Source organism: Treponema lecithinolyticum ATCC 700332, from assembly GCA_000468055.1.
GTDB classification, from domain to species: domain Bacteria; phylum Spirochaetota; class Spirochaetia; order Treponematales; family Treponemataceae; genus Treponema_C; species Treponema_C lecithinolyticum.
In genome coordinates, this window is the sequence record KI260567.1 from 60,711 (window position 1) to 118,381 (window position 57,671).

Here is a 57,671-nt window from a genome sequence, read left to right on the forward strand (position 1 = left end):
TTACCCAACGCAACAAACACAGCATTGAAAACCTGTCGAACGAAGTGAGCAAGTTTAAAGTATAAAAACCGCTTTATACGCTAACGCTATTAAAATCAAAAAAGCCGTCTAAAAACTGAAGTTTTTTGACGGCTTTTTTTTATTCTTTGTAAAATTCTTCTTGACCTTTTGTATGTTTTTCAGTATCTTGAATGCATAAAGTGCATATCAAAAGCCGTGTTCGGAATTTCCTGTATATAAGCATAGGTTTTTAGGCAGCCGCGAAAGCGGTTTGCAGGGGCGCTGTCGAAAACAGTTTTTTCAACAGCTACAGTTGCGGCTAAAAGATATGCTTAAGGATACGGAAATTATGCAAACAATCTCTTTTGAAGACTTAGGCTTAGACAGCGGAATGCTGTCTGCCGTTCAAGCGAAAGGTTTTGAACAACCCACCCCTATTCAAATACTGGCTATTCCCCGCCTTTTAGACGGAGATGCCAACGTTATTGCAAAAGCTCGTACCGGTACGGGAAAAACGGCGGCATTCGGTTTGCCTTTGGTGCAAACGATCCGCGAAGATAAAGGTCATCCGCAAGCGCTGGTGCTTACCCCGACGCGGGAATTGGCTTTGCAAGTGTGTAAAGAAATACAATCATTTTCGACAGCCCGTTTTCCCCGTCTTGCAGCCGTGTACGGCGGTCAAGCTATGGGAGAGCAGCTGCGCACTTTGCGTAAAGGCGTCGAAATCGTTGTGGGAACACCGGGGCGCGTAAAAGACCATATAGAGCGTGGTTCTTTGCGTTTGGAACAAATCGATTTTTTTGTACTCGATGAAGCTGATGAAATGCTCGATATGGGGTTTATAGAAGATATCGAATTGATTTTTTCAAAAGCAAATCCTGAAAGCAGAGTGTTGTTGTTTTCCGCAACTATGCCGCCGCCTATTTTAAAAATCGCTTCAGCATTTATGGGCGATTACGAAATCGTAGAAGAAGAAACGGGACCGGAGCAGCCGCTTTTAACCGAACAAAAATATTGGTTTGTGCGTGAAAGCGAAAAAATCGAAGCTTTGGTGCGTTTGATAGATATTTCGCCCGATTTTTACGGGTTGGTATTTACGCAAACAAAGTCCGATGCCGATACGGTTTCGCGGATGCTGGATGAGCGCGGCTATGAAGCGGCGGCTTTGCACGGCGATATTCCTCAAAGTCAGCGGGAAAAGATTTTGTCCCGTTTTAGGTCGAAAAAAACAAGAATCCTTGTTGCTACCGATGTGGCGGCAAGGGGTATTGATATTGAAGGGCTGACTCACGTTGTAAATTACGCGCTGCCCTTTGACGGTCCTACCTATGTACACCGTATCGGTCGTACAGGAAGGGCAGGCGCAAAGGGATTGGCTTTTACATTGGTGAGACCCGAAGAGCGGCGCAAACTGGAGTTTTTAAAACAGTCTGTGCGCAAGGCGATAAAAGGCGAAATGCGCGAAGCGGTTGTTCCTTCTGTTGAAGCCGTGCTCAGTGCAAAACGCCTTCGCCTTTTAAATGAACTAAAGCGTTCCATAGGTTTGTCTGTTCTGTCCGGTGCTGAAAACAGCGCGGACGCTGCACCATGCGATGCCGATACGAGTGTATGCGCGCCGGATTCGGAGCAAAACGGTATAGACACTGCGCAGGACGGCAGTTGGAAAAAACCGGAAATAAATGCCGAATTTGTACAGATGGCTGAAGATTTATGTGAAAACCGCAGTGCGCAAGACGTACTCGCTTTTGTTTTAGCTTCCGTTTTAGGAAGTAAACTTGATCCGAAGCGTTATGGAACGGTTTCAACGCTTAAAGGCGGAAAAGCTTCCTTTGCTGGACGCTCCGGTTCCGCTTTTGCCAATCGCGGATCTTCATCTGTGCGCTCAAATGTACCCAAAAGCGGTCAAATGCGCTTGTACGTCGGTTTGGGACGGCGCGACGGTTTTAATGCAAAAGAAATAGCGGAGTTTTTCAGTTCTCTTTTACATATTCCACAACGTTTAGTAGACCGCATAGACGTTACACCTTCTTTTTCTTTAGTCAGTTTGCCTTATCAAGCAGGAAAAGAAATTTTGGAACGTTCGCGCCGTGAACGTAATTTACCTCATATGCACCTTGATGTTAAAGAGCAAGGGGACGCGCGTTTTGCAAGCGGCAAAGGTGCTTTTGGACGCTCCGATTTTTTCGGTACAAGTTCAACTGCAAAGCGAGGTAAAAAAAGCTCTTCGGTGAGAAGCGGTTCAGCTTCGCTGTACAAAAAGGGAAAAGCCGAAAAAAAAATCAACGATGTGTAGGGGCTTTTATTGGCGTGTGCTCGGCGTTTTTTTCTTCACTTATGTGCTTATGGTTGCGCTGTTTCTTTTTGTTCGCAGCCGATAAGCCACCGTTTAATAGGAGCTGCCCAATCGTCTTCGTGCACTCCATGTAAAAGCAAGCGTTCAAACATATAGTGAATGTGAGCGTGAATAGCATTTTTTTCCGTGAGTGAAATACGATCGTCATTTTCAAATAAACCGTTTATAATTTCCACTGCCGTATCAATAGTAAAGCGGTCTTTTAACAAATAAAGCAGCATATATAATGCGGCGGGAATGCAGTTTACGCTGTGCTGCTTAATATATAATACGGTTTCAATAATATCGTTTGCTCCGTCTTTTAATTCTTTTTCGTACAGTTTTCTTTCAGATTCATCAATGTGCAATTGTTTAAACACTCCGCCGTAATATATACGGGCAAGTGTAACGATAACTACATGCAAACTCGGCACGCACAGTAAATGCGGGTCAAGCGTATGGATCATCCTAAACCCTGCCGTTTTTGTGTAGTGAGGGCGCTCGGTTGTGCTCATGCGGAAGCGGTATACTTGTGCAGCGGTGCTGTATGCAGTTTCAATAAGATATAAAAAATCGGTACAGTACGGCAGTGCTTTTTTTATGCCGAAACGCTTAAACAAAAAAGTCATCGGTCGTATCCAAAAATCGACAAAGTCAAGATAAATGTTTATTTTTGAAGGATCGAAAGGAACGGTGTCGTCCAAAGCATCGCCAACTCTGACAACCGGAATTTTTTTAAGTTTGAATTTTACGGAAAACTGCAGCCAAAAAAAATCACGGATAATCGTTTTTAAAAATAAAAACAGCGCTTTTGCACTTTTTGCTCTAAACGGGATAATAAAATACGGAAGCAGAGCACTGTACGATGCAATTTTTTTTGCCGTCATATTTTATTATTTTACCGCTAAATAGGTACTGTACACAATAGGGTGTAACGTAAAATGTGTATATGCTTTGTAACATACTGTTATAAAATCGGTTTATAGCATATAGTAAAGTTATGTTATCCGATATTGAAATTGCACGACAAAACGTTGCGGAACCTATTGCACATATTGCTTCTTCGCTCGGTTTACTTTCTTCCGAATACGATTTGTACGGCGCTTATAAAGCAAAAATAAAACTCAATGCATTGTATCGCTTGATAAATACTGAGCCGGACAAGCGTGCTCGTTTGGTTTTGGTAACGGCGATAACTCCTACCGATTCAGGGGAAGGAAAATCAACCATATCGATAGGGCTTGCCGACGCATTGTGCAAAATAGGCAAAAAAACCGTTCTTGCTTTGCGTGAACCTTCTTTAGGTCCTTGTTTCGGTATAAAAGGCGGTGCGTGCGGTGGCGGTTATGCGCAAATCGTACCGATGGACGAGATAAATCTGCACTTTACCGGTGATATACACGCTGTGTCGGCTGCAAATAATTTAATTGCTTCCCTTATCGACAATCACATTCAGCAGGGGAACGTTTTACGCATCGATCCGCGCACGGTTGAATGGAAACGTTGCCTTGATTTAAACGACCGGTCTTTACGCAATGTAATTATCGGTTTGGGCGGTACAACCGACGGTGTTCCGCGCGAAGAACACTTTACCATTGCCGCCGCAAGTGAAATTATGGCAATTTTATGTCTTTCCCGTTCGATAAACGAATTAAAGCAGCGCTTAAACACCGTTTTTATCGGCAAAACTTACGATAAACGCCCGGTGTATCTTAAAGACTTAGGGGTAACCGGCGCCGCCGCAGCTCTTTTAAAAGATGCTTTGTGCCCCAACTTGGTACAAACGCTTGAAAAAACGCCCGCGTTTGTACACGGAGGTCCCTTTGCAAATATTGCGCACGGTTGCAACAGTATAAATGCCACATTGTGCGCCCTTGCGGTAAGCGAATACACGGTTACCGAAGCAGGCTTTGCTGCGGATTTGGGCGGCGAAAAATTTATGGATATAAAATGCCCTGCGGCGGGAATTACACCCGATGCGGTTGTAATTGTTGCAACCGTGCGTGCACTGAAAATGCACGGCGGCGCCGACAGCAAACACTTGAGCGAAAGCGACCCTAAAGCCGTTGAACGCGGTTTTGCCAATTTAAAGCTGCATGTCGAAAATATGGAAAATTTCGGGGTGCCTGCGGTCGTTGCGGTAAATCGATTTGCTTCGGATACAAAAGAAGAATTGGAAACGCTGCTGCACTTGTGCCGTTCGTTAAAAAGCCGTTTCGGAAGCGGGGTTCCGGTTGCTTTATGCGAAAGCTGGGAAAAGGGGTCTAGCGGTGCAACGGACCTTGCCCGTACGGTATTGTCTGTGTGCGAAACCTTTTCTTCTTCGTATCAGCCGCTGTATAAAAAAGAAGTTTCCCTAGTTGAAAAAATAAAAACGCTTGCCCTGCGCATATACCGCGCGGAGCAAGTTGAATTCAGTGCGCTGGCATTGCGTAAAATCGAAGAATATACGGCAGCAGGCTGGGCGCACCTTCCCGTGTGCATGGCAAAAACGCAAAGCTCGGTCAGCCACGACAAAACGCTTAAAGGCGCTCCTGCAGGGTATTGTTTTCCCGTGCGTGATGTGCGTTTAAACAGCGGTGCGGGTTTTTTAACGGTACTTGCAGGAGATATTACTGTAATGCCGGGTTTGCCGAAGGTACCTGCCGCTTGCGCTATAGACGTAGATAACAACGGAAATATATCCGGACTTTTTTGACTCTTGCGTGAGCTTGCCGGTTTGTTGTCTCCGACTTTCGCGTGTAGTCGGCGCTCTGTTGTCTTTGACTTTCGCGCCTTTTGAGCGAATGTGCGTGTCAGTTTTCTGTTTTCAAAATCCGTATAATTTCGTTCAGTAAATCGCTGTATTCGCTCAATGCGGGAATTGCAGGGTTTTCAGATGCAATATGTTCGGGAGCGCGGAACAAAAAACCGTGAGTGCTTTGCTTTATCATTGCCAAATCGTTAAAAGAATCTCCTGCGGCAATCGTATTAAAACCGATTGACTGCAAAGCGCACACCGCATGGTATTTTCCGTTTTTTTGGCGAAGCTTGTAACCGCTTATCATGCCTTCCGAACCAACGATAAGTTCGTTGCAAAAGATTGCAGGCATTCCCAGTTTTTTTATAAGCGGCAGCGAAAACTGCGTAAACGTATCGGATAAAATAATAACTTGACAGTTCTCGCGCAAAGCATCGAGAAAATCCTTTGCACCCGGCATCGGGTCGATTTGAGCAATAACATCCTGAATCGCTTGTAAGCCGAGCGAATGTTCTTTTAAAATGCCCAGCCTTTTTTTCATAAGTACGTCGTAGTCGCTTATATCGCGTGTGGTAAGACGAAGCTCGTCTATGCCGGTTTTTTCGGCAAATGCTATCCATATTTCCGGAACTAACACCCCTTCCAAATCAAGACAGGTTATATACATATATTGATTGTACCATAAAAAAGGTGAAGTGTCAGCTCGGTTAAAAATGGTAAAAACGGTAAACTTGTGCGGTTTCTTTTTTTACAAATTTGTGCTATACTGCTACAGTTGATGTTCCGGGAGGTGTTACCGTGAAAAATAAGTTTGGTATTTGTGCTGCCTTGTGTGCGGTCGCTGCAGTTTTTTTATATGCTCAAGAGGCTAAACCTAAAAGTCCGTGGGATTTTTCAGTTACTTCCGATTTTGCATACTATCCGAAAAGCGCTTATGTACCCGGTGAAGATCATTTTGCCCCGATTACCGGCGCATACAGCGGTATAGAATTCCGCGTAACCGGAGCAGCAGGTTATACGATACCCGTTCCTTTCGGCAATCATCCTTTGGTAAAGGATAATACTTTGCGTTTGTACGGAGAATTTGAATTAAGTCCGGTTTCCCTTGCTCCTGCAATCGGTATTAGTTTTACACCGGTTGCTTTTTTAAAGTTCGGTGCGGGAACTTCAATCGGCGCCGCATGGGATTTTATAGGAATTCAAGGGCTTGCAAAATGGAATCCCTATAAAAAAGACAAAGAGACGGGGCTTTACGGCGATTACGAAAGTTTGCCTTTTAAAAGTGTACGAAGCGATACGTGGCTGCAGGGAACGTTTATGTTTGACCTTGCCGCCCTTGTGCCCGGTACGTGGCACCACGTAGTTACGCTTGCTTCTTATAAAACGATGTACCGTGCCATTAGCACCGGGGGCGAAAACGGCAATCCTTGGATGTATCAAGGAAGCGGTGAAAAAATAAACGGCTGGCATTACCACGCAGGTTTTGTGCTCGGTTATCAAATGCCCATTGTGCTGCACACCGTTGCTTTCGCGCTTGAAATGGAAGGATTGTTTAACGGTAAAAAGGATTTTAATGCCGTTTACCATCCTATGAATCCGGATTTTATGCATGTTTCACTCGGTCCTGTTTGTATATTTGAATTTACCAAAAAAGATCAGTTAACCGTACAATTTCAATATTCCAGCAGACGCAGTTTTACCGCTGCGCACGAAAAAGCACGCCAAGCTCTTAATTTAACTTATGCCGGACGCGAATGGTATTTTAACCGTATTGCGCTCAGCTATAAACATTCGTTTTAAATTTGGATGACTGAACATATAAGCCCTTATTGGCGTTCCGTTATGGAGCGCCTTAAAAATGACGGCAGTGAAAAAGCCCGCGCCGCACTGGCTGCTTTGTCGGCTCAAGTGTGTGCAAAGGCTGCAGAAATGCATATATTACCGTATGAAAACGCAGATCCCTTGGGTGCAGCTTCCTATGCCGTGCATGGCGGAAAAAACGCTTGTAAGGGAAGCCGCTTGGTGCACCAATATAAAAACCGCTGCCTTTTTTTAACTGTCGGAAGCTGTTTTGCCCACTGCCGCTATTGTTTCCGCCGCGAAAGTCCGGTACTGAATTATCCTTTTGCTTCACCGAAAGAAATTGAAGATGCCTGTTCTTATATTGCATCTCACAGCGAAATTCAAGAAATATTGATTTCAGGCGGCGATCCTTTAACCGTATCGGATAGACAGCTTGAACGTTTGTTTTCCGCTTTAAAGGATGTGCGCCCTTCGCTTCTTATACGGGTGTGCACACGTTCTCCGGTATTTGCTCCGGAGCGTTTTACGCCGTCTTTAATCGCTTTATTGCAAAAGTTCCGCCCGCTGTGGCTTATTCCGCATATAAATCACAGTGCGGAATTTTGTGAACGCTGGAGTTTTGAAGCACGCCGTGTTTTGGAAACGCTGGTACAAAGCGGTATTCCTATGCAAAGTCAAACGGTATTGTTGCGCGGCGTAAACAATACCGTCGATGCTTTGTGCGATTTGTTTTATAATTTAACCCTTATCGGTATAAAACCGGGCTATCTTTTTCAAGGCGATTTGGCACCGGGAACTGCTCATTTTCGCGTTCCCATCGATGAGGGGGTGCGCTTGTACGAGCGTGTGCGTTCAGAGCTTTCAGGTTTGTCTACCCCCGTATATGCCGTCGACATTCCCTCAGGCGGCGGCAAAATCAATTTGTTGCAGCTGGATCCCGAACTGCTTAACGTAAAGATTGAGCGGGGCGAACACACCTATGTTTTTACGGACAGCAGCGGAGAGCGCCGCGAATATCCGATAGAAAAAACAACTGTATAAAAAAGTAGAAGTATACAAAAACAGACGTCGGTCTGTACAATTTTGTATACTATTGTACAGTTACTAGCGTAATCTTTGTTTTTATCCTTACTTTTAATTTGTTTTATTATATACAGATACATAGTTTTAGTTTTTAAGTGTTTGGTTGGCACGCTTTTTGCATATTTACTAATGAAGTTTTTAAGATCTTTTATAGGAGAAAAGGTATGGAGCAAACACTGTATCAAACATATATTGCACAAATTAAAAATATTCCGCTTTTAACGGCGGAACAGGAAAAAGAGCTTGCACGGAAAATTCAAAAAGGCGACGAAGCGGCAAAACAAAAGCTTGTACGGGCAAATTTACGTTTGGTTGTATCTGCTGCACGCAAGTATAAGGTTGCGAATTTTTCGTTTATGGATCTTGTCCAAGAAGGAAATTTGGCTTTGCTGGCAGCTGCTTCAAAATTCAGTGCAAATTTTGATACGCGTTTTTCAACGTATGCTTATCCTTGTATAACCCGCTACATAAGCCGGTATATCAGTTTAAAAAAACGTACCGTTTCCGTTCCGATACGAAAAACCGAATTGGCTTACATGGTTGACTGTGCTGCCGACGAGTTAGTACAAAAATTGTACCGTGAACCGACGGATCGCGAAATTGCATTGTATTTGAATGTTTCGGAAGCGGTGGTGCGTAAAGCCCGTCAATACGATTGCGAAACGTTCAGCCTCGATGCAGCTGTCGACTGCGATGGAAACACGGATATCGTTTTTGCCGATATGCTTTCGGATTATTCGTTTGACCCTGCAGAACAAACGATGTCGGCTGTTATGAGGCGTGACTACGAAAAGTTAATTAAACGTTTGCCCAGCCGCGAACGTTCGGTTCTTTTAACCAAATACAAAAGTTTTATAAACGGAGAAAAAGTGACGTTCCGTCAAATAGGCCGTACACTCGGAATAACTGCTGAAACCGTGCGCCAAGCGGAAAAGCGCGCATGCGAACAGATGCGTGTTATTTTAAAAAAATATCAGTACGCATAAGCTTTACGCTTATCAAGCGCTTCATTGACAGTGTGCTTATAAAAAGTTATTATAAAACACTGTATGAAAAAAAAATCGCCGCAAGTAAAGCTTCCCAAACAAAAGCTTTTTTTACTTATTTTTATTGTTGCTGCGGCCGGATTGGGCATGCTTTTTTTTAGTATCCGCTTAGCTCCGTCCGCACGTTCAAAAAGCACACGGCAAACACAATCCGAACAAAGAGCAGGCGAGCAGTCTTCGGCTCCTTCAAAGCCGGGCGAACAAAAGCGTTCGCCGGCGCAGCCTGCAAAGCCGGTACAACCGTCTCCGGAATCTGCTGACCACGCACAGCCGGAAAAAGCGGCACCGCCTGCAAAGTCCGGCGAAAGAAGCGGTAGCGTTCCGCAAAAGCCTGCAAAGCCTGCCGAACAAACACAGCAGGAAAAAGACAAAACCAAAGAGCCTGCAGGACATAAAAAAAATGACACACCGGCAAAACCGGAAACAAAACCCGGCACACAATCTGTACCCGGCACAAAACCTTCATCGGGCTTGTCGCCCGTTCAAGCCAAAAAAAGCGGAAAATTGATATTTGTATTCGACGATGCCGGAAACAGTTTAAAACAAACCCTTCCGTTTTTGGAATTGCCGTTTCCGATTACCGTTTCTGTTTTGCCTGCCCTTGCCGATTCAAAAAAAACTGCCGATGCGGTAAGAAATGCAAAAAAAGAAGTATTTTTGCATCAGCCCATGCAAGCGGTAAATCTTTCCATAAATCCCGGTCCATCGTCAATTCAACCCGATATGACAACCGGCGAAGCTGCCCGCATTTTACGCAAAAATATAGCGGAAATAGGTCCTATTGCGGGAATGAACAATCATGAAGGCTCACTTATTACCGCCGATCGTAAACTTATCGGTGCCGTGCTCGACGTATGCATAGATGAAAAAATTATATTTTTGGATTCGCGTACCAGTTCTCAAACGCAAGCGCCTTTAGCGGCAATGGAGCGGGGTATGCATATTTGGGAAAGGGATGTTTTTTTGGATAACAGTCCCGACGTAACCGAAATGAAAGCGATGATTAAACGGGGTCTTGCGATTGCCGATAAAAAAGGTTATGCGGTTATGATAGGACATGTGCAAACCCCAGCTCTTGCAAAATTGCTGCGCGAAATGTATGCCGATTTGCGCGCACAAGGCTATGTATTTACAACGCTCAGCCGTATGGAACGGGAGCGAGGAGCAAACCGGTGAAAGTACTGGGTATAGAATCTTCATGCGACGAAACGGCAGCTGCAGTTGTTGAAAACGGACGCACAATCTTAAGCAATGTAATTGCGACGCAAATACCGTTTCATGAAATGTACAGCGGCGTTGTGCCGGAAATTGCAAGCCGAAAACATGCCGAATGGATTTTACCTGTAGTACGCCGCGCTTTGGATGAAGCGGGTTTAAAACCTTCCGATGTGGATGCCGTTGCCGCAACAAACCGTCCGGGGCTTATGGGCTCTTTATTGGTCGGCTTAACCTTTGCTAAAACTTTTGCATGGACGCTCGGTAAACCTTTTATAGCCGTAAACCACATGCTCGGTCACTTGTATGCCGCCCATCTTGAACAGGATATTTCTTATCCGTATTTGGGTTTACTGGTTTCCGGCGGGCATAGTATTATCTGTAAAGTATCCGATTTTGACGATATAGAAGTATTGGGAACCACCATTGACGATGCCGTAGGAGAAGCTTTTGATAAAGTGGCAAAGTTTTACGGCTTTGGTTATCCGGGCGGTGTTATTATAGATAAGCTTGCAAAAAACGGCGATGAAAATGCGGCAACGTTTCCGCTTCCTTCACTGCATAAAGGGGAGCATCGGTATGATGTATCGTATTCGGGCTTAAAAACTGCAGCAATAAACCAACTGGATAAATTTTGGAATGCGGGTTATAAAAAAACGCCTGAAAACATAGCGGCTGCTTTTCAAAAAGCTGCCGTACAGATTTTATTGAGCCGTTTGTTTAAAGCAGCCGAAGATACCGGTTTGAAAACGGTGGTTGCAGGCGGCGGAGTTGCCGCCAATTCCCGGTTACGAGCTTTGCTTGCCGAACGAAGCGATTTACACTGTATTTTCCCCCCGCTTAAGTTATGTACCGACAACGGTGCTATGATTGCAGGGGTGGGGTACTGCTATTTACAGCGCGGCGAAACCAGCTCTTGGAATACAACTTCGTACGCCCGTGTAGACGGCTTTAAACGCCGCGGATCCGGAAGATAATTGAGCCTAAAAAACATATTGCAACACCTTCGTTAAAACAGTATGATGGGATTATGGACGTAACGATTCTTGACCGTTCTTTGCGGCGCATCCCCGATTTTCCCAAACCGGGGATTTTGTTTTACGATATTACCGGTGTGTTGGTTAATCCGGAAGCATTTCGCTTTTGTATCGATGCTATGGTCGATATTTACCGCGATATGAAAATTGATGCCGTCGCCGGTGTGGAATCGCGCGGTTTTATATTTGCCGCTCCCTTTGCCGACCGCATGGGAATACCGCTGGTGCTTGTGCGCAAAAAGGGGAAACTTCCCGGTGATACATGGTCGTGTTCGTATCAGTTGGAATACGGAAAAGCCGAAGTGGAAATTCACAAAAGCGATATTGCGGCAGGACAGCGGCTTTTGGTTATAGACGATTTGATTGCAACCGGCGGTACGCTGAAAGCAGTAAAAACAATACTTGAAGGAGCCGGTGCTTCCGTTGCAGAATTCTTCGGGGTTGTCGGATTACCTTTTTTAAATCATAAACAAGTGCTTGCTCCCACTCCGGTACGTACGTTAATCGATTTTCATTCAGAATAACTTTTATTTTTGCACATTTTGCCTTTTTTTTAAATATGTGTTATATTTAAAGACAGGAGGCTTATATGTGTAATGTTCGTTTTTTTATTTGTAAGCATTGTAAAAATGTTATTACTTTAATTCAGGACTCAGAAGTGCCTGTGTCCTGCTGCGGCGAAAATATGAGTGAATTGATTGCCGGCAGTACGGACGCCGCTCAGGAAAAACATGTTCCCGTTGTGGAAATTAACGGATCGGAAGTGACGGTTTCGGTCGGTTCGGTGGCACACCCTATGGAAGAAAAACACTGGATTCAATGGGTATGGCTGCAAACGCAAAACGGTATTCAACAAAAATGTTTAAACGCAGGCGATCAGCCTAAAGCGGTTTTTGCATTGGCAAGAGGCGATAAACCGGTTGCCGCTTATGAATACTGCAATTTGCACGGTTTGTGGAAAAAAGATTTATAAAAAATGCTTTTTTAAAAAATCAAAATCAAGTTCTGGATACAGTACAAAGCGATTTAAAAGTTCGGCTGCCGTTCGGCGCACATGCGTTCGGACGGCGTCGTCCAATTCTATTTTTCCTTTTGCTTTGTTGCCGTTTTTATCGATTCCGGGTTTAGTGCCGCTGAGCGCTGTGTGCAATATGTCGGCGATTTTGTCCATTTCGGCTTGCCCCATGCCCAAGCTTGTTACGGCGGGAGTTCCCACGCGTATACCGCTTGTCCACCATGGGCCTTGCGGGTCAAAGGGCAGGGTATTGCGGTTAAGCGTTACGCCGCATTCAAACAATGCGTTTTCGGCTTGCCGTCCGGTAAGACCGTAGGGCGATACGTCGATCAGTATAAGGTGGTTATCGGTTCCGCCGGTTTGTAATTTCATACCGCGTTTTATACAGGAATCGGCAAGAAAACGTGCGTTATCTCTTACCTTGTGCGCATAGTTTTGGAATGCAGGACTTGCAGCTTCTTTTAAGGCAACCGCTTTTGCCGCCATAATGTGAGCGAGCGGTCCGCCCAAAACCAAGGGGCAGCCTTTGTTTACGGAGTCGGCAAATTCAGCTTTGCATAAAATTAAAGCGCCGCGCGGACCGCGTAAAGTTTTATGCGTTGTCGTTGTTACTATATCCGCCCATTCTACCGGGTTTTCTTCTCCGGTAAATACTTTTCCGGCAACCAATCCTGCAAAGTGAGCCATATCTACCATTAAAACGGCACCGCATTTATCAGCTATTTGCCTAAAACGGCGGAAATTAACTGCACGCGGATAGGCTGAATAGCCTGCAAGTAAAATAAGCGGTTTTATTTGCATCGCTTGTTTTTCAATTGCCTCGTAGTCTAAAAGACCGCTTTCTTTGTCTACCGTATACGAATAGGCATCGAACATGCGCGCCGAAACGTTTTGCCGGTATCCATGCGTTAAGTGTCCGCCCGAATAATAATCCAAACCTAACAGTTTTTGATTGCCTAATTTTTCGCGCAGTTTGCGCCATTGCTCGTCCGTTAAATGGGACACATTTGTTTCGTTTAATTCTTCAAGGGAAGGCATTTCTATTTTTTTATTTAGGATTGCCCAGTAAGCTACCAAATTGGCATCTGCGCCCGAATGCGGCTGTACGTATGCATAGTCGGCGCCGAATAAACGTTCCGCTTCGTGCGCAGCGGTGTTTTCCACCGTATCGATGTTGGTGCAGCCGCCGTAATAGCGGTGTTCCGGATAGCCTTCGGCATATTTATCCGTAAGCAAATTCCCCATTGCAGCTTGCGTGCTTAGTGAACAATAGTTTTCGCTTGCAATTAATTTTAAATGCAAGCGCTGTGCTTCCAATTCTTTAACCGTTGCGGCGGCGATTTCCGGCTGTACCGCCGAAACAAGCTGTAAGTTTGCAACATATGAGGTCATTGCCGCGTTTTGTTTTTCTGCCGGTGTTTGTGCAAGATATTGTTCAAGGGGTGTTGCCACGGTATGCTCCTGTTTTTTAAAAAGTGCTGATAATATCCGCGCGCGGACTAACCTGTTTTTGAGGCAGTTCCGGACTAATCAAGCGACTACGATATCCTAGCTTATTTTTGCGATATGTACAAGGCACCTAGAGCGACAGGGCAGCTGCTATGGTTTTGTTGTAATCAGCTGCCTTGATTTTTGTACATGCAGTACGGAATAATAGAAAACGAAACAGAAAAGCTTATCGGCAATATTTCTTTGATGAATATCGATAACGTGCAGCAAACGGCGTTCCTGCATATGTTATGACAGAAAACGATATAATGAAATATTGATGGACATACTGGCGCAGGATTTTTACGGTTGACTTTTTGTTTACCGCTTGCTTTCGGGATAAGTGGTGCTGATATATTCGCCCCATTTTTTGTCCGAAATGGTAATGTGTTTAATCAGCCACGTAACTAAAAAATCGGCAAAAGTATTGCCGGCTTCTTTGTTTCCGGCTGCCAAGCTTGCAAAACCCTGCTGCACTTGATGTATAAAATCTCTGTGTTCGGCTTTGTGCTTGTCGAGGTCGGGATATTGATAAGTGGTCATCAGTTTTTCTTCTTCGGAAAAGTGGTATTCGGCATATTCGGACAGATTTTTTAGGACTTTCCCTATTTGCATTTTGTATTCCGCATCGGGAAGCTCTAAAATTTCCTGAAATTTATGCAATATAAGGAAAAGCTTTTTGTGATGTAAGTCTATTTCGGTAAAGCCGACGCTAAAGTCGTCCTGCCAGCCGGTGTTTTCAAGATCACTCATAGTTTTAGTGTACCGATGTACAAGAGCCTTGTCAACCGACAGGCAGCACCTGACGTCTGAATGCGGCGCGCTAAAAAACGACAGCTAAAAAATGGTTAGGCTGAAGTTGAAAACAAAAAAAGCTGATGTAAAAGAGCGTTCGTGCGCGGCGGATGATGAGTCCGCGCACGAACCGTGTGCCGGTTGTACACCGGAAGCGCACTAACGTGCGTATTCGACAATTCTGGTTTCCCGAATCATTGTCAGTTTTATTCTTCCCGGATAGCGTAAATCGGTTTCTATTTGTTTAGCTATTTTACGGGCTAAATCTTTTACTTCCGAATCGGCTATTTTTTCGTTGTTTATTAAAATCCGCAATTCGCGTCCGGCTTGAATAGCGTATGCTTTTTCAACACCGTTAAAACTTTCGGCGAGCGTTTCAAGGTTTTCAAGGCGCTTAACGTAATTGTCCATCGTTTCGCGCCGCGCTCCCGGTCGTGCTGCGGAAACCGCATCGGCAATTTGTACGATAACAGCTTCAATGCTTTCCGGTTCAATGTCGTTGTGGTGCGAGCCTACCGCATTAACGACTTTGGGATCTTCTCCCATTTTGCGAACCATATCCATACCTACTTCGGCATGATTTTGATCCGAATCGGTTTCCGCACCTTTTCCGATGTCGTGCAAAAGCGCGCTCCGTTTTGCCAATTCGCGGTTTGCTCCGATTTCGGCAGCAATCATACCGGCAATAACGGCGACCTCTTTGGAGTGGTACAAAACATTTTGTCCGTAACTGGTTCTAAAATACAATCTGCCGAGTGCGCGCACGCCGTCTTGGCTCATATTGTGAATGCCCAAATCGAACAAAACTTTTTCGCCTTCTTCGTATATCTTTTGCTGTGTTTCTTTTGTTACCTTTTGAACGATTTCCTCAATGCGTGCAGGGTGAATGCGTCCGTCAGTTATAAGGCGTTCAAGCGATGTTTTGGCTATTTCTTTTCGCACCGGATCAAAACATGATATAACAACCGCTTCGGGCGTATCGTCGATAATGATATCCACTCCGGTCAGCGTTTCAAGCGCACGGATATTCCGTCCTTCGCGTCCGATAATGCGTCCTTTCATTTCATCGCTGGGTAAAGATACCGTAGTAACCGTAATGTCGCCGGTTGTTTCGGCTGCAATGCGCTGAATGGTTGTAACCAATATGTCTTTTGCACGCTTTTCGGCAGTAAGCTGAGCTTCCTGTTCGATTTTATTGAGCAGCGCTTGAGCATCGTGGCGAGCGTCGTTTTCAAGATCTTTTATAATCAAACTTTTAGCTTCTTCGGCGGTTAAGCCGGAAATGCGTTCAAGTTCTCTGCGGTACCGTTCTTCTTCGTCGGTCAGTTCAGTTTCGCGCCGTTCAATTATTTTTTCGCGTTGTACGAATTCCTGTTCTTGTTTGTCAAAGTCTTGGGCTTTTTTATCCAAGCTTTCTTCTTTAAGCGCTAACCTGCGTTCCTGTCGTTGTAATTCTCCTCTGCGTTCTCTATTCTCCCGTTCTTGTTGGTTCCGTTCTCGAATGAGTTGATCTTTCGCTTCCAATAAAATTTCTTTTTTCTGTGCTTCAGCTTCCTTAATGGCGTCCTGCTTAACTCGTTCCGCCCGTTGCTCAGATGCAGATAGTTGAAATCTGGCATACAGCCAGCGAATAGTCCATCCAAGAATAAGTCCAGCTAGAGGGAGACCTATGTAAAGCAATAAGGGCATACTGTGGCCTCCAAACTAGTATAATTCATTTTAAAAATACCACAAGAACGCTATATTGTCAAATACTTATTCTACAATAAGTTCTGTTATAAAGTCGATTTGTGTGGTATACTCGATATATGCAAAATCAAAGCCGAAACCAACCCAAACCCCAATCCGCCGTACTTAAAATGCTTAAAACTTTTTTAATTGTTTGTGCACTTACGGCAGCCCTTGCGGTTTTGTTGTTTGCACTTCTTGTAGCGCTGTTGAGCATAACCGAATACCGTCCCCGCGATGTTGAAAACGCAATTGTGATTTCCGATGTGCAAAACGGTGAAACCGGCGCGCCATATGCGGCAAGTGCGGTTTCGGATGCAGGACAAAAAAATCCAGCCCGCCCGCCTTTGGATGCGGGACAAAGCGTGCGCATTGTCAGCTGGAATATCGGCTACGGTGCGCTCGGTGCAAAGCAGGATTTTTTTATGGACGGCGGCTCTATGGTGCGTCCAAAAAACAAAGCTGCAGTTGAAGAAAACTTAAACGGAATTGCCGAGTTTATAAAAACGCACAATGCCGATGTATGGTTTATACAGGAAATGGATATAGCTTCATCACGTTCGTTTTATATAGACGAAAGCCGTTTTTTATCGCGTGCAACAGCCTTTGGGGGAACCTATGCTTATAATTATAAGTGTTTGTTTGTGCCCTTTCCTTTTCCGCCGCTCGGGCGGGTTGCAAGCGGTTTGGCAACTTTTACGGATTTAAGCTGTACAGCTTCCGAGCGCCGCGCACTTCCCGTGCCGTTTAAATGGCCTGTGCGCCTTGCGAACCTTAAACGCTGTATGCTGGTAAACCGTTTTCCGCTTTCTTGCGGTAATCAATTAGTTGCGGTAAACGTGCACTTGGAAGCATACGATGACGGCGAGGGAAAAGTCGAGCAAACAAAAGCGCTGATGAATTTTTTAACTGCCGAATACGATAAAGGAAACTATGTGATTGCCGGCGGCGATTTTAATCAGCTTTTTCCGGGCTTGGATAAAAGCGCATACCTTATGCGCGAGCAGGCATGGCATGCCGGTATATTGGACGAAGCTATGCTGCCTGCACTTTGGCGTTTTGCCGCAGACGGCACCGTGCCTTCATGCCGCTCAAACGATGCTGCATACGAAAGCGCTTTGTACGACGAAAATGTGCGGAAAAATTGGCAGTACTACTTTATCGACGGTTTTATTTTGTCGCCGAACGTTACGCTGCGCTCGGTGTGTACATACGACGAATTTTTTATGTATGCCGACCACAACCCGGTGGAATTGGAAGTGGTTTTGGAAAAAAGCGGAATCTAATTTAATACAACTGTTCCGCTATTTTAGTTTGTGTCCAAAAACGCCGAGGCGGATTTTGCCGAACCGGTTTCTTTTAAATACAGTTCTTTAACCGCTTTTATATTCATCTTTTTATTGTTGTTGCCGACATAGGTGCATGCAATAGCGGCTGCAGCCGAAGCAAAGTGTACCGCTTGCTCGTACGGCATATTAAGCTGCATGACGGCAAATAAAAATCCTGCGGCAAAAGAGTCTCCCGCACCGGTTGTATCGACAACGGGAACGTCGTATGCAGGATAGATTTTGCCTTTAACAAAAACGCCTTCGCTGCCCAATTTGATTATCGGCATGGGAGTTTTTGCTTGAAGTACGACATAGGCTTTTTGTATATTCTGAGTTTTTGTAATTGATAACGCTTCGTTTTTATTTACAAAAAAATAATCGGCTTGCGAAAGCCATCCGTCCACGTGCGTCCATTGTTCCGTCGGATCCCACTGCGTATCTATAGATACTGTTTTGCCTGCTTTTTTTATGCTGTGCAATACTTTTTCTATGTGCGGAACAAAAGCAGGCATTCCGTACGGTCCGGAAATATGCACATGCGAAAACCGGTTGAGCGCTTTGATTGCGTACGAAACATCATTAAACGCAGCCAATGAGCCGCGGTATGTTACTTGAGAGCGTTCCCGCCCGTAAATAAGATTTGCTGTAATTCCCGTCCGGATTTTCTTTTTACTTTGAAGAAGCGATGTATCAATTCCCAATTGTAAAAGTTCATTTTTAATAAAGGTTCCGTTTTCGTCTTCTCCGATAAGACCGCACAAGCCGGCGTTTCCCCCTAAGCGGGCAAAAACGGAGGCTGCAAGGCACGTGGAACCTCCCAGCGTTTTTGAAAAATCGCTGCAAAAAACTTCACAATCCGTAACGACGGGAGATTTCAGCCCTGAAAAAGATATATCAACATTAACATCGCCTAAAAATAAAATGCTTTTTTTATAGCTTTTCATATATCAAAATTTTTAAACTGCGGTAAATATGCTTCGTTTTGTTTAAACATTTCGCGTGTCATATTGCGAATTTCTTCCAGCGATAATACTGCCGATGTAAGCGGGTCGTGTGCAATCGCTTGGTATACCAATTTTGCGTCTCCGTTAATGCAGGCAAGAACCGCATTTTCTTCGATACGGGAAGATGTACCGGTGAGCATTACACACGAGGGCGGAAGGTTTCCTACGCTGAGCGGATAAAATCCGGAACGGTCAACATACACGGGAACTTCAACACACACGTCGTCGGGCAAGTTTGTAATGTAGCCTTTGTTTTGCACATTGCCGTTAAATTTAAATGGGTCTCCACCTGCAAGGGCGTTGATAATCCATGCGGCGTATTCTTCTCCGCGTTCAAGTTCTATGGGACCGTCTTTGGCAAACCAGGATCTTGCTTCGTCTTTCCATGTAGCTTCGTTTTTTTGATATTCTTTTAAAATGTATGCGTATTCTCCCGGATTCCAATTTGTTCCGTGTGTGCAGTATTTTTCAATTAAATCTTTCCGTTTTCTAAACCACGGGTTGTATTCCGAATTGTGACCGCTCGATTCGGTAACGTAGTAATCAAAGGCTTTAAACATTTCGTTGCGTACCGGTTCGGCTGCAAGAATTTCCGATTTTTTTAGGGCTTCTTTTATCAGCGGGTATGCGTCTTTTCCTTTCCATTTGAAGTCAAGATACCACGCTTGATGGTTTATGCCCGCACAGGTATAATCGATTTCATTATACGGCGCTCCTATCCACTCTGCCAGCATTTGTGCTGTTCCCTGAACGGAATGGCAGAGCCCCGTTACGGTAATGGGTGATGTTTTTTGCAGATAATTACACAGCATTGCCATAGGATTGGTATAATTAAGCAAAACCGCATTGGGGCAGATTTTTTCCATATCTTGTGCGATTTGTGCCATAGCCGGCGCCGTACGCAAAAAACGGAAAATACCGGAAGGTCCGCGCGTATCGCCGACGCAAATGTCTACTCCGTATTTTGCCGGAATTTCGATATCGTAACGCCACACATCGGTTGAACCGGATAAAATAGTACACATAACAACATCCGCACCTTCAAGCGCTTCTTTACGGTCGAGCGTTGCGCGCACTTGTGCAGGATATTTTCCCATTTCTATAATACGCTGAATTGCTTTAAGCGAAAAATCCAAACGTTCGGCATCTATGTCCATCAAATGGATTAACGAATCTTCCAAAAGAGGGAAGGTTAAAATATCGCGGACCAATTCACGCGTAAAGCCTAAGCTTCCCGCACCTATAAAAGCAATTTTTTTCATGCTGTTTCTCCTATACTAATTCAATATATATAAATATGTTACACTCTTATTTAAACCCGGTAAGAGCGGCACTTTCAATTATTTGTTTTTGGACAAAAAGGAACAATATAAAAATGGGTAGTATGGATATTATCGTACAAGCCATTAAAAAACTCCATTGACCGGAAAATTCCGCTTGATACAGAGAAAGACCGACCGTTAAAGTTGTGTGTTTTCTGTCGCTCGGTAAATAAATGAGCGCTCGTATAAGTTCATTCCACGAACCGGAAAAAATCAGTATCGACAAAGCGGATATTGCCGGTTTTGCCAAAGGCAAATAAATTCTGCTGAAAATAAACGGAATAGGTGCTCCGTCTATACGGGCGGCTTCCGCCAGCTCAACGGGAATACTCGTAAAGTACTGCCGAATAAAAAAAGTGCCGAAAGCTCCACCCATAAAAGCCGTTATCCAAAGCGGCAGTTTGCTTCCGACCATGTGCAACTTTGAAAAGATGATAAAATTGGGAATGAGCGTTACTTGCGGCGGAATAATAAAGGTTGTGAGCAGCAATGCAAATAATATTTTTTTTCCGCGGAACTTAAAAAGTTCAAATGCAAAACCTGCCATACCGCATGTTATAATTTGTCCGATTGTCGTTAAGGCTGCAATCTGAAAAGAGTTGAATACTTGCCGGAGCAGGTAAGGGGTTGAAACAAACAAACGTGTATAATTTTCCAGCGTTGCCGGGGAGGGGATTAACGCTTTTGAAAACTGATTTGCCGGTGTTTTAAAAGACGTAGATACCATCCAAAGAAAAGGACCGGCGCAAACGATGAGGCTGAAAGAAAAGAATACTATAAGAAAAAAATTCTTGCAGATTTTTAGACGTTCATTATTCATAAAACACCAACTTTTGTTCGAGCTTAAAATAAATAAGCATAAAGATGATTATAACAATTGAAAGAAGGATGGCTTGAGCACTGGCTAATCCCATGTTAAACCACCGGAACCCGTTGCGATAAATAAGATACACTGTTGTTGTCATAATCGATTCGCCCTGTGTTCTGCGGGTTAACATATAGATATATTCAAATGCTTGCAAGGCATTAACCGTAGTAATAATAACTTGAAAAAAGATTGCAGGCGATATGCACGGAATGGTAATATGAAAAAGTTTTTTTAGAGGGCTTGCTCCGTCGACGGTTGCGGCTTCATAATATGTATGGGGAACCGATTGTAATGCGGCAAGAAAAATAATCATACCTTCTCCCAGTGCTCCCCACACGTTTGCCAATGTTACCGAATACAAAATATGTTCTTTTCCCAGCCATACAACGGGTTTTAAACCTATGTGTGTAATAAGTCTATTTAAAAGACCCTGATCTTTTGCATATATCCATGTAAAAATCATAGCGACGGCGACTGAAGAAGTTAGCGAAGGAAAGAAAAATGCCGCCCGCAAAAAACCTTGGGCACGATGTGTTTTATTCAGTAATAATGCGACGCATAACGATAAAATTATACAGCAGGGAACATAAAGACATGCAAAACGAACCGTATTTACTATACTGTTAAAAAATTGAGGGTCGGTAAAGCATTTAATATAGTTTTTCAATCCAATCCAAACAGGCGGATTAACATTATCCCATGAAGTAAAGGAAAGAAATATAGAGGCGGCAAGTGAACCCAGTGTGCCGATTATCAATCCGAAGAATGTAGGAAACAGCATAACGAGGATCCAGTATTTATCGTTGCCCATGAGTCTCAGTTTGCCTTTCATAAGGTGTACACTCCGCTTTTGAACCGGCGCTCTGCGCCGGTTAGATTATTTTTATTGTTTTACAAGGCTTGCGTCAGCGTCCGATACTGCCGTTTTCATAACCGCTGCAATATCATCCGATTCGTAAATTGCCGCCATAGCGTTACCGAAAGCGTTTGACCACGCATCGTAGCCTTTAAATACGGGCTTTGGGTGTGCATATTCAAGCGCATCGATAAAAATCCGGTGGTTTATTTTTACCGGCTGGTTAAGAAATACGTCGCTTTGGGCGATATCTTTACGGGCGGGTATGGCAAACCCCAATGCAGCCAGCTTTGATTGTCCTTCCGCCGACAAAACGTATTTTATCCATTCCCATCCGGCTTCAGGGTTTTTACAATTTTTTGCCATTACAAAACCTGCCGAATTGACGCTGGTAGCTCTTCCTGCAGGACCTTGAGGCAGGGGAACTACATCCCATTTGAAGTTACAGGATGAATATTGCGGAACGGACCAGTGTCCCATCGGCGTCATTGCGGCTTTCCCTGCATAAAATAAATCTCCGCCGTATTGCGCTTGGGTGTCCATATCGGGAATGGATTTATCCACGATAATCATTTTTGAAAGCAGCTGCCACGGTTCCATATTGTCGGCAATTGTCGTTTTTTTGTAATCCGGACTTAAAATCGTTCCTCCGTAGCTCCACACTAAAGAACTCATCAACAATTCTACATCCCATAAGTCAGGAGCAAAACCCCATTGGGTATAGTAACCGCTTTTATCTTTAACGATGAGTTTTTTTGCAGTTATGCTTAAATCTTCCCATGTCCATGTTTCATCGGGGTAGGGCACACCCGCTTTGTCAAACATATCTTTATTGTAAAATAAAGCAATTGTTTGAAAATCGCGCGGCAGTCCGAAAAAACCCTTATCCGTTTTATATGCATTGAGGGTTACCGGATAAAGGGCACTAAGTACTTCTGTATCCTTATCTAAAAAATCCTGTAAAGACAACAAAGCGCCGCGTGAATACCAGTCCATAAAAAGAGGCGCATCCATTGCAAAGACTTCGGGAGGCGTCCCTGCCGCATAGAGGGTATTTATCTTATCCCAATATACCGACCATTCCGCCGTTTCAACATCTATTTGGATACCGGTTTTTTCCGTAAACGATTTAGCCAGTTCTACCCAAACAGCTCCCTCCGATTCGGTTCCCCAGTTTAATACTTTGATTTTTTTTGTATTACCGCCGTTTTTTTGGCAACCGGTGAACAAACCTATGCTGCATACCAATAACACACACAGCCCTTTACAAATCTTTTTTTTCATCTTTTCCTCCTTACTAGTATTCGATGAATATCGACTTTTATATGTCATATTTTAAAACGGATTCGGAAAAACATGCTCGTTCGTATTTTTTTAATTCGGTGTCGATAACCGCAACCGGAATCTCTCGCATATCTGTGTGCGTCTTAAAAAAGTCGGCTTGTAAGTGCGGGATGTACTGTGAGAGTAACTGCACAGGAATCTTTTTGCGAGAAAGCGATTCCGTCAACTTACGAACGGATGACATAACTATAGGATTATCCCAATAGTACCGTACTCTGTCCGAATAACCGAACAACATTTCAATACGATTGTCTTCGGCATAATAGTCTTTCCATGATTCCGGAAAGAATTCCATTGCTTTTTCGAGTGTAACAATCAGGTCGGGTTTTCCCGAACTGCCGGATAATTCCATATCGATATAGGCTAAACCGAATAAGGCTTCGCGCATTGCAAAGGTAAGACCGGGACCGACTTTTAAAATCGCAACGCCGTCTTCAACCAGCATGCGCAAACTTTGTTCTTGCTGATAATCGGTTGAATGTCCTTCAAACACAAGGGAAGGGTAAGCGTGCAGTGCTTGCATTAGTTCTTTTGCAGGTTTTCTGCGGTAGGGATATACATTCATTGCGCCGAATTCAACTCCCGGCTGCACAACGACGGCAATTACCCTTGACCACGCCGCACTAAGCCCTTTCCGGGCAAAAGCTTCTTTATGCAGCCGAATTGTTTCGTGAAAATCTTCCGGTTTGGTCGGAACCGGCGCCATGCTTTTTCCCTGTTCGGCAGTTCCTCCGGGAATGGGAACTTCGGTACCGATGACATAGACGGGAGGTATTTTTGCTTTTAATTTTTTGTTGTGCGCAAACTCTTCTTCCGCCGCAAAGCACAGTTCTGCAGCCCGTTGTGCGGCAACTGCAGGATTCAATGCTCCTTTGGGGTCATCGGCAAGGGGCATACTTGCGTCCAAATGGATTTTTACGGCACCGGCTGCAACAAAAGCTTTTACCATCGTTTCGGCTTCTTTCATTGCTTCGGCTGCTTTTTTTTTGCGCCACGGAAAAGGTCCGAGGTGATCGCCGCCGTATGCAAAAAGCCCTTCGTTTACTCCAAAACGTTCGGCACGCTGACGCAAATTCTTTGCGAAATCTTCAGGAGTCATACCTGTATAGCCGCCGTATTGGTTTACTTGATTTGCCGTCGCTTCAATTAAAACCGGATGTTTGCTTTTTGATGCACGCATAAAAGCCGCATCCAAAACAGCCGGCTGCGACGAACACACCGAATAAAGTCCGCATGCTTTTCCTGTTTTTCTTGTTTCAATAAGATCGTTAAAAATATTCATTTTTCCCTGTTTCCTCTGCCGTTTATTCTTCGTGAATCGTTACGCCTTGCACAACCCGATTGATTACACCGCCGGGGGACGGGGCATCCGGCTTAAGATTGTGCGCCAAAGATATAAAAAATCCCAAAAGCTGTCCGAATAATGTTACAATTACGGAACGGAAATCGTCGTTGACGGCAGTACCATCACTGCAGGCGAAAACTTGTATTTTATCCGGATTTTTGTATTTGTCATCCGAAACGACAACGACGGTTTTACCCAGTTTTTTTGCACAAATTTCGTTGATTAAATCGTCTTCGTATAATTGCCGCTTTTTGTCGGCTGATCTGAAAATAAAAACCAAAGAAGTTTTATCGATTGCCGCCATAAAACCGTGGCGGATTCCCAATAAATCTTCGGCTTTAGCTATAACGCTTCCGCCGGATAATTCTTGTATTTTTAAATGACTTTCCATTGCGCCGCCGAAAAAGGGACGTGAAGCGATAAAAAACACTCTTTTGTAGTTTTTGCGCGATAAGGTATAAGCCATGTCGGCTGTTTGCGGTAAAATTGTTTGGACGGTTTTTGCCGTTTGCTGAACGGCAACCGCATATTCCGTGCGCCTTTCTTTTTGCAAATACGCCAATGCCATGCCCGCTATAACCATGCTCGAAAAAGAAGATGTCATTGCAAGACTTTTATCGTTTGTTTTTTCCGGCAGCAAAATTGTGCGTCTGTTTTTTTTGCAATTGTTTATTAACGAAACCAATTTACCGTTTTTATTGCAGGTAATGGCGATTTGTTTTACCAACCCCGGGCGTAATTTTTCGGCAAGCTCTGAAACGGCATTCCCCTCGGGGCTGTTGCCCGACCGTGCAAAAGATACGAGTATAAACGGAACGCGCGGAAAAGACGATTGCGGGTCCATTAAAATTTCTGTTGACGGTATGGCGTTCACACAGGTAAATACCTTTTTAAGCGCCGGTTGAATTGAAAGGCTTACGTAATGAGAACTGCCGGCTCCGGACAGCAGCAAAACCGGATCTTTTCCTACAAAAGTCGATAAGTCTTCAAAGTGTTTTTCTATAATTGCAAGCGTTTCCAGCCATCTTTGCGGCTGGCTTACTATTTCTTGTGCCGTATTGATGTAGCCGAGTTCTTTTTGTTCTTGTTTGGGTTTGTTTAATAAAAGTTCAATTTCGCTCAATTTATTGTTCATATTTGACTCCTTTTGTAAATATAATACACCATTTTGAGCGTTTGTCAACTATTTTTTTTATTTTTTTATTTATTTTTAGCAATAAACGTCATTTATGCACACTGCTGTGCTTCCTTAAGATGTTTTTTTCATATATAATCTGTTAGGAATAAAGCAGGTAAAATATTACTCAAAAGGAAGATATATGATACGCGAAAAACGGTTTGAACAAATAAAATTTCAATTGTTAAAAAACGGTATAATCGATGCCGATGAAATATGTTCTTTACTGAATGTGTCGCGGGCAACCGTGCGCCGCGATCTTCATGTGCTTGAAAAGGAAGGGGCGCTCAAAAGAATTCACGGCGGAGCAGTAACGGTTTCTTCTGAAAAAGAGCAGCCGTTTTATTCAAAAATTTCTATTGCCGAAAAAGAAAAACGAGAAATAGGAATAACTGCCGCCTCTCTTATTCCCGAAGGCTCGGTTGTCGGCTGTACCGGCGGAACAACCGTTATGAATGTCGTTCAAGCTATAAAAGAAAAAAAGATATCGATATTAACAAATGCCATTAATATAGCCATGGAATTGGTTTCTTCAAATATATCCGATGTTATTGTAACCGGCGGTACTTTGCGTCCGCGCTCGTATGAATTGGTCGGTCACGAAGCCGATGAAATGATCTCCCGTTTTCATCTTGATATAGCGCTTATAGGAATCGACGGCATATCGATTACGCAGGGAATTTCAACATATACTATTGCCGAAGCTCATACGGCATCGTTATATATAAATCATGCAAAAAAAACTGTGGTCGTCGCCGACCATACAAAAATCGGAAATGTGGCACCGGCTTTAATCGCTCCGGTATCTTGTGTTGATGTGCTTATAACCGATCAAGGAATAACCGATTCACAAAGACAAGCACTTGAACAAGCCGGTGTGGAAGTTATTATCGCAAATTGATATACGGTCGAATATTTTATTTAGTTGTTTGCCGCAGGACAGTCTATTCCGACTTGTGCTTTTTCATAGATTATCGTCCGTAAAGTCCCATGGTGCGTTTTCGTCAAACGGGTGCTTTTTGCTGAATGTTGCCGATTTGTCAATATGGCTGAACGCCTTTTCAATGTCCGTTCGTATGCCGCTGTGTCCCGTGCACACGTATTTTATGTGACTGTCCCTTACAATACTTTTAAGTTTGATTAACGAGCGTTTGTTCATATCGGGATATTGCGTAAAAAAATCAAAAAAGCTGTAGCCGCCCTCATCGTTGACGGCAAGACAGTCCCCGCTGAACAGTATAAAATCATCGACGATATAACACATGTGCCCTAAGGTATGCCCCGGAATGTGAAATGCTTGCACCTTTATAGTGCCTGCCGTTACGATTTCCCTGTCTTCAAGTTTTTTATAGCCTTTATCAAGTTGAACGCAATTTTTGATTTTAATGCCGAACTTTTTTATTCTATAAATCGATCCGTTCAAATATGCTTCTTCGTCGCTTCCCAAATAAACTTGTGCGTTCGGAAATATATTCGTACCCGTTGAATCGATTCCTCCGCAGTGGTCAACATCGGCATGAGTAATAAAAACATGCCGTATATTATTCGGGTTTATGCCGATTTTATCAAAACGTGCCTGAATGTTCGGAAAATTCAAATGCCCCGAATCAACGGCAATGCTGACGCCGTCTTTTGTATAAAACCAAATGTTGACATCGCTTTCTTTGATACAGCTTATTCCGTCTGCTAAAACTCCCGTAGGGGCCGGATTGCAATATTTTTTTCCCCTGGATACATACGGTTTTATTTTATTGTCAAATAAATACATCAATTTCATATAAGCGCCCCCTATAAAAACTTTTGCAGGAAGCTTGCGCTTCCGAAAAAGTTTTTAGCCGCGCTTTCGCAAACACCGGTTGAGAAAGCGCATAAAATTGACGAGTTTGCAACGCAAACTCGATATAAAAAGCGGCGACGCTATAACAGGCGCCGTTTTTTATCATGCCTCCTTTGTATTTTTCGATTTAAGTATATCAGGTTTTTACAAACGGCGCTTTCAAAAATCCGCTTTACAGCGCATTCGAAACGGATATTCCCGTCATCCGCTTGCATACCGAAGCAAAATGTGAGGGACTGGAAAAACCTGAATCAAGGGATGCTGCCGTTATGCTTTGGCCGGAATAAATTGATTTCCACACATACTCAAGCTGTCTCATCAAAAGATAGCTTTTAAGCGAAATTCCCGCTTCTCTTTTAAATAGATGAGTAAGCCAGCTTTCCGAATACTGTTTTTCGTTTGCTATATCGCGGACTCGTTTACCCAAGTGCTTAAAAGTTTTGATTTCAAAAATAAGGTTTTCAATCCGTTTGTCCATATTTTTTTTACCGGAAAAATGAATTCCCATATCCGATAAAAAGCTTTCAAGTTTTAAGGCGATTTTGTCATCTGTATGCGGTTCGGAAAAATCAAAAGGTGCAATATCTTTTTGAAAGGAAACGCCGCTTCGCCCGGCAGGAATTAACTCTCGTATATCGTCTGCAATCGAAGATGTCGGGTCGATAAGGAAAATGTAGTTTATCGTTCCATCGGGACTTTTATGCAAAACATTGTCTTTTAAAAAAATAACACTGCCGGTATAACTTTCCGAACCCGATAAAAGGGACAGCGGACTGCAACTTAAAAATATGTGCAGCATACTGTGTTTGTGAAAATCCGTATTCCGATATGACGGTTCTACGATTACATATGAATCTTTGAATATCAGCCTGCTCATTCAATTATATCGCTATGCTGCACTCAGATCTACCGATTATCGCATTTATAGCTTTTTAATTTCTGCTTCGGAAAGTCCGGTGGCTTTTGCGATGTCGGCACAAGACAAATGCATAGTTGTTAGGATTTTTGCAGTTTCGAGTGCTTTTTGATAGGCGCCGCGCACAATACCGTCTTGTCTACCTTTGCGCATACCTGCGGCAATACCTTTTTCAAAGCCGATTTTCTCTCCTATCTGTGAGCCCTCTCTAAGTAAATCATCTTTATGAATATTTAATGACATATACAAGCTCCTAAAGCGTTCATTGTTTTTGGTTGTTTCAACAAGCTCATCGATAGTTTTGGTAAAAGTGCTTGTTGCTTGTTTTTTACACAGATACTGTAGCAGCGCGTGCAGCTCCGTATCTTTTTCTTTGCCGTATGCACTTGCATTATAAAATACTTTATATGATTTGTCATTAAGAAAAAGAGCGCTGTTTTCTTTGCATGTGTTTTCAAAAGTGTACACGGGGATTCCTCTATCGAACGGGTCTTGCGTGCAAATAAAGATAACATAGCTATCCTTAAGCTCTGCATAGCTTTGTCCGCGTAAGAGGTTATCGATATCCATAAGGCTTTGATAATACCGGGTACGTTTAGGAAGCTCCGGCGATAATGCAGTCTGTATTTCGATGTCGAACACACGCGACGGTTCGGAAACATAAACATCAAGGCGGATCCCCTTGCTTTCGTAAAAAGGAGCTATAGTTTTTTGTAAAGAGGGATATTCTATTTTACCGACTTTAATATGCAACAGACGTTCTAAAACGCCTTTGCAAACCGGTTTGTTTTTCATAATCGTACCGAACATAAAATCATCCGTGAAAGTTAGTTCATCTACGCTTTTGCGTTTGAGAAAACTGTCCATAAAAGGTGCCTCCTGAAAAGTATGTGTAGAGCGCCCATAATGCTCTCCGTGTATATTATTGTCGTTTGTTGTACAAAAAAGAGAAAAATTACGGAAAAAAGTTAAAAAAAATACAAAAGATTTGTTTGCAGCGTGGACTTTACGCCGGTAATGCCAGTCCCCGGCAAGAACGCCGGAAACGCTTCAAGTATGCGAGTTTTAGGCACAAGCCTAAAACTCGGTTTGAAAACCGTGCATCCTGCACGGTTTTCATAACTGTTGACAAAAAAGCGATATCACTCTAGAGTAAAAAACCATGGTACATTTTGCACGTATATGCGGCGCCGTTACGGCGGACGCTTTAAATAAGCTAGCGGAAAGCAAAAATCTTTCCGTGCCTCACATTGATGTTTCGTCTTTGCTTTTGGAAACGCCGCCCGATCCCAAAATGGGCGATGTGGGCATTCCGCTTTTCGGTTTTGCCAAAAATTTTAAACAAGCGCCGGCGCAAATCGCAGCCGATGTTTTAAAAATCATCAATACCGACTTTGCCCAAAAAGCATCGCAAGCCGGAACCTTTTCGGCAGCCGGTCCGTACATAAACGTACGCTTAAACAAAGCAGCCGTCGCCGCTTCCGTTTTGCGCACCGTGCTTGAACAGGGTACATCCTACGGCGCTTTGAACGAAGACGGAAAACCGCAGCGCAAGGGCGAGCGTATCATGATCGAGTTTTCCAGTCCGAACACGAATAAGCCGCTCCACTTGGGACATTTGCGTAACGACGCGATCGGCGAAAGCGTAAGCCGCACCATGAGGTTTTTGGGCGCCGACGTTTTTAAAACCACTATCATCAACGACCGCGGCGTTCACATTTGCAAGTCCATGCTCGCCTACCAAAAGCTGCACAGTGCCGAAGCCCACGCGCGTGCGGGGCACCCCGAGCTTCCCGCCGACACGCCCGAAAACGCGGGCGTAAAAAGCGACCGCTTTGTCGGCGACTGTTACGTCGAATACAACGATTATGCAAAATCGCACCCGGAAGCCGAAAAAGAAGCACAGGACATGCTCGTGCGCTGGGAAAACAACGATAAAAGCGTGCGGGAACTGTGGCGGCTTATGAACGATTGGGCGATTGCCGGCATCAAGCAAACGTACGATCGCACCGGAATTTCGTTCGACAAAATGTTTTTTGAAAGCGATACCTATTTAAAAGGGCGCGAAGAGATTTTGCGCGGATTGGAAAAAGGGATTTTTTATAAAGACGCCGACGGCGCCGTGTGGGTAGACCTTGCCGAAATCAATTTGGATAAAAAAGTACTGTTGCGAAAAGACGGTACCACCGTCTACATAACGCAGGATATCGGGCTCGCGATAAACCGCCATGCCGAATGGCTATTCGACAAACTCATTTATGTTGTCGCGACCGAACAGATTTATCACTTTAAAGTTCTTTTTTATATAATGAAAAAACTCGGCTACGATTGGCACTCAAAGCTGTACCATTTGGCGTACGGTATGGTCAATTTGCCCGAAGGCAAAATGAAAAGCCGCGAAGGGACGGTTGTAGACGCAGACGATCTTTTGAACAACCTGCGCGACGACGCCTTGCAGGAAATTACGGCGAAGGGGCGCGAAAAAGCGGTCGGTAATCCGCAAGATGTTGCCGAAAAAGTTGCGCTTGCCGCCGTCCACTATTTTTTGCTGCAAGTATCCCCTTTTAAAGATATGATTTTTAATCCCAAAGAATCGCTGTCGTTTAACGGCAATACCGGCCCCTATTTGCAGTACATGGGAGCGCGCATGTGTTCCGTTTTGGCAAAGGCAGAAAAAGAAGGACTTACTGGCGCACACGTGAGAGCGCAAGCGGATTTTGAAAAGGCGTGCGCGCTTTTTCAAAGCGACGCCGAATGGGATTTAATAAAGCTTATCGGTTCTTTCCCGCGCGTTTTGCAAAAAGCGTCCGAAGCGCTCGATTCGGCATCGATTGCAGGATATGCGTACGATACGGCAAAAGCGTTTGCCAAATTTTACCACGATTGCCCGATTGTAAATGCCGACAGTGCCGAATGCGCACAGGTGCGCTTAACGCTGACGCTTGCCGTTTTAACCGTGCTTAAAAACGCGCTTAATTTGATTTTGGTTCCCTTTCTTGAAGTTATGTAAACAAAGGCGTTTTAAATGGTCAATGTAAAAAGCGAAATAAAACCTTTAAAAAAAGTGTTAGTGCACCGCCCCGGACGAGAGTTGTTGAATTTAACTCCTACAAGTTTAAGCCGTTTACTTTTTGATGATATTCCTTATTTAAGTGCGGCGCAAAGAGAACACGACCAATTTGTTTGCGTTCTTGAACAAAACGGAGCTGAAGTCGTATATCTTGAAAAGTTGGCAGCGCAAACGCTTCAAACTTCCGACCAATTAAAAAAAACTTTTGTAGAACAATATATTGATGAAGCTGGAATATACGCGCAAAAATACCGCACTCTTGTGTTTGATTTTTTAATGACTATTGAAGATACCGAAGAATTGGTATTAAAGACGATGGAAGGTATTCGGCTTAAAGAGTTAGACAAAAGCGCTTTACGGTTTTTGGAAAACTGCGGCACAAAGGGCGATAAACTGGTGATAGACCCTATGCCGAATTTGTATTTTACGCGCGACACCATGGTGGTTATCGGCGAGCGTTTGTGTATAAACAGTATGTATTCTGCTACCCGCCGTAGAGAAACACTGTACGGTGAATATATTTTTACCCACCATCCCGATTTTAAAGGGCGCGTTAAACGCTGTTACGGTCGAAGCGAAGCGCTGCATATAGAAGGCGGCGATATTACGAATTTAAATGAACACGTAATAGCGATCGGCGTGTCAGAGCGTACGTGTGCCGACGCGGTTGAAAAACTGGCATATACGCTTTTTACCGATGAGGATTGTGCGGTCGATACTGTGCTTGCTTTTACCATTCCTTCAAAGCGTGCTTTTATGCATTTGGATACGGTATTTACGCAAATCGATTACGATAAATTTGCCGTACACTCCGGAATCTTGGATACGCTTGAAGTGTTTGAATTAACTTTAGCAGCGGATAAAAAAAGTTTGCACATACAAAAACTTGAAGACAGCTTGGAGCGTATTTTGGAACGCTACACGGGAGCTTTTGCGGTAAGTTTAGTGCGCTTCGGCTCCGACGATACTTTGACTGCCGAGCGCGAGCAGTGGAACGACGGTTCCAATACGCTGTGTGTTGCCCCCGGGGAGATTATCGTTTACGAGCGAAACGAAGCGTCTAACGAACTTTTGGCATCACACGGCGTAAAACTGCATACCGTTCCCAGCTGCGAGCTTTCGCGAGGGCGAGGCGGTCCGCGTTGTATGAGTATGCCTTTGGTACGAGCCGAAGCGCACTAAGCTAAACGGTTTTATACGCTGTAAAAGTTTTGACGCTAAACGCTCTAAGCTGCGTGCGCGCAGACGGTCCGGCATAGCGGCGACAGGTGGTAAACGCAAGTGATTTGTCTTCAAAATTCTAAAAGTTTGATTATCAGAGTGTGCGTTATCGCTTCTTTTTCGCAATTGTCCGATCCGGTAAAATTGTATATCGGCGGCAATGAAAAAAAATTACCGTCGGTAGTAAAAAACTGTTTACAGCTTTTAAAGTTGCAAAATAAACCTTATACCCTTGAAAAGGGTATTCTCACCCTGTATCCGCAAATATTTACCGGAACACTGCAGTGCGTTTCGACGGCAAACATTCCGGTACCGGATACGGGAGAGGCGACATCGGATACGGACGAGCTGATGCCGGAGACTTTTGTTATAAACAGTTCGCTTACTTTGGCACTTTTTATACTGTTTATATGTGCGGGAACGGGAGCAGGTTTTAAAGTTCCTTTGGCGCTTCCGCTTGCAATGTATAAAAAACGTTTTGCACTTTACGTGCGCTTTGCAAAAAAAACATATAAAGTGCATATACGTACGCAAAAAGGGAAGGGCGCTTTGAGCGGCTATATGCTTATAACGATTTTGCCGTGCGCATATGCTGTGCAGCCTAAAATGATAAAGCTGGGTTTTACTTCGTCGCAACCGGTAAGTGCTGCGGTTTTGGCAAAAGCTTTGTCGGCGGACGCAAATGGAAAAGTTATTTCATTGAATTGTAATGAATTACCTTATACATCTTTAACTGCATACACGGTAAACCGCTGCTTTGCAAGCGCACGCTGTTCGGCTGTTTTAATTGCCGCTCAAAAAAAAACCAGTGCAGGTTATGCACTGCACATCAGTGCAGTTTCTGCCGGTACACATGCAAAAGCTTTATCGGATACACCGCTTTTACCGGCGCATACGGCTTTGTTTATACCCGACTTTTCAAGCTTTGCCTTTATTATTGCCGCTGCCGCGCTAAAAAAGCTCAAAAGCTTTAGTTTTTTTGTGCCGAAAGGTGCTTTCCCTTTTTCAGAAGAAAGTTATATACCGGATTTAAAAAGCATCCGCTTACTTTTTAACCCGTCATTTAAACTTACCGGAAAAATAAAAGCCGCCGATATGTGCGAATATGAAGAAGTTTTGTGCAGCGGTATACAAATGCAAAGTGCGCTTATCGGTGTAAACGAAAACCCCGATTCTTTTTTGCCGCTTGCTGTGTGTGCAGCGATGCTTTTAAGGCACAATCCTTTGCTTACGGTATCTTTTACCGGAGTTTCCGTATTAAAAACCAAAGAATGTGACCGTTTAAAAATTGTGCTGCAATTTGTAAAAAAACTGCCGTTTGTAAAAGTTAAGCACAAGCGTTTATTCGACACGCTTACTTTAACTGCTGTGCAAACTAAAGTAAAAGAGTGCAAACAAATGCTTATCGACTGTCGGCAAGATCACCGCGTGTATATGACCTTTAAAATGCTGCAGCTTTCTTGTCCCGAACTGGAAAAAAATTGTATACTTACAAACTATGAATGCAATATGAACGAATCGTATACGGAACTGGAAACACACATTAAAGCGTTGCCTTGACAGCTTTGTCCTTTTTCGCTATATTTTTTTTACCGTATGCGCTCCCCGATTGTGTAATGGTAGCACGGCAGATTCTGGTTCTGCTTGTGGGGGTTCGAGTCCTCCTTGGGGAACTGATAGGGCTGTCTGAAGCTTCGGCTTTTGGGCAGCCTTTTTTTAGCGCAGCACGGTCCCTTCGTCTATCGGTTAGGACGAAAGATTCTCAATCTTTAAAGACGGGTTCGATTCCCGTAGGGACCGAAATCGATGTTAAGCTGTTTAAAATATGCACTTGCGGCAGCCCGGTTCGGCTGCTCGGCGGTGCTTACAGTTTTTTCCCGCGTAAGCGCAGGGCATTCGTTACTACAAATACCGAACTGAGCGACATAGCAAAACTTGCAATCATCGGCGATAAAAGCACGCCGTAAGCGCGGTACAAAAGACCTGCTGCTAAAGGAAGTCCGATACTGTTGTAAAAAAACGCCCAAAACAGATTTTGTTTGATATTGCGTATAGTCATACGGCTTAATTTTACCGCTTTTGCCGCGTCGCGCAAATCGCCTTTTACCAATACGATGTCGCCTGATTCAACTGCAATGTCACTGCCGTTTCCCATTGCGGCTCCAACGTCCGCTTGTACGAGGGCGGGCGCATCGTTTATGCCGTCGCCGACCATCATAACCGTATGCCCTTGCGCTTGCAAATTTTGAATAACCGCTGCTTTGTCTTGAGGAAGTACTTCGGCAATAACTTGGTCGGTTTGAATTTGTTTGCCGATGTATTCTGCTGCAGCTTTGTTGTCGCCCGTTAAAAGTACGGTGTGCAGCCCTTGTTTTTTCATAAGAAAAACCGCTTCGGCGCTGTGCGCCTTTAGTTTGTCGGTTACGGTAATCAAAGCTAAAAGCTGTGTGCCTAAAGCAAGGTATATAAGTGCAGCTCCTTCGCGGGAAGCGCGTTCGGCTTGTTCAGAAAAAAGGCGGCACTCGATACCGTTTTCCTGCATAAAAAGGCGGTTTCCCGCTAAAACAGTTTGAGCGGTGTTTTGTGTTTTGTCTTTGCTTAAAAAACCGCCCGTAACCGAAGCGCGCACTCCTTTTCCGCTTATATTTTCAAACGATACGACATTAAAAATGCTGTTAAAGTTTGCACCAGTTGCGCTATGCGTTTGCGCTGCATCGGTTACGGCTTTTGCAAGCGGGTGAGATGAAGCGTTTTCTACGGCTGCGGCAAGACAAAGCACGTCGGCTTCGTTTTTACCGTCGGCGCAAAAAACGTCGCATATTTCTGGTTTACCCTCGGTAAGGGTGCCCGTTTTATCCAGCACAACCGTATCAATCCGTTTTGCCGTTTCCAGCGCTTCGCCGGAGCGTATCAGTATGCCGTTTGAAGCGCCTAAACCGGTTCCGGTCATAATTGCCGCAGGTGTTGCCAAACCGAGTGCACACGGGCATGCTATAACCAATACGGATGTGCACACTCTGAGTATAAAAGAACTTTCCGCCCCGGCGGCAGCCCACACTATGCCGGCTATAACGGCAACGCCGATGACAATCGGAACAAACACGGCAGACACTTTATCCGCAATTTGAGAGATGGGCGCTTTTTTGCTTTGCGCTTCTTCTACAAATGCAATAATTTTTGCCAAAGCCGTGTCTTTTCCCGTTTTGTCGACCCGTACGTACAGCACGCCGCTTCCGTTCATGCTGCCGCCGGTAACGGCAGAACCGGTTTGTTTTTCCGCCGGTAAGCTTTCTCCGGTGAGCATGGATTCGTCTACTCCGCTTGTACCTTTTATTACCGTACCGTCAAGCGGAATACGTTGTCCGGCTTTTACCAATACGATGTCGCCGGGGTTTACTTGTGCAAGCGCTGTTTCCCGTATTGTTTCGCTTGCCGTACCGAAATTATCAACATAAAAAGCCGTATCGCTTTGCAGTGTCATCAGCGCCTCTATGGCTCTTTTGGTTTTTTCTTTGCCGCGCGCTTCAAGATATTTTCCGCTCATAACAAAAACGAGCACAAAAGCGGCAGCTTCGTAATATAAATCGTGTACAAGCTGAGGTTTTAGCGGAATTAAAAAAGTCAATACAAGACTGTAGATAAACGCAGATGTGCTTCCCAAAGCGACAAGCGTGTCCATATTCGGATTTAAGTGAAAAGCCGATTTAAAACCGCGAAAATAAAATGTGCGTCCAATAAATAAAATGGGAACGGTGCACAAAAGGTTTAAAAGCGCAAAATTCGAAGGAAAGCGCTCCGGAGCAAAAAGCGGAGGAAGCGGTAAGCCTATCATGTGTCCCATCGAAACATACATAAGAAGCAGTGCAAAAAACCATGCCGAAGCGAGTGTGTGCGCTTGTGTTTTTTGGGCGGCATTTTTGCCGTGCCCTAAGCCGGTGCCCGTGTATGCTTTGCCGCCAGAAAATTTGCCGGCATCAAAAGCACTGCCGGAGCTGTCCGTATCGGTTTGCGCTTTGCAGCCGAAACCGGCTTTTTGCACTTTAGCGACAATCAGTGTTTCCGGTACTTTTTCCGGATCGAATACGATGTGCATTTTATTAGTGGTTAAATTAACATCGCTTCGTACAACTCCGTCGATTTTTCGGGTAACGCGCTCGACGGCAGCCGAACAGGCTGCACAAGACATACCTTCTATTATAAACGTTTTTTCGGCGCTTTTACTCATGCTTTAAATATAACCCTAAAAAAAATACACGTCAATGTTTAGCACTTATATTGACGTATAACGGTACATATCGTAATATGAGCTACATGGAAAATACTCAGGATTCATTTGAACATCTGGTAGCCGGTTTAACATCGGAAGAAAGAACATTTCTTTTTCAAAAAATCAAAGGCAGTATTGAAAACGACAAAGAATCGTTGGTTTTCGATCAAAGCGCCGATAACTTTGCTATTAAAGATTTGGAAAAAGAATTAAAAAATGAATCTCTTTTTTTACGTATATGGATTTTTCTAAAAAAACTATTCAGCAGCAGCGATACCGAAAGCGTGTACAACGAATACCGGGTTGCTGCCGAAGCAAAACGTTTTGACAGCGAACATCCCAATTTAATACATCCGACACGTTTTACACTTGAAAACCTGTTTTATGAGTATTTATTAAAGCTGCGTAGCGCAGCCGCTTTTTTTAAAAGCGGTATAAATGAATATGAAAAAAACGAAGATGACTTTTATATATTTTTGAACACACTCGTTATGCCCGATTTAAAAGATCGGGTAGAACGGGAAGTAAATCCGTTTTCTTTACCTGCCGATACCCAGCCTGCTCCTGATGTACGGGCTGCTCTTATTCATAAATTAAACGATATTTTAGAATCGGTTGACCCCGAAGAAAAATCAAAACTGCACGGCTGTTTATGCAGCCTCGACTGGCTCCGTCAATTCGTACACTTACCCTTTGCCCGTTTTACCGCATGCTTTTCTTCTTCCGGTGCCGGCAATACGATGAGCTGCGGTATGGATATTGCAAAGGACGAAATAGAGCGCTTTGCAAGCGTGTTGTGCTACGGCAAACGGATATTCCCGGAAGTGCTGGAAACGCTGTATATGTTTGCTTCGCAAGCGAAAATGAACGCCGGAGAAAAAGTCGATGTGGAAAACGGATTGTCTGTTTTTTTACAAAAAAGCGTGGAACATGTCGGCTTTATAAAATATTTTATTCACAACGTTCCTTTGCGTTCTTTAGGCATTATATCTCACCGTTCGGCACTGTGGACGCCCATGTATAAGGAATTTTCGGGAAATTGGTTTGCACGCTGTCAAAGTCAATGGCGCAGAATTTTTGATCAAAAATGGGAACTGTGGGTACACGAGCGCAAACTCATTAAAACAAAAGAGCGTATTACAACTTTATTTAAAACAAAAGACTATCCGCTTATTCCCAACCGTCCGTGGCAAAAACTCCAAGATACGGTTGTGTGTATGCGCGAATACTCGTTGAGTTTTTTATATGCTTTTTTCGTGGATATTTACCCGTCTTTGCTGCCTTTTTTAAAGGTAATTTTAGTAGACGGAAAATTCGCTTTGCGCGAAAACGGTCTTGAATTTACCGATACGTATAATTCGATAAACCACCTTTGTGAAAATGTAATTTCTTTGAATGCAAAATTTTCTTCCACAGGCGTGTATGGACAAGCTTTTGCCAATATCGAACTTGCCGACATGCATACTATTCAGGGGCAGGAAAAAGCAAACGCATTAGTGCGTTCAATAGAAGCTGAAGCAAATTTGCTTATTTCCGTGTTCGGAGATTGCTGCCGTTCTTTTAGAATGCTGTTTGACGGTATTTTAGGAAATACAAAAAATATGAAATACGGCGCGCTTTCCAATTTGTCTGCGCTGACAAGCCCGGATAAAAAATCGATGAGGCAGCATTTTGATGAAACCATTACCAGTATAGAAGAATGTTTTGAATTGCTTAAGGAAGTTGAATCGCTGGAATCGACTTCACCGCTGTCAAAATAAGCTTAACTGCGTTTTTATACCGCTATGGAAAATACTGCGCCCGTTTGCGGCATTCCCGAACCCTGCAGTACGTAGGGATTGCTTTTTGCAATGTTGACAACGTTTTGAATACGGCTTTGATAATCTTTTATAAGTGAATCGATTTGATTTTCGGTTAAATGTGAAACTTCCGAAGAACGAATCGGTGTTTGTTTTATGTGAGACAAACGTTCTATTAATGCGTTCAAAATGGAAATTTTGTCGATGTTTACGCCGCTTTGACCGTCGCTTGCAGGAATTCCCGATACATGTTTAAATTGGCTGTAAATTACCAAGGAAGGGGCTACCGGTACGTGTACTTTTCCGGCTGCGCTGGACGGTAACTGTGAAAACGCATCGGATGTGTAGCGTGTTTGAGCAAGACCGTGTAAATCGCCGAGTGCCGAAATCATATTATCCTCCATTTAAAATATCGGATAAAATAAAAATGAATTTAGCAAAAATTATTAATATGAGCGGCGTTTCCAATCGGCTATGAACTGCTCCATTGTTTTAGGATGTTCTTTAACGCTCGTATTTACTGCCGAAAAAAGATAGGGCAGTACAACAACTTCTTTAATTTCTTCCCAGTTTGCCGGCAAAATGTTCGGGGTGGAAAGGTAGTTTGCATCGGGCAAATTACCCAACAAGGCGGGGTAAAAAACCGGAAATATGCGCTCGTTTACGCTGCGTATGGAAGAAAAACCGCCTGCAATACCGAAAGAACCCGTGTATAAATTCAAATCAAAACGCCATTCAAGCATAGCGTTTTGATTTTCTTCGTTCATAAACCATATCATAAATATTTCCGCAGCTGTACGGTTTTTAGAATACTTATACATGCCCATAGAAATCATATTGTCGGTAATCGGCAGCCGGTTGTCTTTTTGAATCCAGCGGTAATCGACGCCGTTCAGTTTTTCTTGAGGTACGGTAAATAATTTGTTGCTGTCCATGCATGCAAATAAGCATTGTTTTTCGGTTACCCATTTTATACGCGGGTTATACAAATATTTGAATTTATAATCGTTTTCGGCGACAGTAGATGTGTTTACCGTTTGCGTCCAATCGCGAAGATAATGCACCACTTCGTCCAGTGCATTTTGATTCCAATAAAAAGAATCGCGGCGGTTTGAACTTTCGGAAAAGTCGGCGCCGTACAGTTTTGCCGTTTGATATAAAAACTCAGCAGTCCAGCCGGGGGCAAAACCCATGGACGTGTATACGCCGTTTTTATTTTTTTTATTTAATTGACCTGCTGCTTCACGTATTTGGTCGGGAGTGAGCATATAGTTATTCGGGATTAAATCGGCGTAATCGCTTGAAAAAATAACCGCATTTAAATTAAAGCTTACCGGAAGCAAATATTGTTTGCCGTTTGCGCTTCCTATTTTTAAAAGCTGCGGATAAAAAATATTCCGTTTAATAAGCTGATCGTCGAACAAATAATCGAGCGGCATAAAATTTTTCCGGATACGCCGGTTTTTTAACCACGGCCCTACAACAATGTCGGGCAAAGCTTCATCTTTTGCCGGCGGAAACATATCTGCAGGATTTTCTTTATATACAACCAATACTTTTATATCTTTACTCAGCGTATTAAATAATTCAGCATAAGCGGCAAATTCGCTTTGATTTGTCCATAAAACAACCGGATGCTCATAGGCAGCTTCGTAAGAGCCTTTGCAGCCGAGCGCGCTCAAATACAAAGCGATGCATAGTAAAAAGCGCAAAGCGTTTGCTATGATTTTATATCTACGTTTATTCATGTGCCAAATCCTCCGCAGCTTGGTAAACCGCAGTATACACGTCTTCTATTAGATTTTCGTCGATAGCCGAAAAAGCTATGCGCAGCGTTTCGTTGTCTATGGCGATTGTTCCGATGCCGTATTGGTTAAGCAGTTTTTGGCGCAGAATTTCGGCGCTCACCGTTTTGCAGTGAAAACTCATAAAATAACCCGAATTAAAGGGAAGCGGTTCCAATACGGGATGATTTTTTTTTAAATCGACAAAAGCGCGGACTTTGCGGTAGCGTTTTTCAAGCAGTTTATACAGTTTTTGCCTTTCCTGTTCAAGGTTCGGTTCCATAAGTGCTTGTAATATAATAGATTGTGAAGGCGTTGCCGCACAAGAAACCGAAGAACGTATAATACCCATAACTTTTTTTGAAAGCGCTTCGTAGTGGATATCGGTTAAGCCCTTGCCGGCAAAAGTTAAAAAACCGGTTCTAAAGCCCCACACATAGTCTTCCTTTGTGGGCCCGTCTATTTTTACCGCAATTACCCGCTCATGTATATCCGCTAAAAAAGCAAATAGCGATTGTTTTTCCGTTTCTTTTTCGTAGTTAAAACCGAAGTATGCATCATCGCACCACACCATAACGCATGCGCCTTTTTGTGCAGCTTGTTTAATTATAGCGCAAATAGTTTGCGCTTCTTCCGCTGTAGGCGAGTAACCGGACGGGTTGTGGGGAAAATTCAACAATACGCGGATTTTTCCCATTTTGCTTTCTTCGTTCATAACGGCGCGGAACGCGTCTATATTAAAACCGGAGCCTGAAAACAAAGGAAATTGTAAAAATTGCGCATTCCGCCTTGCTTTTGCAATCAAAGCATAATTGTCCCACGAAGGATCGCCTGCTATTAATACGTCGTTTTCGTCTATAAATAAATCGCACAAATAAGAAACACCGGCAGTTAAGCCGGGAACCGCAATCGGTAAAGAGAAATTCTTACCGGCTAAAGCAGGGTTTTTTTCGATAATTTTTTGTTTCCATAATTCCCGTAATTTTTGGTTGCCTGCCGTCGGTGCATAAGCTACTGTTTCTGTTTCGTTTAAAAAAGTAAAATGTTTTTGTATCGGCTCAAGTGTTACCGCTTTACCGCAAACACAAGCCATACCGGTTGTCGCATTCGCTTTATATGCCGTCTTTTTAGCTTCGGCGCTTTGTGCTATAATACCTTTCGGAAAAAAAATACGTTTTCCCAAATCGGAAAGCAGCGGACCCAAAGCGGTAGTGTCAAGGACGGCATTTAATTCTTGTGCTAATGCATGTATCATGATATGGTATAATAAGCGTTGAGCGCCGCCTCTGTCAATGAAGCTGTATAAATTTTTAAGGATAAAATATGAGTAACGAAAAAGATTTTTTATATTGCCGTGATGTGCTGCAAACATGCCGCGATGAAGCTGCAAAACGGATTGTAGGGCAAAGTGCCGCCGTAGACGGCATTTTAACGGCGCTGCTATGCGACGGTCATATTTTGCTTGAAGGGGTGCCCGGTTTGGCAAAAACGCTTGCTGTTAAAACCTTTGCCGAAATCGCCTCTCTCGATTATAAACGTATTCAATTTACCCCCGACCTTTTACCCGCCGATATAACCGGCACCCTCGTATACGAGCAGTCTTCGGGGCATTTTTCCGTGCGCAAAGGACCGGTGTTTACCAATGTGTTAATGGCGGACGAAATAAACCGCTCGCCTGCAAAGGTGCAGTCTGCTCTCTTGGAAGCTATGGCGGAACGGCAAGTTACGATAGGAGAGCAAAGTCTTGCTTTGCCGCAGCCGTTTTTTGTTATGGCGACGCAAAATCCGATAGAGCAGGAGGGCACGTATAATTTGCCTGAAGCCGAACTCGACCGTTTTTTGTTAAAGATAATACTGGATTATCCTGCAGCCGACGAAGAGCTTGCGATTATAAAAAGCGGTGGAAAAGCCGAACAAATACCGGTTAAACGCGTGTTGAACGCCGAAACGATTGCTTTGTGCCATTCGCTTTTGGAACAAATTACATGCGGTGACGATATTATCCGCTATATTGTTTCTTTGGTAAACGTAACGCGTCCGGATAAAAAAAATGTGTTTGCAAAACTGCAAACTTCAGTAAAAATGCCGGGTGCTTCAGCTCAAACTTTTAATCGGGAAAAACCCGACATACTTAAATACATTGCCTTCGGTGCTTCCCCGCGTGCGGGTATTGCGCTGTGCCGCTGTGCAAAAGCTCAAGCTTTATTTGCGGGGCGTTCTTTTGTTTTACCCGAAGATGTAAAAGCTGCAGCTCCCGCCGTTTTGCGCCACCGTTTAATATTGTCTTACGAAGCGGCTGCCGACGGTATTGACGCGGATGAACTTATTAAAAGAATCCTTGCCCTTATGCCGGTACCCTAACGATGAGCGTGTCTGACGGTTTTTTGCCGAACTCTCTTTCTCTTGCACAAAAAGCTTCGGCTTTGCATGTGCGCTCCGTGTCACTTTCAGACAGTATGAGAAGCGGTTCCAGCCGTTCTATGTACAAGGGTAGGGGAATCGATTTTACCGGAGTGCGCGAGTACAGCGACACCGACGACGTGCGTACGATAGATTGGAATGTAACGGCGCGCATGGGTAAAGCCTTTGTAAAAATGTTTGAAGAAGATAGAGAGCTGACAATATTTGTCGTTGTAGACTTTTCTTCTTCTATGGAAAGCACAAGCGCGCGCCGCTCACGCCTTGAAACGGCTGCCGAAACGGCTGCTTTGATTGTGCTTGCAGCGGCGCAAAACAATGCTCCTGTAGGAGCGGTAGTGTTCGACGGCGAAATTATATTTTCCGCCGCGCCGAAACAAGGCAAAGCACACGCAATGTACGTGTTTTCAAATTTAGGTAAAGCTCCCGAGCGCCGTGTGCAAGGTTCGGCTTTGGCACAAGCGCTTCGCGGAGCGGCAAAACTGTTAAAAAACCGTTCGTTGGTAATGATTATATCCGACTTCCGCTGTGCAGGATATGAAGAAGAACTGTCGCTTTTAAGCTTAAAACACGAAGTTGCCGCCGTTTGCATGAGCGACCGCTCGGATTTTGAATTGCCAAAATCCGGCACTTTGCTGTTCCGCGACAGCGAAACTTTATACGAACTGCCGCTTGCAACTTCTTCTGCATCGTTTCGGCGCGAATGGACTGACTTTAACAAACGCTGTGCAGAACGGCGCAACGCTTTGTTTGCCCGAAGCGGCGTCAAAGTTTTAACCGTTTCTACAGAAGAAGATCCGGTATATGAATTAAAACGTTTTTTTGCGTCGCGGGAGAGGCAAAAGTGAAACGCTTTTTTTCGTTTTGTCCGCTGTCCGTATGCAAACGCGTGTGTCCGTACTTGTGCTTGTGCGCCCTTTTATTTTCGGCTTTATGCACTTTGCCCGTTTTTGCCGCTGAACGTGTACAGCTTATTCCTAAAGACGTATACATAGGCGATGAAGCCGAAATACGCTTTAGTTTTGCATGGAACGGTTCACTGTTTCAAACAGGCGGCGTTTTGGACAGTGATAATGCGGATATTTTAAATCAGGTATTCGATTCGCAAAACTATACGGTAAAACGGCTGCGTTTGTTTTCCGAAAACGGTTTGTATGTGCTGTCCGTTATTTTTATTCCTTGGCAAACCGGTCAAATCGATATTGTTTCGTTCGATTTATCCGATATTTTTACCCTTTCGGTAAAACCTTTGCTAATCGATATTCCGCCGATAACAATTCAATCTGCTGCCGAAAAAACCGGTCAAAAAACACTGCGCCCTTCCGCCGCTCCCCTTATCATTCCGGGCACAACCTATGTTGTATATGCCTTTGTTGCATGCGCGTTTGTATTGTGTGCTCTTGCCGTTGTGCTTGTTATGCGTTTTACTGCCGTGCGCCGTGCCGTTATTTCTTTTTTTGAACGTATATTCTCTTCGCGCAATTACTTGAGCGCATGCCGCACGCTTTTGTCTTTGGAACGCTCAAAAGATATAGAGCAAAGCGTTTTTTGCGAACGTTTGTCACACGAAGTACGCCGCTATCTTGAAGGGCGCTTTGCACACCCGTTTAGCGCATGTACGGCTTCGGAACTGTATGCGGCTTTTTGTGCGTTGTTTGCCGGAACCGCTTCGGAAAAAGCATATATTGCTATGGAAAGCTTGTGCGAAGTGTGCATAAGGTGCGATTTTGTGCGCTTTGCGGGAGTTTATGCACATACGGCGCCTGTAACGGATAATGAGAGGCTGCGTTTGATAGACACTGTCCGCCAAGCGTTTATCTACTTTGAACAGCCGGAAGAACCGGAAAAAGAAAAAGCGGACGGTGCTTGAGTATCCCGATCCGTACTGAGTTATTTAGCTTGTGCAGCTTTTTTAAGCGAAGCTACAACGTCAACCGTTTCTTCTTGCGTTAAAACGCGTATGATTTTTACGCCGTATTCTCCGGTTTCTACAATTTTCGGTTTGCCGTTTTCTTCTGTTTCGTTAAGTATTTGCACAAAGGGATTTTTTGGATCGAGCGAGTTGGTGTCGACGATAAGTCCTATTTTGCCGCCTTCAAGGTGTACGTAACTGCCTATGGGGAACAGCGATATGCTGTACAGCAGCGCTTTGATAATCCGTTCGTCGTATTGATTACCCATATTTTTAAGCATTTCAACCATTGCCGTATATATCGTTTGGGCTTCTTTATACCGGCGCGGCGCCGTTATGGCGGCGACCGAACAAGCTACGCTGATGATTTTTGCATACATCGATATTTTATCGCCGTCGAGCTTTCTCGGATAACCGGAGCCGTCTTCCCGTTCGTGGTGCTCTAAAACTGCAAGACAAATGCTGAGCGGAAAGCCGTAGTCTTTAAGAATATTGTATGTAAGGATGGGATGGGTATGGATGGCTTTTTTTTGCGCAAGGCTGAGCGGGTTTTCGCTCATATATAATTGCGGCGGAAGCCGTATCATTCCCAATTCGTGCACTATACAAGCTATGCCCAGTTCTATTAATTTTGCAGGAGGCAAACGTAATTGCAAACCTATAGTTAAGGCAAACACGGTAGAACACATAGAATGCGATGTAAGAAAGTCTTTGTTTTTTGAATTCAGCCACGGGCTTAAGCGTAATACGTAGCGTTTGTTTTCTTTAATAAACGTACACATGTCTTTTACGACATTTGCTATTTCTTGCTGATTTAATTCTTTGTGTGTGGCAAAACGCGTGTATATTTGATTGATGTAATTTTCGTATTCCCGATAACCTTTTTTTACCGCTTGAAGCCGCACATCTTCCATTGCGGCGATATCTTCATTTTTTTCTTCTGCCGCTTCTATGGAAAGTTTTGTTTTTTCACTTACGGCAGCTGCGGATTTTGCAGCCGTATTTTGATTTATTGCGGTTGTATTTTCGGTTTTTTGTGCGGCTTCAATTCCGGCGCCCGTTATTTTTCCGGAAGAAAAAATCTGCGTAAAACTCCAATCTTTGAGCGCTTTTAATAAACCGTCGGTCAGCGGTGTTAAACCGTTAAGCAATATAAATTTGTCGTCGAGCATCGCATCTGCAGTAAAAAAACTTCCGGCTTTTAAGTCGGCTATGGCAAAGGAATTCATGATTCTCCCGTAAAAACTAATATACCGCTTTTTCGTAAAAAAAAGCTGAAAAACTGCACATCGTTTTTCAGCTTTTATACGAGCGGCAACGATGTCTGGATGTCTTATGACTCACCGTTACTTTATATAGCTCTTACATATTAAGTATCGGTTCTTTGTCAAAAAACTTAAGCATTCTTATAAAAAAATTATACTTTTTTTACTCCGTTTTCCGCTAAAGGCGGCGCGCAAGCTTTAGTATTGCCGGCAACGGACTTTGTATTGTGCGAACCGAATCACACATTGTCCGTAGCGGATTTTGCGGGCATGTATTTAGCTAAAACTCCCATATACTCACGTAAGTTTTCCGTAAGAATCCGGTATGCCGGCTTTGATTGTTCTATATTTTTTTGCGCAGCTTGGCTGTACGGTATTTTGCACGATCCGCATAGGGCAGGAGATATAAGCCGTCGGCGCAGCGGTTTTTCGAAGCTAAAGTGTTCGCTTAAAAGCTTTGCTATCGGTGCCGCTTTATTTTCTTTTATTGCTTTATCTAATTCGTCCAAGCGCTGTAAAATCCGCTCGTATTGACTATCCTCGGTACACGTTGTGCCGCACAATTCAAGTGCTTCGCTTCCGGCTTTGTACAGCGCACACAAAGCTTTATATAAATCGTTAAGCGCCGCTTTTAGTTTTTTTTCGCGCTCTTGCTGTGTTTTTGCCGTGCCGGTTTTTATTGCACAAAAGCCGTGTATATCGTTTTCTTTTTCCGGTAAATTCAACAGCTCGTGCACATCCTTAAATGGTATACCCGGTATTGCGCAAGCGTTTGCAGATAAATTGTATGTGTGCACTTCGCCGTACAAAGCGCAGGTGCGCTCAAACCACCACGCATACAAGCTCATGCGCGCATCGGTTAAAAGCGGTTTTCCCGTATAATCGCAAACGCTTGTGTTTCCGTTTGTACGCGGGTTAGCGTACAGTATGCCGGCGCTTTTTGTTTCGGCAGGCTGTAACTTTGTTGAAACGCAGTGAGCGGCTTCTTCAAACGTGCTGCCTTTCGCGTGTGTTTTTCCTTCCGAATAGCCTAAATTCAGTCCTGCCGCATATATGTTTGTGCACCCGATAAAGCGGGCAAAATCCCATGCCGAAGAAGCTACCGACCCGCCTGCAGCAAGGCTGCCTTTTTGTTCTACAAGGTTTTCTATGTATGCGCCCGGCGGAAAAAACGACGAACATAATACGATTTTTTTACAGTCAAAACGGAACACGCTGGGGTAAGCGGCGATTTCGCTTATAAGAATCGATTCCTTTGCGTGTAAGCCGCTTATGTGGCGGGCATTCCAATATTGCGGGTCGGCTAAAACGATAAAATGCGGCTGTACGTTGTGTTTTAAAAGCGCGCGCAAAGCGGTGTCGACGCAAATAAGCAGCATGCGTTTTTTTAGCTCCTTTAAAAAAGGAAGCACAGCATCCAAACCTGCTCCTGCTGCTAAAATGCACGCATCTAAAGAGCCGGCTTTATTTTTGTAAGGGATAATACCGTCTAATTGTGCCGTGTATACACTGTTTTTGCATGTATTTAAAAGCCACAAATGCGAAAACTTTTTAAAAGTACGTTCGTTTATGCTTTGCTTGTTTTTGTTTTTTTCTATTAATGCATGCAAGGTTAAAAAATAGTTTTGATTGTGTGCGATTGCAGCTTTATGTGCGATAACGGCGCAGCCGGCAAAGCCGTAGTGTTCCAATACCGTAACTGCGGTTTGTTCATCCGCTTCGAGCAAAAGAACGCAAGAGGGCAGAGCAAAAAAATCCTGCCAGTCTATAAAGGAAAAAGCCCACAAAAGGCGCAGAATATCCGGTTCTATAACGACGACGGTTTTTTCGCCGTCTTGATAAGGCGGCTGTGCTTTGTATATACGCGAAGCTGCGCACGGACCGTAGCCTAACGACGCACCGAAAAAAACTATCGTATGTGCATCGGCTGCCGCTTGTGTGCTTACGGTTCTTTCCGCTTCGGCAGACGGATTGTATTGCGAGTGCAGCAATATGTCTTTATATGAAGCGCTTATTTCTCCGTTTTTTGCTTCGAACATGATCACATCGGGCGGGATAAACGATTGTTTTGCGCTGCTGCGCACATCGGAAGCGCTGCCTGTACTTTTGCCGCTAAAGTTTTCGGCATAAGCGCACAGTTTTTGTGCAAGTTCGGGGAAGCGCCGTTTAAGGGCGTTTAGGTTTTTATCCAAAATCGAGTTTTGCAAGCTGCAATCACTCAAGAATGAGTTCAACTGTCATTCCTTTGGTAACTGCCGTACCGGCAGCGGGTTTTTGTTCTTTTACCCAGCCGTCGCCTTTTATAATAACGTTCAAGTCATTTCTGTTTAAAAGCGGCGTCAGCAAACGTTTGGGAAGTCCGGTAAAATCGGGCAGGGTGTCGCCGATTTCGGGAAGTTTATCGGTTTGAAAGGTAATGCGCCCCGAGTGCGCTAAAGACGAAGCTCCGCCGCGCGCCAAACCCAAGTGGTCGATAATGACGTTTGCGGCATCGGCAATAACCGGAGCGACTATACGACCTGACAGTGTTTCACCCTTTGCTTTTGTAATAACAATGTATAAAACGATTTGCGGACGGTCGATGGGAAAAACGGCGGCGCAATTGGATACAAAGTCCGTTTTACTGTATTTACCGGTATCCGGATCGAGCATTTGTGCCGTTCCCGTTTTTACTCCGATTGAAATGTCTTTAAGAGCAGCTTTTGTTCCGGTGCCGTAGCGCGCAGTTGTTTCCATACAGCTTAAAATATAGTCTGCCGTTGCTTTGGAAACGGCGCGTTTTTTTTCCGAAGGGGTATGACGGTATTCTTCGTTGCCGCTGCTGTCGGTAATTTTTGATACGAGCGTAAGCTGTACCGGAACGCCGCCATTTGCCAAAGCGGTTGCTGCTTGTACGATTTGTAAAGCCGATACCGAGATTTCCTGTCCGATGGACATTGTGGGCTTTGAGCGCACCGACCAATAACGGTCGTTCACCGATTTGAGCGAGCCGCGCGTTTCCGAGGGTAATTCTATTCCAGTTCTGGAACCGAAGCCGAAATTCCGCAAACTTTGCAAAAACCGTTCTGAATCCATTTTTTCGCTCATTTGTGCCATTGCGTCGTTGCATGAATATTGCAGTGCTTCGCGCACGGTAACCGGACCGTGAGTTCCCAAACAAGTAATAACCGCTTTTTCGCCGTTTGCCGAGCGTACTTCATGGCGGCCGTTGCACACAAAAACTTCATTTTTGCCGACCGCACCGGAGTTTAAAAAAGAAGCGGCGGTAAAAATTTTAAAAACGGATCCCGGCTCATAAGCCAATACGGCGGGGCGGTCTATTTGCTCTTCTATTGAAGATGACGGGTAAAAATTCAAATTTGCGGCAGGTAAACTGATATACGACAGTATTTCTCCGCTGTGCGCTTCGCATGCTATAAGCATAAAACTTTCGGCTTGCGTTTCTTTTATGGAAGCGTAAGCTATTTGTTCCAGTTTGTACTGTAAATTGGCGTCGATGGTTAAAAATACGTTTTTACCCGAAGCGTTTTTTTCATTTTGTTTGGGCATAAGTATTTGCTGCATAGAATATTCTATGCCCGAAAGTCCGTTGCCCGAATCTCCCATAAAACCTATAACTTGCGAAGCAAGGGCGTTTTCCGGGTATACTCTGCCCGGTATTTTGTCAAACCGTATGCCTGCAAGAGATTTTGCTTTAATAACGTCTTCTACGGCGGTTTTTTGCGCTTTGGTTATTTTTTTCTTTAAGTATAAAAAATCGGAAGCGGCGCTTTTTATTGCAGCCGTAATGTGCTGAGGGCTTAGTTCTGTAGCTTCAGCTAAGCTTTGGGCAAAGTATTCGATATCGCCTATTGCCGAGGGGGTAACGGCAATATGATAAAAATCGGTTTGGACGGCAAGCGGTTTTCCGTTTTTATCAAAAATGGAACCGCGGCGGGGCGTTTCCGGCTTTAAAACGATTTGTCCCGGCGGAGTAAAAGCGAGTTTGCCGTATGCAACGGTAATGTACAGCGCCGCTGCCGTAAAAACTAAAGCAAAAACGATAATTCGTATTTTGGAAATAAAACCGTTTAAGCGCATATTACCGCAGTACCGCCCTGCCCAGTATGCCGTCTATGGGAACAAAGCCGTAATCGCGCGAATCGACCGAAAAACCGCTGTTGTCGCCTATCGCCAATACGGTGTTTTCCGGTACAACCGTGTCGAATTTTATACGCTGATATTGCCGTTCTGTAAGCGGATACACTTTTTCTCCCACCGTTACACTATACTTAAAACCGGATGAAAATTCCAGTACCGTGCCTTCGGTTGCGGCACATCGTTTAACAACCGTTTTGCCGTCGTGCACATAAGTTATAATTTCTCCCGCATGCGGCTTTGCCCACCGTATAAGCAATACGGATTGCAAAGGCAAAGCGATACCGTACGCCAATTTATTTATGCATATAAAAGAGCCGTTTTTTAGTGCAGGTGCCATCGACTCTCCGGAAACGCGTACAATATCGACGGCAAAAATTTTAAGCAATATTCCGATACACACACCGGAAAGCAAAAAAAAACGCATCTTCATACGTAATATTCTAATATGAACAAGCGCTTATGTCGATAGTTGATATATGGAAATTATCAGTTATTTTGAACCCAAACGCGCTTTGTGCGCTTCATGCGGAACGCTCACTATAGAAGACATGCTTCGCTCCCAGCATCCGCGCAAAAATCCGCTTAGGCTTTTGCAAAGAGAAGTACATTTTGCAGGAGAACGCACGGTAGCTTCTTTGGAACAAATAGCCGGTATGCTGCATAAAGCAAAAACGGCTTTACTTATCGTGTGTGTGCTTGTGTGTACGACTGCTGCTGCGGGGCATATATTTGAATATGCTTACGCTTTTGCCGGACGTTTGACTTTTGCCGAACGGGAAAATACCGATATTTCGGCTTTAAACGGCAAAATGCGCAATTTTGCTTTAGCATCAAAAGGAGAAAATTTTGATGCGGACGGCAATATTTCGCTTACCGACAATGCCGAAAAAGACGCGCTGTTCAGCATGCCGGTAACTTATGCAAAATACACCGTTGCTGCAGGCGACAGTATTTCTTCCATAACAAAGCGTTTCGGCTTAAAAAATATTTCAACCCTTATTGCGGTAAACGATATAAAAAACGCCCGTTTATTGCGTGCGGGGCAAAAGTTAACCGTTCCGTCTTTAGACGGTCTTGTGCATACTGTTAAAGAAGGCGACAGTTTGGCTTCGATTGCGCAAAAATACGATGTAAGCCTTGAAAAGATTTTGGACGTAAACGAATTATCTTCTGCCGTGCTTTTAGCGGGTGAGCGTTTGTTTATTCCCGGAGCACGCCTTGCCGGAAGCGATTTAAAAAAAGCTTTGGGCGAATTGTTTGCCTCTCCGCTTTCCGTGCGCTGGCGCATATCATCCGCATTCGGCTGGCGCATGGATCCGTTTACCGGCGTGCGCACGTTTCACACGGGTATCGATTTGGTTGTTCCGCACGGTACTCCCATAAAAGCTTCTATGGCGGGAACCGTTGCCGCTGCCGGATATTCAAACGTGTACGGCAATTACGTTATTATAAATCACGGTAACGGCTATCAAACATTGTATGCCCACATGGTATCGTCGGCAGTAAAGCGTGCCCAGCATATAGGGCAGGGCGGCGTTATCGGTTATGTGGGAAGCACCGGCTATTCTACCGGAGCGCACTTACATTTTTCCGTATACAAAGACGGAAAATTGATTAACCCCATGCACGTGTTTAAATTTTAGCGGAGGAAAGTATGCAAGGCGTAGCGGTGTGCAGGTTTTGCGGCAGAACAATCGATAATGCTTATGTTTTTTGCCCGTGGTGCGGCTTATCGCGTATCAACGGAGAAACTGCGGTTTTTTCCGCCGGCGAACCTGTCCTGCAGGAAAACGGTACGGCAGAAGAAAGTTTATACGGTTTTGACGGGCAGACTCACGCTTTTGAAGCGGAAACGCTGAGTAACCGCATACACAGTATAAGCCGTTCGCTAAACGAAATGGAACAGGATTTAAATCGTTTTATTGAATTGTCGGAGAAAGTATGAAAATACAAAAGACGGTGTATGCGTATGTGTTAGCATGTTTGTTTGCCCTGTGCGTATATATCTGTTATGCGGCGGAAAATGTTTTACCTTCGCGCATTACCTTTACCGATGTGGATTTAAACGGATCCGACGGTTTGCTGTTTAGTTGTGCGCTTACGGAAAAAAGCGGCACACATAAAAACTTATATACTGTCCGCTTAAGCAGCGACAAAAATGCCGTGCAAGCGGCACAGGGAGAGCCGGAGCTGTTAACTTGTTTTCCGCAAAAGCTGGATTCGTTTCAAAACGGTAATTTTTTGCAAGTGCGCAACAGCGACGGCGTGTTTATATACTCGGCAGCCAAAGCGTCATTGGAACGGGTTGCATATAATCCCGTGTTAAAACCTTCGCCCTTTGTCAGCGCCCGAAGCCGCGGTATCCTTACCGAAACCGCTTTAAGTCCCGACGGTAATTGGATTTGTTTTTTTAAAAAAACGGAAATTGCCCGTGCACAGCTTGTGCTCGGCGATACAAAAACCGGTCAAGAATACCTTTTGAGCGAACAATGCGATTTTGATTTTACGGGGCCGCGCGTATTGTGGTCGCCCGATTCGAAATTTCTTGTATACGAAAAAAACGATCATTTGTATTTTATAGAACCTAAAAAAGCTTTTTCAGAGCCTTTTCTTGAAGACCGTTTCCGTTCAATCGGAGAAGGAAACATTGCATGTGTACGCTGGGCATCGCATAAAAAACTAATGTATGTGCAAAAAGATTCTGTTTTTACGGTTTCCGCCGACGAATTGTATACGCGCTCTTTATACGCCGCCGTTCTCGGAAACGGAGATTTATGCGGTCATTTGCCTTGGGCGTTTAACGGTAAACAGGATTTGTTTTGGATTGACGAAACCGGAGAACACATTGTAGTTGTACAAAACAAAAAGAATGTTTTTTATTTTAAACTTGAAAGCTCTTCGTATCCGCATAACACGGCGTTTTTACCGGTAAACGGAACGGCAGCCGCTTTTTATGTAATGTGGCTGAACGTTCACCAAGCAAACAGCGGACTTTCTGGAAACAGTGTAAGCTCCGCTTTGGATCCGTCCGGCGCACGTGCTGCGGATGAGCGTGTTCCCGTATTGTGGATCGACTTTTTTACTCAAAACGAAGAAAAAGAAAGCCGTGCTTATTTGTTAAATGCTCGCTTTACAGCTGCGGCGGATAACGGAAGGCAACCGTATTTTACACCGGTGGAACTTCCTGCAGGAGCAAAAAATCCTGTTTTATCGCCGGACGGCAGCAATATCGCGTTTATAGCCGGCGGTGCTTTGTACGTGTACGATTGCAATACGTACAAAAAGCAAGCGGTTTATTCTGCCGAACGGATAGTTTCGTTTGCATGGCGCAGCAATTTTTCGCTGTATGTCGGCGGCAGCGAAACCGTCCGTTTGTGGGACTTTAAAGCCGATACGGCGGATATTTTATTTTTATCGTCGGTAAACCGCTTTGCATGGGATGCCGACGGAACGGGAGTTTTAGCATCCGTTTCGGCAGGTACGTTTATATATGACAAAGAGCGCGGTACGTGGCGCGTTTTTTCATCCGCTATACCCCGCGAAAATGCCAGCTTAAATGCGTACCGGCGCATTATGTCGGATAAACGGGAAAACGGTCCCTATGCCAATGTTCTGTACGTGCGTTCTTTGCAAGGCTTGGGAAAAACGCTGCCGCTTTTTACTTCGTTTGTTTCCGAAAGACGTCCGCAAAAAAGAGTAGCCGTTGCTTTCGACGCGCTTGACGACCGCTCCGGCGTTCCCTATATTTTAGACACTTTGTCGCGCTACGGTTTATCCGCTACGTTTTTTATAAACGGCGAATTTATACGGCGTTTTCCCGACACCGTATGTACAATTTGTAATAAAGGACACGAGTGCGCGTCGATGTTTTATACGGCAGCAGATTTGCTCTCTGCCGATTTTGCTTCGGACGAAAGCTTTATCCGCCGCGGTCTTGCACGCAACGAAGATGAATTTTATGCGCTTACCGGTGAAGAAATGAAACTGTTTTGGCATGCCCCCTACGGACGCTACTCTGCGGAAATAGATGAGGCGGGCAAAGCAGCCGGTTACAAAATGCCGGAAAATATAATATCTTTGCTTTACAATGAAAAAGACAGTTCACCACCTTCTTTTTCAAAAGTTATAGAAAATACAGTCGCACAACTCAAAGACGGCAGCGTTATCCTTGTATCTTGTTCTGCAGAACCCGCTCAAAACGGCGGCGATATGTATACAAAACTGGATGTGTTGTTGTATGCTCTACTGGAAGCCGGCTGCACACCAATGCCTGTTTCATCTTTTGTGTACTGATATGGCTTTAACAGATAAAGCAAAAATTACGGATTGCAAAAAGATTTTTTTGTTTTGCAAAGATAAATTGCTTTTGTGCGGTAAAAATAAAGATGCACCGCAGCTGCCCGCTGCCGCCGTATTCGCACAATTTATTGATAAAAAAATTGTAAACGAATGGTTTTACGACAGTGATTACGGTTATACCGCCGCCCGTACCGAAAAAGAATTGCAGGATTCTAAAGATTTTTCTTTTTTTTATCTTCCGCTTCGCAGTATCTTTGCCTTGGACTATCCCTTTGCACGGCTTGCCGCCCGCTCGCTTGCGCTGCTTAACTGGAAAGATTCCAGCCGCTTTTGCAGCGCTTGTGCCGGAGTTTTAAAAAACGCCGAGGACGAAACCGCTCTTGTTTGTTCAGCTTGCGGCAAAAGATTGTATCCTGCATTATCGCCTGCGATTATCGTACAAGTATATAAAGGAGAAAAACTGCTTTTAGCAAAACACCGCGAGCGCAACACCGATATATATACTTGTCTTGCAGGCTATGTGGAGCCGGGAGAAAACCTTGAAGAATGCGTGCAAAGAGAAGTGCGCGAAGAAACGGGAATTGAAATAAGCGATATACGCTATGTGGCAAGCCAAAGCTGGCCGTTTCCCAACCAATTCATGGTAGGCTTCCGCGCACGATGGAAAAGCGGCGATATATGCATTCAAAAAAGCGAAATAGCCGATGCGCGCTGGTTCGACAAAGACAACTTGCCTTCAATTCCCAAAGCGGGATCGCTTGCTTACAAGTTAATCAGCGGAAAATAAAATCTTGTATTATAAAGAATAAAATCAGTTAAAAAAGCCTTGAGCGTATAACAGTTCGGCATTTAAAATACCGCCTAAAGCCGCACCCCGTTTGGTGTTGTGGCTTAAAGCTACAAAACGGATGTCGAATACCGGGCAGTTTCGCAAGCGTCCGACGGTTACCGCCATACCTTTGTCAGTGTCGCGATCGCGCACGGGCTGCGGTCTGTTTGCTTCACGGCGCACGTGTATGGGCTGAACCGGCGCCGACGGTAAATTCAATTTTTGCGGCGCCGAGCGAAAGGATGTCCAAATATGTTCGATTTGTTCAAGCGTGGGTTTGTCGGGCGTATCGAATTCCAAACTGACGCATGCCGTATGACCGTCGATAACCGGTACCCGATTGCAGTGGGCGGCAACCAAAGGTTTTTCCGCATTGACTATGCGCTCTTGCTGAACCGTACCCAGTATCTTTAAGCATTCTTTTTCCGTTTTTTCTTCTTCGCCGCCGATAAACGGCACGATATTGTCTATCATGTCGAACGAAGAAACTCCCGGATAGCCGGCGCCGCTTACCGCTTGCAGCGTAGTAACAATCATGCGTTTTACCGGATAGCCTGCTTTTTGCAGCGCAAAAACGGGCAGCATATAGGATTGTAGCGAGCAGTTCGGTTTTACCGCTATAAAGCCCTTGTCCCAGCCTCGACGTCGTTTTTGCGAAGCGATAATGTCCGTATGCTGCGGATTTATTTCGGGTATGAGCATGGGAACGTCGTCCGTCCAGCGGTGCGCGCTTGCATTCGACACCACCGGTATGCCGCTTGCCGCATATGCTTCTTCCAATTGTTTTACCGTTTCTTTTTCCATTTCAAGTGCGCTGAATACAAAGCGGCATTTGCCTTGCGCTGCGTTTACGTCGTTTGCATCCGCAACGGTTAAACCGCGTACCCCTTCGGGCATATCGCTTCCGATAAGCCAGCGCCCTTCAACGACTTGCTCATAGCTTTTACCTGCCGAGCGAGGGCTTGCAGCTACATAAGCGACTTCAAACCACGGGTGATTTGCCAGTAAATACACATAACGCTGACCGACCATTCCGGTTGCGCCTAAAATACCTACGCTTATTTTTTCCATAATGACTTAATTTAAAACATTGCACTTAACATTAATAAAGCCGTCCAAAAACTGAAGTTTTTGGACGGCTATGCATTCCAGTTTAGCGGCAATGGGATTTGAACCTATGACCGAACGGATATGAGCCGTTTGCTCTACCTACTGAGCTATGCCGCCGTAACGCAATTGATATTATCATACCCCCGTTTTTGTGTCAAGTAAGTTCATTGTTTTACCCCTTAATTGACACAAAAGCGTGCATCGTGGTATAATAATTCGTATTTTTTCTATTATAATAGGAGTTCGGATGTCAGGACATAGTAAATGGGCAACCATTAAACACGCAAAAGGTGCTGCCGACGCAAAACGCGGGCAGTTGTTTACAAAATTTATTAAAGAAATTTCGATTGCCGCCAGAATGGGGGGCGGAGATCCTTCGTCGAATCCCCGTTTGCGCACCGCTATGTTAAAAGCCCGTGCTGCAAACATGCCCAAAGATAACATAGAACGGGCAATTAAAAAGGGTACCGGCGAATTGGGCGGTTCCGTTTTTGAAGAAAAAATCTACGAAGGCTACGGACCGGGCGGCGTTGCCGTTTTGGTTGAAGTGCTTACCGATAACAACAACCGCGCAGCGGCAAACGTGCGCAATATTTTTTCCAAAAGCGGCGGCAATTTGGGGGCAACCGGTTCGGTGTCCTATATGTTTAACCGCAAAGGTGTTATCGAATACGATGCTGAAGCGGTAAACGAAGATGAACTTATGGAAGCAGGTCTTGAAGCGGGTGCCGAAGATATTGCAGCAGAAGACGGCGTGATTACCGTTACTACCGATCCTGCCGATTTTGAAAAAGTACTCGAGTTTTTGCAAGGCAAAGGTTACGAATCTGTTTCCGCAGAGATTTCGATGGTGCCCGATACATATTCTTCTCTTGATGCCGACACAACACGCAAAGTACTTAAACTTATCGACAGATTGGAAGAAGATGACGACGTTCAAAACGTGTACTCGAATATAGATATTCCTGAAGGCTTTGAAGAAGCCTAAAACGCTTTCGTTTACTTCCATACCCGGAACGTATACAAAGCATACGGCTTGTTCGACCGATCCTGCCGTTTCTGTGACGTTTGCTCATAAGGAAGCAAAGGGTGAAAAACCGGTGCAGCGGCGGCAAGCGGTATTCCGAGTGCTCGGTATAGATCCCGGTTTGGCTTCTACCGGTTGGGCTGTAGTTGACTATATCGATTCACGCTACCGGGCGGCCGATTGGGGCGTTATAGAAACGGCAAAAGAACTTGAACGCGGAGAACGCCTTTCGCTTATTTACGGTCAATTGC

General features: G+C 44.3%; 48 protein-coding genes and 3 tRNA genes (1 of these 51 only partly in view). 26 read left to right on the forward strand and 25 right to left on the reverse strand.

What is annotated here, in order from left to right:
* The first annotated feature begins 328 nt into the window (after window positions 1-328).
* The gene (locus HMPREF9193_RS07530) at window positions 329-2,293 is read left to right on the forward strand and encodes a DEAD/DEAH box helicase (protein ID WP_021687509.1); all 1,965 of its coding nucleotides are present in this window, start codon (window positions 329-331) and stop codon (window positions 2,291-2,293) included.
* A 47-nt stretch (window positions 2,294-2,340) separates the two neighbouring features.
* On the opposite strand, the gene HMPREF9193_RS07535 is transcribed toward HMPREF9193_RS07530, so the two are convergent.
* Window positions 2,341-3,219, reverse strand: coding sequence for a hypothetical protein (locus tag HMPREF9193_RS07535; protein ID WP_021687510.1), 879 nt, complete (start codon window positions 3,217-3,219; stop codon window positions 2,341-2,343).
* 113 nt (window positions 3,220-3,332) lie between these two features.
* On the opposite strand from HMPREF9193_RS07535, the gene HMPREF9193_RS07540 reads away from it, so the two are divergent.
* The gene (locus HMPREF9193_RS07540) at window positions 3,333-5,030 is read left to right on the forward strand and encodes a formate--tetrahydrofolate ligase (protein ID WP_021687511.1); all 1,698 of its coding nucleotides are present in this window, start codon (window positions 3,333-3,335) and stop codon (window positions 5,028-5,030) included.
* A 97-nt stretch (window positions 5,031-5,127) separates the two neighbouring features.
* On the opposite strand, the gene thrH is transcribed toward HMPREF9193_RS07540, so the two are convergent.
* A complete protein-coding gene (thrH, locus tag HMPREF9193_RS07545) occupies window positions 5,128-5,739 on the reverse strand; it encodes a bifunctional phosphoserine phosphatase/homoserine phosphotransferase ThrH (RefSeq protein WP_021687512.1) in 612 nt (203 codons plus the stop codon).
* A gap of 131 nt (window positions 5,740-5,870) precedes the next feature.
* Between thrH and HMPREF9193_RS07550 the strand changes: the two genes are divergently transcribed.
* The 7 genes from HMPREF9193_RS07550 to HMPREF9193_RS07580 all read left to right on the forward strand — a co-directional run bounded on the left by HMPREF9193_RS07550 (window position 5,871) and on the right by HMPREF9193_RS07580 (window position 12,229).
* Complete coding sequence (locus tag HMPREF9193_RS07550) at window positions 5,871-6,872, forward strand: hypothetical protein (protein WP_021687513.1); 1,002 nt, start codon at window positions 5,871-5,873, stop codon at window positions 6,870-6,872.
* A 6-nt stretch (window positions 6,873-6,878) separates the two neighbouring features.
* Window positions 6,879-7,916 (forward strand): KamA family radical SAM protein, encoded by a 1,038-nt coding sequence (locus HMPREF9193_RS07555; protein WP_051306037.1) that lies wholly within the window; start codon window positions 6,879-6,881, stop codon window positions 7,914-7,916.
* A 206-nt stretch (window positions 7,917-8,122) separates the two neighbouring features.
* Window positions 8,123-8,944, forward strand: coding sequence for a sigma-70 family RNA polymerase sigma factor (locus tag HMPREF9193_RS07560; RefSeq protein ID WP_040847927.1), 822 nt, complete (start codon window positions 8,123-8,125; stop codon window positions 8,942-8,944).
* Window positions 8,945-9,007: 63 nt separating this feature from the next.
* Window positions 9,008-10,180, forward strand: a complete 1,173-nt coding sequence (locus HMPREF9193_RS10865) for a divergent polysaccharide deacetylase family protein (RefSeq protein WP_021687516.1) — start codon at window positions 9,008-9,010, stop codon at window positions 10,178-10,180.
* Window positions 10,177-11,196, forward strand: a complete 1,020-nt coding sequence (gene tsaD, locus HMPREF9193_RS07570; RefSeq protein WP_021687517.1) for a tRNA (adenosine(37)-N6)-threonylcarbamoyltransferase complex transferase subunit TsaD — start codon at window positions 10,177-10,179, stop codon at window positions 11,194-11,196. Before HMPREF9193_RS10865 ends, tsaD begins: the two co-directional genes overlap by 4 nt.
* A 53-nt stretch (window positions 11,197-11,249) precedes the next feature.
* A complete protein-coding gene (locus HMPREF9193_RS07575; protein WP_021687518.1) occupies window positions 11,250-11,780 on the forward strand; it encodes an adenine phosphoribosyltransferase in 531 nt (176 codons plus the stop codon).
* A 161-nt stretch (window positions 11,781-11,941) separates the two neighbouring features.
* Window positions 11,942-12,229, forward strand: coding sequence for a desulfoferrodoxin family protein (locus HMPREF9193_RS07580; RefSeq protein ID WP_021687519.1), 288 nt, complete (start codon window positions 11,942-11,944; stop codon window positions 12,227-12,229).
* Here HMPREF9193_RS07580 and HMPREF9193_RS07585 read toward each other — a convergent pair.
* The 3 genes from HMPREF9193_RS07585 to rny form a co-directional block, all read right to left on the reverse strand.
* Window positions 12,224-13,663, reverse strand: a complete 1,440-nt coding sequence (locus tag HMPREF9193_RS07585) for a glycine hydroxymethyltransferase (protein WP_051306047.1) — start codon at window positions 13,661-13,663, stop codon at window positions 12,224-12,226. The genes HMPREF9193_RS07580 and HMPREF9193_RS07585 overlap by 6 nt on opposite strands.
* Before the next feature lie 417 nt (window positions 13,664-14,080).
* Entirely contained in the window at window positions 14,081-14,512 is a 432-nt protein-coding gene (locus HMPREF9193_RS07590; RefSeq protein WP_021687521.1) for a bacteriohemerythrin, read from the reverse strand.
* 201 nt (window positions 14,513-14,713) lie between these two features.
* A complete protein-coding gene (gene rny / locus HMPREF9193_RS07595) occupies window positions 14,714-16,243 on the reverse strand; it encodes a ribonuclease Y (RefSeq protein WP_021687523.1) in 1,530 nt (509 codons plus the stop codon).
* A 119-nt stretch (window positions 16,244-16,362) separates the two neighbouring features.
* Between rny and HMPREF9193_RS07600 the strand changes: the two genes are divergently transcribed.
* The gene (locus HMPREF9193_RS07600; RefSeq protein ID WP_021687524.1) at window positions 16,363-17,568 is read left to right on the forward strand and encodes an endonuclease/exonuclease/phosphatase family protein; all 1,206 of its coding nucleotides are present in this window, start codon (window positions 16,363-16,365) and stop codon (window positions 17,566-17,568) included.
* Between the two features lie 23 nt (window positions 17,569-17,591).
* Here HMPREF9193_RS07600 and HMPREF9193_RS07605 read toward each other — a convergent pair whose 3' ends face one another.
* Genes HMPREF9193_RS07605 through HMPREF9193_RS07635 form a run of 7 tightly spaced genes read right to left on the reverse strand, consistent with a single transcriptional unit; the run spans window position 17,592 to window position 25,484 of the window.
* The gene (locus tag HMPREF9193_RS07605) at window positions 17,592-18,554 is read right to left on the reverse strand and encodes a carbohydrate kinase family protein (protein ID WP_021687525.1); all 963 of its coding nucleotides are present in this window, start codon (window positions 18,552-18,554) and stop codon (window positions 17,592-17,594) included.
* Window positions 18,551-19,876: an alpha-galactosidase gene (gene melA, locus HMPREF9193_RS07610; RefSeq protein ID WP_021687526.1), complete on the reverse strand. Its 1,326-nt coding sequence runs from the start codon at window positions 19,874-19,876 to the stop codon at window positions 18,551-18,553. Before melA ends, HMPREF9193_RS07605 begins: the two co-directional genes overlap by 4 nt.
* A gap of 46 nt (window positions 19,877-19,922) precedes the next feature.
* Window positions 19,923-20,756, reverse strand: coding sequence for a carbohydrate ABC transporter permease (locus tag HMPREF9193_RS07615; protein ID WP_021687527.1), 834 nt, complete (start codon window positions 20,754-20,756; stop codon window positions 19,923-19,925).
* The gene (locus tag HMPREF9193_RS07620) at window positions 20,749-21,636 is read right to left on the reverse strand and encodes a carbohydrate ABC transporter permease (protein WP_021687528.1); all 888 of its coding nucleotides are present in this window, start codon (window positions 21,634-21,636) and stop codon (window positions 20,749-20,751) included. The genes HMPREF9193_RS07615 and HMPREF9193_RS07620 overlap by 8 nt, the downstream gene beginning before the upstream one ends.
* Before the next feature lie 51 nt (window positions 21,637-21,687).
* Window positions 21,688-22,944: an ABC transporter substrate-binding protein gene (locus tag HMPREF9193_RS07625; protein ID WP_040847932.1), complete on the reverse strand. Its 1,257-nt coding sequence runs from the start codon at window positions 22,942-22,944 to the stop codon at window positions 21,688-21,690.
* Window positions 22,945-22,981: 37 nt separating this feature from the next.
* Complete coding sequence (locus tag HMPREF9193_RS07630) at window positions 22,982-24,286, reverse strand: class II D-tagatose-bisphosphate aldolase, non-catalytic subunit (protein ID WP_021687530.1); 1,305 nt, start codon at window positions 24,284-24,286, stop codon at window positions 22,982-22,984.
* A 22-nt stretch (window positions 24,287-24,308) separates the two neighbouring features.
* Window positions 24,309-25,484 carry an SIS domain-containing protein gene (locus HMPREF9193_RS07635; protein WP_021687531.1) on the reverse strand — a complete coding sequence of 392 codons (1,176 nt, stop codon included), beginning with the start codon at window positions 25,482-25,484 and terminating at the stop codon, window positions 24,309-24,311.
* 184 nt (window positions 25,485-25,668) lie between these two features.
* Here HMPREF9193_RS07635 and HMPREF9193_RS07640 point away from each other — a divergent pair, with 184 nt between their 5' ends.
* Window positions 25,669-26,427: a DeoR/GlpR family DNA-binding transcription regulator gene (locus tag HMPREF9193_RS07640; RefSeq protein WP_021687533.1), complete on the forward strand. Its 759-nt coding sequence runs from the start codon at window positions 25,669-25,671 to the stop codon at window positions 26,425-26,427.
* Between the two features lie 63 nt (window positions 26,428-26,490).
* On the opposite strand, the gene HMPREF9193_RS07645 is transcribed toward HMPREF9193_RS07640, so the two are convergent.
* From HMPREF9193_RS07645 to HMPREF9193_RS07660, 3 genes are all read right to left on the reverse strand, one after another.
* Window positions 26,491-27,303, reverse strand: a complete 813-nt coding sequence (locus tag HMPREF9193_RS07645; RefSeq protein WP_040847934.1) for an MBL fold metallo-hydrolase — start codon at window positions 27,301-27,303, stop codon at window positions 26,491-26,493.
* Window positions 27,304-27,535: 232 nt separating this feature from the next.
* Window positions 27,536-28,240, reverse strand: a complete 705-nt coding sequence (locus HMPREF9193_RS10870) for a helix-turn-helix transcriptional regulator (RefSeq protein ID WP_021687536.1) — start codon at window positions 28,238-28,240, stop codon at window positions 27,536-27,538.
* A 45-nt stretch (window positions 28,241-28,285) separates the two neighbouring features.
* Window positions 28,286-29,146, reverse strand: a complete 861-nt coding sequence (locus HMPREF9193_RS07660; protein WP_021687537.1) for an Rpn family recombination-promoting nuclease/putative transposase — start codon at window positions 29,144-29,146, stop codon at window positions 28,286-28,288.
* Window positions 29,147-29,441: 295 nt separating this feature from the next.
* Between HMPREF9193_RS07660 and argS the strand changes: the two genes are divergently transcribed.
* From argS to HMPREF9193_RS07685, 5 genes are all read left to right on the forward strand, one after another.
* Window positions 29,442-31,289, forward strand: coding sequence for an arginine--tRNA ligase (argS, locus tag HMPREF9193_RS07665; protein ID WP_021687539.1), 1,848 nt, complete (start codon window positions 29,442-29,444; stop codon window positions 31,287-31,289).
* A gap of 15 nt (window positions 31,290-31,304) precedes the next feature.
* Window positions 31,305-32,531 carry an arginine deiminase gene (locus HMPREF9193_RS07670; protein WP_021687540.1) on the forward strand — a complete coding sequence of 409 codons (1,227 nt, stop codon included), beginning with the start codon at window positions 31,305-31,307 and terminating at the stop codon, window positions 32,529-32,531.
* A 99-nt stretch (window positions 32,532-32,630) separates the two neighbouring features.
* Window positions 32,631-34,130: a carboxyvinyltransferase gene (locus HMPREF9193_RS07675; RefSeq protein ID WP_040847937.1), complete on the forward strand. Its 1,500-nt coding sequence runs from the start codon at window positions 32,631-32,633 to the stop codon at window positions 34,128-34,130.
* Between the two features lie 42 nt (window positions 34,131-34,172).
* Window positions 34,173-34,243: transfer RNA gene (locus HMPREF9193_RS07680), tRNA-Gln, on the forward strand.
* Between the two features lie 55 nt (window positions 34,244-34,298).
* Window positions 34,299-34,370: transfer RNA gene (locus HMPREF9193_RS07685), tRNA-Glu, on the forward strand.
* Window positions 34,371-34,434: 64 nt separating this feature from the next.
* On the opposite strand, the gene HMPREF9193_RS07690 is transcribed toward HMPREF9193_RS07685, so the two are convergent.
* Entirely contained in the window at window positions 34,435-36,795 is a 2,361-nt protein-coding gene (locus tag HMPREF9193_RS07690) for a heavy metal translocating P-type ATPase (protein ID WP_021687542.1), read from the reverse strand.
* A gap of 86 nt (window positions 36,796-36,881) precedes the next feature.
* Here HMPREF9193_RS07690 and HMPREF9193_RS07695 point away from each other — a divergent pair, with 86 nt between their 5' ends.
* The gene (locus HMPREF9193_RS07695) at window positions 36,882-38,597 is read left to right on the forward strand and encodes a DUF5312 family protein (RefSeq protein WP_021687543.1); all 1,716 of its coding nucleotides are present in this window, start codon (window positions 36,882-36,884) and stop codon (window positions 38,595-38,597) included.
* A 14-nt stretch (window positions 38,598-38,611) separates the two neighbouring features.
* Here HMPREF9193_RS07695 and HMPREF9193_RS10875 read toward each other — a convergent pair whose 3' ends face one another.
* The 3 genes from HMPREF9193_RS10875 to HMPREF9193_RS07710 are packed head-to-tail and all read right to left on the reverse strand — an operon-like array spanning window position 38,612 to window position 41,675.
* The gene (locus tag HMPREF9193_RS10875) at window positions 38,612-39,028 is read right to left on the reverse strand and encodes a hypothetical protein (protein ID WP_051306040.1); all 417 of its coding nucleotides are present in this window, start codon (window positions 39,026-39,028) and stop codon (window positions 38,612-38,614) included.
* 54 nt (window positions 39,029-39,082) lie between these two features.
* Window positions 39,083-40,384 (reverse strand): ABC transporter substrate-binding protein, encoded by a 1,302-nt coding sequence (locus HMPREF9193_RS07705; RefSeq protein ID WP_021687545.1) that lies wholly within the window; start codon window positions 40,382-40,384, stop codon window positions 39,083-39,085.
* On the reverse strand, window positions 40,377-41,675 hold the full coding sequence (locus tag HMPREF9193_RS07710; protein ID WP_040847989.1) for an aminotransferase class I/II-fold pyridoxal phosphate-dependent enzyme: 1,299 nt from the start codon (window positions 41,673-41,675) through the stop codon (window positions 40,377-40,379). Before HMPREF9193_RS07710 ends, HMPREF9193_RS07705 begins: the two co-directional genes overlap by 8 nt.
* A gap of 68 nt (window positions 41,676-41,743) precedes the next feature.
* Here HMPREF9193_RS07710 and HMPREF9193_RS07715 point away from each other — a divergent pair, with 68 nt between their 5' ends.
* Genes HMPREF9193_RS07715 through HMPREF9193_RS07725 form a run of 3 tightly spaced genes read left to right on the forward strand, consistent with a single transcriptional unit; the run spans window position 41,744 to window position 44,708 of the window.
* Window positions 41,744-42,781, forward strand: a complete 1,038-nt coding sequence (locus HMPREF9193_RS07715; protein ID WP_021687547.1) for an AAA family ATPase — start codon at window positions 41,744-41,746, stop codon at window positions 42,779-42,781.
* 2 nt (window positions 42,782-42,783) lie between these two features.
* Window positions 42,784-43,686: a DUF58 domain-containing protein gene (locus HMPREF9193_RS07720; RefSeq protein WP_051306041.1), complete on the forward strand. Its 903-nt coding sequence runs from the start codon at window positions 42,784-42,786 to the stop codon at window positions 43,684-43,686.
* Window positions 43,683-44,708, forward strand: coding sequence for a hypothetical protein (locus HMPREF9193_RS07725; protein ID WP_040847938.1), 1,026 nt, complete (start codon window positions 43,683-43,685; stop codon window positions 44,706-44,708). Before HMPREF9193_RS07720 ends, HMPREF9193_RS07725 begins: the two co-directional genes overlap by 4 nt.
* Before the next feature lie 20 nt (window positions 44,709-44,728).
* Here HMPREF9193_RS07725 and HMPREF9193_RS07730 read toward each other — a convergent pair whose 3' ends face one another.
* The 4 genes from HMPREF9193_RS07730 to lepB all read right to left on the reverse strand — a co-directional run bounded on the left by HMPREF9193_RS07730 (window position 44,729) and on the right by lepB (window position 50,585).
* Window positions 44,729-45,979 carry an HD-GYP domain-containing protein gene (locus HMPREF9193_RS07730; protein ID WP_021687550.1) on the reverse strand — a complete coding sequence of 417 codons (1,251 nt, stop codon included), beginning with the start codon at window positions 45,977-45,979 and terminating at the stop codon, window positions 44,729-44,731.
* A 275-nt stretch (window positions 45,980-46,254) separates the two neighbouring features.
* Entirely contained in the window at window positions 46,255-48,249 is a 1,995-nt protein-coding gene (locus HMPREF9193_RS10880) for a motility associated factor glycosyltransferase family protein (RefSeq protein ID WP_156882483.1), read from the reverse strand.
* Entirely contained in the window at window positions 48,230-50,095 is a 1,866-nt protein-coding gene (locus tag HMPREF9193_RS07740; RefSeq protein WP_021687552.1) for a PASTA domain-containing penicillin-binding protein, read from the reverse strand. Before HMPREF9193_RS07740 ends, HMPREF9193_RS10880 begins: the two co-directional genes overlap by 20 nt.
* Before the next feature lies 1 nt (window position 50,096).
* Window positions 50,097-50,585 carry a signal peptidase I gene (gene lepB, locus HMPREF9193_RS07745; protein ID WP_021687553.1) on the reverse strand — a complete coding sequence of 163 codons (489 nt, stop codon included), beginning with the start codon at window positions 50,583-50,585 and terminating at the stop codon, window positions 50,097-50,099.
* 46 nt (window positions 50,586-50,631) lie between these two features.
* On the opposite strand from lepB, the gene HMPREF9193_RS07750 reads away from it, so the two are divergent.
* The 4 genes from HMPREF9193_RS07750 to nudC are packed head-to-tail and all read left to right on the forward strand — an operon-like array spanning window position 50,632 to window position 55,241.
* Entirely contained in the window at window positions 50,632-51,798 is a 1,167-nt protein-coding gene (locus HMPREF9193_RS07750) for a peptidoglycan DD-metalloendopeptidase family protein (protein WP_021687554.1), read from the forward strand.
* Between the two features lie 11 nt (window positions 51,799-51,809).
* The gene (locus HMPREF9193_RS07755) at window positions 51,810-52,100 is read left to right on the forward strand and encodes a zinc ribbon domain-containing protein (protein WP_021687555.1); all 291 of its coding nucleotides are present in this window, start codon (window positions 51,810-51,812) and stop codon (window positions 52,098-52,100) included.
* Window positions 52,097-54,448 (forward strand): polysaccharide deacetylase family protein, encoded by a 2,352-nt coding sequence (locus HMPREF9193_RS07760; RefSeq protein WP_021687556.1) that lies wholly within the window; start codon window positions 52,097-52,099, stop codon window positions 54,446-54,448. Before HMPREF9193_RS07755 ends, HMPREF9193_RS07760 begins: the two co-directional genes overlap by 4 nt.
* Before the next feature lies 1 nt (window position 54,449).
* On the forward strand, window positions 54,450-55,241 hold the full coding sequence (nudC, locus tag HMPREF9193_RS07765; protein ID WP_021687557.1) for an NAD(+) diphosphatase: 792 nt from the start codon (window positions 54,450-54,452) through the stop codon (window positions 55,239-55,241).
* Window positions 55,242-55,265: 24 nt separating this feature from the next.
* On the opposite strand, the gene asd is transcribed toward nudC, so the two are convergent.
* Entirely contained in the window at window positions 55,266-56,354 is a 1,089-nt protein-coding gene (asd, locus tag HMPREF9193_RS07770; RefSeq protein WP_021687558.1) for an aspartate-semialdehyde dehydrogenase, read from the reverse strand.
* 83 nt (window positions 56,355-56,437) lie between these two features.
* Window positions 56,438-56,510: transfer RNA gene (locus HMPREF9193_RS07775), tRNA-Met, on the reverse strand.
* A gap of 130 nt (window positions 56,511-56,640) precedes the next feature.
* Between HMPREF9193_RS07775 and HMPREF9193_RS07780 the strand changes: the two genes are divergently transcribed.
* Both HMPREF9193_RS07780 and ruvC read left to right on the forward strand, forming a co-directional pair.
* A complete protein-coding gene (locus HMPREF9193_RS07780) occupies window positions 56,641-57,381 on the forward strand; it encodes a YebC/PmpR family DNA-binding transcriptional regulator (RefSeq protein WP_021687559.1) in 741 nt (246 codons plus the stop codon).
* Window positions 57,382-57,493: 112 nt separating this feature from the next.
* Window positions 57,494-57,671 carry the start of a crossover junction endodeoxyribonuclease RuvC gene (ruvC, locus tag HMPREF9193_RS07785; RefSeq protein ID WP_040847999.1) on the forward strand. It continues 314 nt past the right edge of the window, so the window shows 178 of its 492 coding nt (coding positions 1-178); the start codon lies at window positions 57,494-57,496; the stop codon falls past the right edge of the window.

Excerpts from the sequence above, each read along its gene's own strand:
- HMPREF9193_RS07530 (WP_021687509.1), top strand. The coding sequence starts at position 329 with ATGCTTAAGGATACGGAAATTATGCAAACAATCTCTTTTGAAGACTTA.
- HMPREF9193_RS07535 (WP_021687510.1), bottom strand. The coding sequence starts at position 3,219 with ATGACGGCAAAAAAAATTGCATCGTACAGTGCTCTGCTTCCGTATTTT.
- HMPREF9193_RS07540 (WP_021687511.1), top strand. The coding sequence starts at position 3,333 with ATGTTATCCGATATTGAAATTGCACGACAAAACGTTGCGGAACCTATT.
- thrH (WP_021687512.1), bottom strand. The coding sequence starts at position 5,739 with ATGTATATAACCTGTCTTGATTTGGAAGGGGTGTTAGTTCCGGAAATA.
- HMPREF9193_RS07555 (WP_051306037.1), top strand. The coding sequence starts at position 6,879 with ATGACTGAACATATAAGCCCTTATTGGCGTTCCGTTATGGAGCGCCTT.
- HMPREF9193_RS07560 (WP_040847927.1), top strand. The coding sequence starts at position 8,123 with ATGGAGCAAACACTGTATCAAACATATATTGCACAAATTAAAAATATT.
- HMPREF9193_RS10865 (WP_021687516.1), top strand. The coding sequence starts at position 9,008 with ATGAAAAAAAAATCGCCGCAAGTAAAGCTTCCCAAACAAAAGCTTTTT.
- HMPREF9193_RS07575 (WP_021687518.1), top strand. The coding sequence starts at position 11,250 with ATGGACGTAACGATTCTTGACCGTTCTTTGCGGCGCATCCCCGATTTT.
- HMPREF9193_RS07580 (WP_021687519.1), top strand. The coding sequence starts at position 11,942 with ATGAGTGAATTGATTGCCGGCAGTACGGACGCCGCTCAGGAAAAACAT.
- HMPREF9193_RS07585 (WP_051306047.1), bottom strand. The coding sequence starts at position 13,663 with ATGACCTCATATGTTGCAAACTTACAGCTTGTTTCGGCGGTACAGCCG.
- HMPREF9193_RS07590 (WP_021687521.1), bottom strand. The coding sequence starts at position 14,512 with ATGAGTGATCTTGAAAACACCGGCTGGCAGGACGACTTTAGCGTCGGC.
- rny (WP_021687523.1), bottom strand. The coding sequence starts at position 16,243 with ATGCCCTTATTGCTTTACATAGGTCTCCCTCTAGCTGGACTTATTCTT.
- HMPREF9193_RS07600 (WP_021687524.1), top strand. The coding sequence starts at position 16,363 with ATGCAAAATCAAAGCCGAAACCAACCCAAACCCCAATCCGCCGTACTT.
- HMPREF9193_RS07605 (WP_021687525.1), bottom strand. The coding sequence starts at position 18,554 with ATGAAAAGCTATAAAAAAAGCATTTTATTTTTAGGCGATGTTAATGTT.
- melA (WP_021687526.1), bottom strand. The coding sequence starts at position 19,876 with ATGAAAAAAATTGCTTTTATAGGTGCGGGAAGCTTAGGCTTTACGCGT.
- HMPREF9193_RS07615 (WP_021687527.1), bottom strand. The coding sequence starts at position 20,756 with ATGAATAATGAACGTCTAAAAATCTGCAAGAATTTTTTTCTTATAGTA.
- HMPREF9193_RS07620 (WP_021687528.1), bottom strand. The coding sequence starts at position 21,636 with ATGAAAGGCAAACTGAGACTCATGGGCAACGATAAATACTGGATCCTC.
- HMPREF9193_RS07625 (WP_040847932.1), bottom strand. The coding sequence starts at position 22,944 with ATGAAAAAAAAGATTTGTAAAGGGCTGTGTGTGTTATTGGTATGCAGC.
- HMPREF9193_RS07630 (WP_021687530.1), bottom strand. The coding sequence starts at position 24,286 with ATGAATATTTTTAACGATCTTATTGAAACAAGAAAAACAGGAAAAGCA.
- HMPREF9193_RS07635 (WP_021687531.1), bottom strand. The coding sequence starts at position 25,484 with ATGAACAATAAATTGAGCGAAATTGAACTTTTATTAAACAAACCCAAA.
- HMPREF9193_RS07640 (WP_021687533.1), top strand. The coding sequence starts at position 25,669 with ATGATACGCGAAAAACGGTTTGAACAAATAAAATTTCAATTGTTAAAA.
- HMPREF9193_RS07645 (WP_040847934.1), bottom strand. The coding sequence starts at position 27,303 with ATGAAATTGATGTATTTATTTGACAATAAAATAAAACCGTATGTATCC.
- HMPREF9193_RS10870 (WP_021687536.1), bottom strand. The coding sequence starts at position 28,240 with ATGAGCAGGCTGATATTCAAAGATTCATATGTAATCGTAGAACCGTCA.
- HMPREF9193_RS07660 (WP_021687537.1), bottom strand. The coding sequence starts at position 29,146 with ATGGACAGTTTTCTCAAACGCAAAAGCGTAGATGAACTAACTTTCACG.
- argS (WP_021687539.1), top strand. The coding sequence starts at position 29,442 with ATGGTACATTTTGCACGTATATGCGGCGCCGTTACGGCGGACGCTTTA.
- HMPREF9193_RS07670 (WP_021687540.1), top strand. The coding sequence starts at position 31,305 with ATGGTCAATGTAAAAAGCGAAATAAAACCTTTAAAAAAAGTGTTAGTG.
- HMPREF9193_RS07690 (WP_021687542.1), bottom strand. The coding sequence starts at position 36,795 with ATGAGTAAAAGCGCCGAAAAAACGTTTATAATAGAAGGTATGTCTTGT.
- HMPREF9193_RS07695 (WP_021687543.1), top strand. The coding sequence starts at position 36,882 with ATGGAAAATACTCAGGATTCATTTGAACATCTGGTAGCCGGTTTAACA.
- HMPREF9193_RS10875 (WP_051306040.1), bottom strand. The coding sequence starts at position 39,028 with ATGATTTCGGCACTCGGCGATTTACACGGTCTTGCTCAAACACGCTAC.
- HMPREF9193_RS07705 (WP_021687545.1), bottom strand. The coding sequence starts at position 40,384 with ATGAATAAACGTAGATATAAAATCATAGCAAACGCTTTGCGCTTTTTA.
- HMPREF9193_RS07710 (WP_040847989.1), bottom strand. The coding sequence starts at position 41,675 with ATGATACATGCATTAGCACAAGAATTAAATGCCGTCCTTGACACTACC.
- HMPREF9193_RS07715 (WP_021687547.1), top strand. The coding sequence starts at position 41,744 with ATGAGTAACGAAAAAGATTTTTTATATTGCCGTGATGTGCTGCAAACA.
- HMPREF9193_RS07720 (WP_051306041.1), top strand. The coding sequence starts at position 42,784 with ATGAGCGTGTCTGACGGTTTTTTGCCGAACTCTCTTTCTCTTGCACAA.
- HMPREF9193_RS07730 (WP_021687550.1), bottom strand. The coding sequence starts at position 45,979 with ATGAATTCCTTTGCCATAGCCGACTTAAAAGCCGGAAGTTTTTTTACT.
- HMPREF9193_RS07740 (WP_021687552.1), bottom strand. The coding sequence starts at position 50,095 with ATGCGCTTAAACGGTTTTATTTCCAAAATACGAATTATCGTTTTTGCT.
- lepB (WP_021687553.1), bottom strand. The coding sequence starts at position 50,585 with ATGAAGATGCGTTTTTTTTTGCTTTCCGGTGTGTGTATCGGAATATTG.
- HMPREF9193_RS07750 (WP_021687554.1), top strand. The coding sequence starts at position 50,632 with ATGGAAATTATCAGTTATTTTGAACCCAAACGCGCTTTGTGCGCTTCA.
- HMPREF9193_RS07755 (WP_021687555.1), top strand. The coding sequence starts at position 51,810 with ATGCAAGGCGTAGCGGTGTGCAGGTTTTGCGGCAGAACAATCGATAAT.
- HMPREF9193_RS07760 (WP_021687556.1), top strand. The coding sequence starts at position 52,097 with ATGAAAATACAAAAGACGGTGTATGCGTATGTGTTAGCATGTTTGTTT.
- nudC (WP_021687557.1), top strand. The coding sequence starts at position 54,450 with ATGGCTTTAACAGATAAAGCAAAAATTACGGATTGCAAAAAGATTTTT.
- asd (WP_021687558.1), bottom strand. The coding sequence starts at position 56,354 with ATGGAAAAAATAAGCGTAGGTATTTTAGGCGCAACCGGAATGGTCGGT.
- HMPREF9193_RS07780 (WP_021687559.1), top strand. The coding sequence starts at position 56,641 with ATGTCAGGACATAGTAAATGGGCAACCATTAAACACGCAAAAGGTGCT.